Annotated in this window: 53 protein-coding genes (2 of these 53 cut by a window edge); 23 read left to right on the top strand and 30 right to left on the bottom strand. The window is 24.1% G+C overall.

Annotated elements, in window-relative coordinates; translation table 11 throughout:
* The 5 genes from ACZ5EC_RS09270 to ACZ5EC_RS09250 all read right to left on the bottom strand — a co-directional run.
* Window positions 1-202 carry the start of a methyl-accepting chemotaxis protein gene (locus tag ACZ5EC_RS09270; RefSeq protein ID WP_464302197.1) on the bottom strand. The gene continues 1,892 nt to the left of window position 1, outside the view, so 202 of the gene's 2,094 nt are visible here — the first part of the coding sequence; it begins with the start codon at window positions 200-202; its stop codon lies beyond the left edge, outside the window.
* The gene (locus ACZ5EC_RS09265) at window positions 183-2,195 is read right to left on the bottom strand and encodes a chemotaxis protein CheA (protein WP_464302196.1); all 2,013 of its coding nucleotides are present in this window, start codon (window positions 2,193-2,195) and stop codon (window positions 183-185) included. The genes ACZ5EC_RS09270 and ACZ5EC_RS09265 overlap by 20 nt, the downstream gene beginning before the upstream one ends.
* Window positions 2,195-2,575 (bottom strand): response regulator, encoded by a 381-nt coding sequence (locus ACZ5EC_RS09260; RefSeq protein WP_464302195.1) that lies wholly within the window; start codon window positions 2,573-2,575, stop codon window positions 2,195-2,197. The genes ACZ5EC_RS09265 and ACZ5EC_RS09260 overlap by 1 nt, the downstream gene beginning before the upstream one ends.
* A gap of 148 nt (window positions 2,576-2,723) precedes the next feature.
* Window positions 2,724-3,023, bottom strand: coding sequence for an STAS domain-containing protein (locus ACZ5EC_RS09255; RefSeq protein ID WP_464302194.1), 300 nt, complete (start codon window positions 3,021-3,023; stop codon window positions 2,724-2,726).
* Window positions 3,024-3,161: 138 nt separating this feature from the next.
* On the bottom strand, window positions 3,162-3,551 hold the full coding sequence (locus ACZ5EC_RS09250; protein ID WP_464302193.1) for a response regulator: 390 nt from the start codon (window positions 3,549-3,551) through the stop codon (window positions 3,162-3,164).
* 449 nt (window positions 3,552-4,000) lie between these two features.
* Between ACZ5EC_RS09250 and ACZ5EC_RS09245 the strand changes: the two genes are divergently transcribed.
* The 5 genes from ACZ5EC_RS09245 to ACZ5EC_RS09225 all read left to right on the top strand — a co-directional run bounded on the left by ACZ5EC_RS09245 (window position 4,001) and on the right by ACZ5EC_RS09225 (window position 11,238).
* The gene (locus ACZ5EC_RS09245; protein WP_464302192.1) at window positions 4,001-5,647 is read left to right on the top strand and encodes a FapA family protein; all 1,647 of its coding nucleotides are present in this window, start codon (window positions 4,001-4,003) and stop codon (window positions 5,645-5,647) included.
* A 144-nt stretch (window positions 5,648-5,791) separates the two neighbouring features.
* On the top strand, window positions 5,792-7,051 hold the full coding sequence (locus ACZ5EC_RS09240) for an arginine deiminase (protein ID WP_464302191.1): 1,260 nt from the start codon (window positions 5,792-5,794) through the stop codon (window positions 7,049-7,051).
* A 22-nt stretch (window positions 7,052-7,073) separates the two neighbouring features.
* The gene (locus ACZ5EC_RS09235) at window positions 7,074-7,970 is read left to right on the top strand and encodes a CBS domain-containing protein (protein WP_464302190.1); all 897 of its coding nucleotides are present in this window, start codon (window positions 7,074-7,076) and stop codon (window positions 7,968-7,970) included.
* Between the two features lie 35 nt (window positions 7,971-8,005).
* Window positions 8,006-9,280: an ArsB/NhaD family transporter gene (locus ACZ5EC_RS09230; RefSeq protein ID WP_464302189.1), complete on the top strand. Its 1,275-nt coding sequence runs from the start codon at window positions 8,006-8,008 to the stop codon at window positions 9,278-9,280.
* Between the two features lie 431 nt (window positions 9,281-9,711).
* Complete coding sequence (locus ACZ5EC_RS09225; protein ID WP_464302188.1) at window positions 9,712-11,238, top strand: dihydroorotase; 1,527 nt, start codon at window positions 9,712-9,714, stop codon at window positions 11,236-11,238.
* Between the two features lie 165 nt (window positions 11,239-11,403).
* On the opposite strand, the gene ACZ5EC_RS09220 is transcribed toward ACZ5EC_RS09225, so the two are convergent.
* The gene (locus ACZ5EC_RS09220) at window positions 11,404-12,789 is read right to left on the bottom strand and encodes an MATE family efflux transporter (RefSeq protein WP_464302187.1); all 1,386 of its coding nucleotides are present in this window, start codon (window positions 12,787-12,789) and stop codon (window positions 11,404-11,406) included.
* 410 nt (window positions 12,790-13,199) lie between these two features.
* On the opposite strand from ACZ5EC_RS09220, the gene ACZ5EC_RS09215 reads away from it, so the two are divergent.
* Entirely contained in the window at window positions 13,200-14,504 is a 1,305-nt protein-coding gene (locus ACZ5EC_RS09215; protein ID WP_464302186.1) for a GHMP family kinase ATP-binding protein, read from the top strand.
* 31 nt (window positions 14,505-14,535) lie between these two features.
* Here the strand turns inward: ACZ5EC_RS09215 and ACZ5EC_RS09210 are convergent, their stop codons facing one another.
* From ACZ5EC_RS09210 to ACZ5EC_RS09160, 11 genes are all read right to left on the bottom strand, one after another.
* Window positions 14,536-14,862, bottom strand: coding sequence for a thiamine-binding protein (locus ACZ5EC_RS09210; RefSeq protein ID WP_464302185.1), 327 nt, complete (start codon window positions 14,860-14,862; stop codon window positions 14,536-14,538).
* A gap of 10 nt (window positions 14,863-14,872) precedes the next feature.
* Window positions 14,873-15,292, bottom strand: coding sequence for a Crp/Fnr family transcriptional regulator (locus ACZ5EC_RS09205; protein ID WP_464302184.1), 420 nt, complete (start codon window positions 15,290-15,292; stop codon window positions 14,873-14,875).
* Window positions 15,293-15,470: 178 nt separating this feature from the next.
* The gene (locus ACZ5EC_RS09200) at window positions 15,471-15,860 is read right to left on the bottom strand and encodes a cyclic nucleotide-binding domain-containing protein (RefSeq protein ID WP_464302183.1); all 390 of its coding nucleotides are present in this window, start codon (window positions 15,858-15,860) and stop codon (window positions 15,471-15,473) included.
* A 274-nt stretch (window positions 15,861-16,134) separates the two neighbouring features.
* Window positions 16,135-17,598, bottom strand: a complete 1,464-nt coding sequence (gcvPB, locus tag ACZ5EC_RS09195) for an aminomethyl-transferring glycine dehydrogenase subunit GcvPB (RefSeq protein ID WP_464302182.1) — start codon at window positions 17,596-17,598, stop codon at window positions 16,135-16,137.
* A 115-nt stretch (window positions 17,599-17,713) separates the two neighbouring features.
* Window positions 17,714-19,063 carry an aminomethyl-transferring glycine dehydrogenase subunit GcvPA gene (gene gcvPA / locus ACZ5EC_RS09190; RefSeq protein WP_464302181.1) on the bottom strand — a complete coding sequence of 450 codons (1,350 nt, stop codon included), beginning with the start codon at window positions 19,061-19,063 and terminating at the stop codon, window positions 17,714-17,716.
* A 32-nt stretch (window positions 19,064-19,095) separates the two neighbouring features.
* Entirely contained in the window at window positions 19,096-19,488 is a 393-nt protein-coding gene (gene gcvH, locus ACZ5EC_RS09185) for a glycine cleavage system protein GcvH (RefSeq protein ID WP_464302180.1), read from the bottom strand.
* A gap of 68 nt (window positions 19,489-19,556) precedes the next feature.
* Window positions 19,557-20,681, bottom strand: coding sequence for a glycine cleavage system aminomethyltransferase GcvT (gcvT, locus tag ACZ5EC_RS09180; protein WP_464302179.1), 1,125 nt, complete (start codon window positions 20,679-20,681; stop codon window positions 19,557-19,559).
* A gap of 419 nt (window positions 20,682-21,100) precedes the next feature.
* Window positions 21,101-22,360 (bottom strand): serine hydroxymethyltransferase, encoded by a 1,260-nt coding sequence (gene glyA / locus ACZ5EC_RS09175; protein ID WP_464302178.1) that lies wholly within the window; start codon window positions 22,358-22,360, stop codon window positions 21,101-21,103.
* 392 nt (window positions 22,361-22,752) lie between these two features.
* Window positions 22,753-24,210 carry a nicotinate phosphoribosyltransferase gene (locus ACZ5EC_RS09170; protein WP_464302177.1) on the bottom strand — a complete coding sequence of 486 codons (1,458 nt, stop codon included), beginning with the start codon at window positions 24,208-24,210 and terminating at the stop codon, window positions 22,753-22,755.
* Window positions 24,211-24,738: 528 nt separating this feature from the next.
* Window positions 24,739-25,374, bottom strand: a complete 636-nt coding sequence (gene pncA, locus ACZ5EC_RS09165) for a bifunctional nicotinamidase/pyrazinamidase (protein WP_464302176.1) — start codon at window positions 25,372-25,374, stop codon at window positions 24,739-24,741.
* Between the two features lie 256 nt (window positions 25,375-25,630).
* Window positions 25,631-25,981, bottom strand: coding sequence for a hypothetical protein (locus tag ACZ5EC_RS09160; RefSeq protein ID WP_464302175.1), 351 nt, complete (start codon window positions 25,979-25,981; stop codon window positions 25,631-25,633).
* Between the two features lie 100 nt (window positions 25,982-26,081).
* Between ACZ5EC_RS09160 and ACZ5EC_RS09155 the strand changes: the two genes are divergently transcribed.
* From ACZ5EC_RS09155 to ACZ5EC_RS09135, 5 genes are all read left to right on the top strand, one after another.
* Window positions 26,082-26,258, top strand: a complete 177-nt coding sequence (locus ACZ5EC_RS09155; protein ID WP_464302174.1) for a ribbon-helix-helix domain-containing protein — start codon at window positions 26,082-26,084, stop codon at window positions 26,256-26,258.
* A gap of 366 nt (window positions 26,259-26,624) precedes the next feature.
* Window positions 26,625-27,056: a hypothetical protein gene (locus ACZ5EC_RS09150; protein WP_464302173.1), complete on the top strand. Its 432-nt coding sequence runs from the start codon at window positions 26,625-26,627 to the stop codon at window positions 27,054-27,056.
* Between the two features lie 338 nt (window positions 27,057-27,394).
* Entirely contained in the window at window positions 27,395-28,348 is a 954-nt protein-coding gene (era, locus tag ACZ5EC_RS09145; protein WP_464302172.1) for a GTPase Era, read from the top strand.
* Between the two features lie 339 nt (window positions 28,349-28,687).
* On the top strand, window positions 28,688-31,708 hold the full coding sequence (locus ACZ5EC_RS09140) for an adenylate/guanylate cyclase domain-containing protein (RefSeq protein ID WP_464302171.1): 3,021 nt from the start codon (window positions 28,688-28,690) through the stop codon (window positions 31,706-31,708).
* Window positions 31,709-31,711: 3 nt separating this feature from the next.
* Complete coding sequence (locus tag ACZ5EC_RS09135; protein ID WP_464302170.1) at window positions 31,712-32,176, top strand: methylglyoxal synthase; 465 nt, start codon at window positions 31,712-31,714, stop codon at window positions 32,174-32,176.
* A gap of 52 nt (window positions 32,177-32,228) precedes the next feature.
* On the opposite strand, the gene ACZ5EC_RS09130 is transcribed toward ACZ5EC_RS09135, so the two are convergent.
* The 5 genes from ACZ5EC_RS09130 to ACZ5EC_RS09110 form a co-directional block, all read right to left on the bottom strand.
* Complete coding sequence (locus ACZ5EC_RS09130) at window positions 32,229-32,915, bottom strand: tetratricopeptide repeat protein (RefSeq protein ID WP_464302169.1); 687 nt, start codon at window positions 32,913-32,915, stop codon at window positions 32,229-32,231.
* Window positions 32,916-33,047: 132 nt separating this feature from the next.
* The gene (surE, locus tag ACZ5EC_RS09125; RefSeq protein WP_464302168.1) at window positions 33,048-33,890 is read right to left on the bottom strand and encodes a 5'/3'-nucleotidase SurE; all 843 of its coding nucleotides are present in this window, start codon (window positions 33,888-33,890) and stop codon (window positions 33,048-33,050) included.
* A 93-nt stretch (window positions 33,891-33,983) separates the two neighbouring features.
* A complete protein-coding gene (locus ACZ5EC_RS09120) occupies window positions 33,984-34,202 on the bottom strand; it encodes a hypothetical protein (protein ID WP_464302167.1) in 219 nt (72 codons plus the stop codon).
* A complete protein-coding gene (locus ACZ5EC_RS09115; protein ID WP_464302166.1) occupies window positions 34,186-34,551 on the bottom strand; it encodes a HepT-like ribonuclease domain-containing protein in 366 nt (121 codons plus the stop codon). Before ACZ5EC_RS09115 ends, ACZ5EC_RS09120 begins: the two co-directional genes overlap by 17 nt.
* Window positions 34,544-34,846: a nucleotidyltransferase family protein gene (locus tag ACZ5EC_RS09110; RefSeq protein ID WP_464302165.1), complete on the bottom strand. Its 303-nt coding sequence runs from the start codon at window positions 34,844-34,846 to the stop codon at window positions 34,544-34,546. The genes ACZ5EC_RS09115 and ACZ5EC_RS09110 overlap by 8 nt, the downstream gene beginning before the upstream one ends.
* 598 nt (window positions 34,847-35,444) lie before the next feature.
* Between ACZ5EC_RS09110 and ACZ5EC_RS09105 the strand changes: the two genes are divergently transcribed.
* The 12 genes from ACZ5EC_RS09105 to ACZ5EC_RS09050 all read left to right on the top strand — a co-directional run bounded on the left by ACZ5EC_RS09105 (window position 35,445) and on the right by ACZ5EC_RS09050 (window position 48,364).
* Complete coding sequence (locus ACZ5EC_RS09105; RefSeq protein ID WP_464302164.1) at window positions 35,445-37,229, top strand: ABC transporter substrate-binding protein; 1,785 nt, start codon at window positions 35,445-35,447, stop codon at window positions 37,227-37,229.
* 84 nt (window positions 37,230-37,313) lie between these two features.
* Window positions 37,314-38,981 carry an IS1182 family transposase gene (locus ACZ5EC_RS09100; protein ID WP_464302163.1) on the top strand — a complete coding sequence of 556 codons (1,668 nt, stop codon included), beginning with the start codon at window positions 37,314-37,316 and terminating at the stop codon, window positions 38,979-38,981.
* 284 nt (window positions 38,982-39,265) lie between these two features.
* Entirely contained in the window at window positions 39,266-40,207 is a 942-nt protein-coding gene (locus tag ACZ5EC_RS09095) for an ABC transporter permease (protein WP_464302162.1), read from the top strand.
* A 10-nt stretch (window positions 40,208-40,217) separates the two neighbouring features.
* Window positions 40,218-41,123, top strand: a complete 906-nt coding sequence (locus ACZ5EC_RS09090) for an ABC transporter permease (RefSeq protein WP_464302161.1) — start codon at window positions 40,218-40,220, stop codon at window positions 41,121-41,123.
* 11 nt (window positions 41,124-41,134) lie between these two features.
* Entirely contained in the window at window positions 41,135-42,145 is a 1,011-nt protein-coding gene (locus ACZ5EC_RS09085) for an ABC transporter ATP-binding protein (protein WP_464302160.1), read from the top strand.
* Window positions 42,146-42,286: 141 nt separating this feature from the next.
* Window positions 42,287-43,372: an ABC transporter ATP-binding protein gene (locus ACZ5EC_RS09080; protein ID WP_464302159.1), complete on the top strand. Its 1,086-nt coding sequence runs from the start codon at window positions 42,287-42,289 to the stop codon at window positions 43,370-43,372.
* Window positions 43,373-43,392: 20 nt separating this feature from the next.
* Window positions 43,393-44,394, top strand: a complete 1,002-nt coding sequence (locus ACZ5EC_RS09075) for a S41 family peptidase (protein WP_464302158.1) — start codon at window positions 43,393-43,395, stop codon at window positions 44,392-44,394.
* Window positions 44,395-44,421: 27 nt separating this feature from the next.
* Complete coding sequence (locus tag ACZ5EC_RS09070; protein ID WP_464302157.1) at window positions 44,422-44,835, top strand: hypothetical protein; 414 nt, start codon at window positions 44,422-44,424, stop codon at window positions 44,833-44,835.
* Between the two features lie 2 nt (window positions 44,836-44,837).
* The gene (locus ACZ5EC_RS09065; protein WP_464302156.1) at window positions 44,838-45,335 is read left to right on the top strand and encodes a hypothetical protein; all 498 of its coding nucleotides are present in this window, start codon (window positions 44,838-44,840) and stop codon (window positions 45,333-45,335) included.
* A 141-nt stretch (window positions 45,336-45,476) separates the two neighbouring features.
* Complete coding sequence (locus tag ACZ5EC_RS09060) at window positions 45,477-47,297, top strand: methyl-accepting chemotaxis protein (protein ID WP_464302155.1); 1,821 nt, start codon at window positions 45,477-45,479, stop codon at window positions 47,295-47,297.
* Window positions 47,298-47,384: 87 nt separating this feature from the next.
* Entirely contained in the window at window positions 47,385-47,744 is a 360-nt protein-coding gene (locus ACZ5EC_RS09055) for a response regulator (RefSeq protein ID WP_464302154.1), read from the top strand.
* A gap of 131 nt (window positions 47,745-47,875) precedes the next feature.
* Window positions 47,876-48,364: a chemotaxis protein CheX gene (locus ACZ5EC_RS09050; protein ID WP_464302153.1), complete on the top strand. Its 489-nt coding sequence runs from the start codon at window positions 47,876-47,878 to the stop codon at window positions 48,362-48,364.
* 16 nt (window positions 48,365-48,380) lie between these two features.
* Here the strand turns inward: ACZ5EC_RS09050 and recR are convergent, their stop codons facing one another.
* From recR to ACZ5EC_RS09010, 8 genes are all read right to left on the bottom strand, one after another.
* Window positions 48,381-48,983, bottom strand: a complete 603-nt coding sequence (gene recR / locus ACZ5EC_RS09045; RefSeq protein ID WP_464302152.1) for a recombination mediator RecR — start codon at window positions 48,981-48,983, stop codon at window positions 48,381-48,383.
* A 62-nt stretch (window positions 48,984-49,045) separates the two neighbouring features.
* Window positions 49,046-49,387 (bottom strand): YbaB/EbfC family nucleoid-associated protein, encoded by a 342-nt coding sequence (locus tag ACZ5EC_RS09040; protein ID WP_464302151.1) that lies wholly within the window; start codon window positions 49,385-49,387, stop codon window positions 49,046-49,048.
* A 4-nt stretch (window positions 49,388-49,391) separates the two neighbouring features.
* Entirely contained in the window at window positions 49,392-51,080 is a 1,689-nt protein-coding gene (gene dnaX, locus ACZ5EC_RS09035) for a DNA polymerase III subunit gamma/tau (RefSeq protein WP_464302150.1), read from the bottom strand.
* A gap of 54 nt (window positions 51,081-51,134) precedes the next feature.
* Complete coding sequence (locus ACZ5EC_RS09030) at window positions 51,135-51,809, bottom strand: thiamine diphosphokinase (RefSeq protein ID WP_464302149.1); 675 nt, start codon at window positions 51,807-51,809, stop codon at window positions 51,135-51,137.
* A 281-nt stretch (window positions 51,810-52,090) separates the two neighbouring features.
* Window positions 52,091-53,617, bottom strand: a complete 1,527-nt coding sequence (locus tag ACZ5EC_RS09025) for a tetratricopeptide repeat protein (RefSeq protein ID WP_464302148.1) — start codon at window positions 53,615-53,617, stop codon at window positions 52,091-52,093.
* Window positions 53,614-54,759, bottom strand: coding sequence for a hypothetical protein (locus tag ACZ5EC_RS09020; RefSeq protein WP_464302147.1), 1,146 nt, complete (start codon window positions 54,757-54,759; stop codon window positions 53,614-53,616). The genes ACZ5EC_RS09025 and ACZ5EC_RS09020 overlap by 4 nt, the downstream gene beginning before the upstream one ends.
* 100 nt (window positions 54,760-54,859) lie before the next feature.
* Complete coding sequence (locus ACZ5EC_RS09015) at window positions 54,860-57,019, bottom strand: transglycosylase domain-containing protein (protein WP_464302146.1); 2,160 nt, start codon at window positions 57,017-57,019, stop codon at window positions 54,860-54,862.
* 4 nt (window positions 57,020-57,023) lie between these two features.
* A protein-coding gene (locus ACZ5EC_RS09010; RefSeq protein ID WP_464302145.1) for a hypothetical protein crosses the window boundary here: on the bottom strand, window positions 57,024-57,671 show its 3' portion. The gene runs 69 nt beyond the window's last position; the window shows 648 of its 717 coding nt (coding positions 70-717); its start codon lies off the right edge, out of view — the gene reads right to left on this strand; it ends in the stop codon at window positions 57,024-57,026.

Genomic DNA, 57,671 nt, shown 5'->3' with positions numbered 1-57,671 from the left:
CATATTGTTTATTTAATGAATTTATAAAGATATTTTGCTTTTCATTGATATACTTTTCTGATGTTTTCTTGTTTATAGATAAAGAATAATTATGCAGGATTTTATCATTTTTATAGATATCATAGATTATTATGATTGTGAATATAATAAGTAAAATTATTGTAAATTGAATGACGAATCTATTAAAAAATTTTATCTTCATAAACATTCTCCTCAATATGTATTTCGTCAGGTTCTAAAATATAACAAATTTCTCCATCCCCTAAAATAGCTGTTCCAAAAATGCCTTTTATCTTTTTATTATTTATAGAAAGGGAGTTTACTACTAAATTTTGTTGTCCAATAATTTCTTCACAATAAAAAGCTTTTAAAGAATTTTGAGTTTCAATTATAAAAAATAAATTATTTTTTTTATAGTTAAAATTTTCTGATTTATTAAATTTTAAAAAATTAAAAACATTTATAACATCAAGAAACGATTCATTGAATTCAATTACTAAACTTTTTTTGTTTAGTATATTCTTAATAGAAGTATAAATAATATGTTTAATGTTCGTTAATGGAATTGCAAAATAAATGTCTTTAATTTTAAAAATCATGCAATCAATTACAGCAAGTGTTAAAGGAAGTTTTAACAAAAAGGTAGTCCCTAAATCTTTTTCTGATTTGATATCGACTTGCCCATTTAATTTTAATAAACTTGTTTTGACAACATCAAGCCCAACTCCTCTTCCAGAAATTTCAGTTAGTTTTTTAGCAGTACTAAATCCAGGTTTAAAAATAAAATCATATATTTGCTCATCTTTTAATTTTTTTGAATTTTCTTTATTTAGTAGGTTTAAAGATATTGCTTTTTTAATAATTGCATCTTTATCAAGTCCTTTACCATCATCTTTAATTTCAATATAAGTATTATTTTTTTGTCTGTAAATTTTTAGATCTATATTACCAATTTCTGATTTCCCTTTTCCTTTTCTGATTTCAGGTGATTCTATCCCATGATCCAGAGCGTTACGAAGAATATGTTCAATGGGTTCAATAATATTATCAATAATTTGTTTATCCATCTCTTCTTCAAGCCCTTCGATTGTAAAATTGATTTTTTTATTTATTTTTTTAGAAAAAGTTTCAATTTTTCTTTTTAGAGGAATAATATAGTTTTTAACAGGTACCATTTTTAGTTCAAGAGTTTGTTGTTGTGCTTTAAGAATCATCTTATTTAATTTGTAAATTAAATTTTTTATTTCATTAAGATCAATATTCTGGTTATTTTCCGCATTATATAAAGCCATTGAAGATAAAATGGATATATCTTTAATTAAATTTAAAAGAATTTCTATCTTATTTGAATTTACTTTAATATAAGTATTTTCGATTGATTTTTTTTCTATGTCTTTTTCTTTACTTGTTAGCCCGGTAATATTTTTAGATTTAATTTTTTCTTCAAATTTTTCTAATTTTTTATCAGATTTTTCAATTTTATTATTTTCTGTATTTTTATTAAAACTGTCGATTTCATTAATTTCAAGATTCCCATTATCTTCAAAGTCAATAAATTCAAAAATTGATTTAATTTCTTCTAAATTTTTTTTAGTTTTTAATTCAAATCCCCAGCTAATTAAAAATCTATCAGGTTTATATTTTTTTAAAGGGATATTAAAAAGGTCATTATAATTAACAGAAACTTTATCAAATTTACCAACTTTTTTTAAATCATTTAAAAATATAAGTGGATCTAATCCCTGAAAATAAATATTTTCAGGAGGTTTGAATTTTATAAAAAAAGTATTTAAGGTTCCTTCTTTTTTATTTAAAAATGTATTACATTTATCAATAATACTGTTTTTTGAGCTTTCTAAGTTATAAAAAGGGGAAGATTTATTAGATAAATTTTTTAAAATATTCTTTAATAAATCAACAACGGTGAAAAGAAATTCTTTAATTTCATCATCTACTTTTATATTATTATTTCTAATTTCCTGAAATAAATTTTCAATAGAATGGGTAAAGTCTTTTATTTGTTCAAATCCTGCAAAACTTGAAGAACCTTTTATTGTATGAAATACTCTAAATAAAGAATTAATATTATCTTTGCTAAAGTTATCTTCAAAAAGTATTTCTTCTATTTTTTCTATATTTTCTTCAAGTTCATTTATAAAAACATGTAAAATCTGTTCTTGAAATTTATTTTCCATTATTGGTCCTGTATATATAAAAATCGTTTAATAATTTTAATTAGTTGTTTTGGGTCAAATGGTTTAATCATCCATCCACTTGCACCAGCTTTTTTTCCTTCAATTTTTTTTGATTGCTCAATTTCTGTTGTTAAAATAAGAATGGGAGTGTATCTATAATTTTTTAATTTTCTTACTTTTGAAGTTAAAGTAATACCATCCATAATAGGCATGTTGACATCGATAATAAAAAAATCTATATCATCATTGTTTTTTATTATATCATATGCTTCTTTTCCTTCAGAAGCTTCAATGACTTTAAAATTTTCAAGTTCTAAAAAATATTTTAAGGACATTCTGACAGTATTAGAATCATCAACTACCATCACCTTTTTAATCATAAAATTTCCTTATTAATGTAATGATTATTATTAATATAAATGTTTAAATGTTTATAAAAATTAAATATTTATATAAAATTAATTTAAATAAAACATTAAATATCCATAATCAATTAAACAATGAAATAAAAAATCACATATATTTAAATTACAAAAATTGATCAATATCTATAAATGCATTTTTAAATTCTATTTTAATTATCTCATTTATATTTTTAAGTTTTATTTTTTTTCCAAATTTAGTTAATTGATTATCAAGATATAAAATTAACTGAATAAATGAAGAGTCTATCCATTTAATTGATTCAAGGTCAAGATAAACTATAGTTTCTTTATATTCATTATAGGAATTTTTAAAATATGGTATTTCTTTTAAAAGATATTTGTACACAAGGTTAATATTTTTAACTGATATATTATTGGTAAATCTTTCTAATTTAATTATCATAATATCTTATTTACAATTATTCTATTTTATTTATTTTTCGGAAAAGAATTATATTAATATTATTACTAATGATTTAGATACACGAAAATATTAAAAGTTTAAAATTAAATCTATTTTAGTTTATTATTTTAATAGTGTTTAATTTTTTTGTGGTTTAAGAACTTTATTTATTTTATAAATTAGATCTTCTGTTTTAAATGGCTTTACTATATAATCATTTGCCCCCATTTTAATACATTTTATAATATCATCCGTCTGATTTCTAACTGAAATGACAATAACAGGAATATGTTTTAATCTATCATCATTTTTTATAATTGTAATAATGTCATATCCACTTAATTTAGGCATCATAATATCCAGCAAAATTAAAATTGGATATTCTTCATAACTCCACTGTTCTTTTAATTTCAATATATATTCAGAAGAATCTGTGAAAGATCTATATTGAAATTTATATTTTTCCAGTTCCATTTCAAGTAATTTGATTATATATTTGGAATCATCAACTATATCTATATACCCCATAGATTTATCCTTTAAAATATTATTTTATTAAAAATTATGATTTTTTTCTTCAAATATCTATATTTATTTTATTCTATATTTTTAATTATTCAAAAAAAATATTAGGAATTTAATAAATAAAAAAATAATTTAATCATAAATATACTTGTAATTATTTTCCAAAATTGTATAATTTATATTGCCCCAAAGGTGAAAAAAATTGATTAAATAATATTTTTAATTATCATTTATAGAATTTGTTAATATCTTGTTAACATTATTATATTATCATTATTCTTCATAAATTAAAATTATATAAATATAATATTTTTTTTAAAAATATTATGATTTTAATCTTTATTATTAATCATAGTAATTTTTTTATTATATCAATAGATTTTATTTTAAAATGATTACATAAAATAAATTAATAAATGTAATGGATAAAATAAAATATTTGAGGAATTATAATGAAACCCAATATATTTTTTAATGTTAATGTTAAAGATATTGTGAAAAAAATTATTGACTTAAGTTATTCTAAAGAAGATTTAATAAAGTTAGCAAAAAATTTTGTTTACTATGATTATGATCTTATCAATTTTGATGAAAGTGATAGTGACTTTAAAATTATGAAATACAAAGGAGATTGTTATTATTCGAAAGAAACTAATAGTTTAAAAGCTTTGAAAACTGGTTTTGTAAATTATACATATTATAATATTGAAATTTTAGATCCATATTTTGTTACTAAAGATAAAAATCTATTGCTTTTATATTTACCAAAATATCTTGATAAAATTAATTTACACAAATTAGCGGAAGAAATAAAAAGTTTGAATATTAGTAATTACGATGAAGAGAAGGTATTAGGTATAATAAAACCAGGTATATATGTTTTAGCAAAAGGAACTAAACCGATACATGGCCATAGTGAACAAATATTTCCTGTAATAGAGGAAAAAGTTTTGCATGGAAAAATGGATGAAAATGGTAATATTAATTTTTATGAAAAAAATTTTATTTGTAATGTCAATAAAGGCCAAATTGTCGCAAAAGTTATACCAGAACAGAAACCTGTTGATGGGTGGGATCTTTATGGAAATAGAGTTCCTGCAAAATATTTTGAAAAAAAAATATTTTCTATTGGTGAGGGTATAGAAAAAAAGGGGAATAGTTTTTATTCTGCAATAAATGGTGGTATATTTACTTCTAAAAATAATATTTTAAGAGTATTGAAAATATATAAAATAGTTGGGAACCTTTCATTGAAAACAGGTAATATATATGCAAATGGTTCACTTGTTGTTATCGGTGATATTGAAGAGGGTATTAAAATTGATGTTAAAGGAGATTTGTATGTAACAGGAGGTATATTTCAACCCGCAGAATTAAATGTAGATGGTAATCTTATATGTTTAAAAGGGTTTAATGGTAAAAAAGAAAAACAATATTATGTCCATGGGGATTTTTATTCAGAATTTATTATTAACTCTAACCTTGTTGTTTGCGGTTCAATAATGATTAATAGGGAAATTTCTAATTCTAAAATATTTTGTTTTGATAATATATTTTGTTATAAAATGGAAGGTACAATTTTAGCTTCTCAAATTTATGTTAATAATATTATTATAGCAAACTTTTTTGGTAGAAAAAATAGTGGAAGAAACAATATTTATCTTGGATATTCAAAAAATATTTTTGAAATTGAGAGAAAATTATCCCAACTTGCAGTTGAGAAAAAAGAGTTAGAAAAATATAATAATAAAAAAGAATTAAAAAACAATAATTTGCTTATTGAGCAAATGAAATTAGAAAGAGAAAAAATATTAGAAAAGAATATTAATTATAAATCCCATCTTATTGCTTTAAAAGTTTTATGTGAGGATAATTTTATTTTTAATATAAAAAAAAGAGAAAAAATAAAAAATCCTGTTGAAAATTCTATTGTATATTATGAAAAGGATTTTGACTTAAAAATTGAACCGTTATACTATTTATACAAAAAAAAAGTTTTAGAAATGGGTGATAAATATTATGAAATAAGAAAATTTAGAGAAAAACTTGATTTAAAGAAAATAATATCAAAATCTGTTTTAGATTTTCTTAAAAAATAAATTTATAAAAATGTTTCCTTGACTTTAAAAAGAATAGCAATAAATTTTTCCTTAGACACCAATAATTTATCAGGATATTACAAAAATAATATAGATTACAAATATCGATAATAATAATAATATCATATTTAATCAGGAGTAATTATGGGGAAAAATATTTTAGTAAATTCTGAAATAGGAAAATTAGAAAAAGTAATTATCCATTCTCCAGGATTTGAAGTAGAAGAAATGACTCCGAAATCAGCTGCTCAAGTTTTGTATAATGATATAATCCCTTTACCAGTTATTGCTAAAGATCATATGGAATTAAAACAAATTTTATCAAAAGTTGCAAAAGTTTATGAGGTAAAAGACTTATTAATTGATGTTTTAAAAAATAAGGAAGTTAAAAGAGAATTTGTTAAAACTATTGTTAGATTCCTTCCCACAATTGAATTTAGATTTGAAGAACTTTTTTCTATGTCACCAGAAAATTTAGCTAATAGTGTCATAGTTGGTTTAAAAGAGAAAAAAAATACATTAACAAAATTTTTAAGTCATAATATTTTTGCACTTCCCCCTTTACCAAATCTCTACTTTATGAGGGATAGTGCTATTGTTGTAAATGATAAAGTTATCACAGGGTCTATGGCAAATAAAGTTAGATTAATGGAAGCAATTATTGCAAAATTTATCTATAAATACCATCTGGAATTTAAAGCTGAAGATTTTATTTTTGATGGAACAGAAGAAGGAGTTAATTCTAAAGTTACTATAGAAGGGGGAGATTTTCATGTATTAAAAGAAAATATTTTTGCAATAGGTATTTCAGAAAGAACTACTCCTGAATCAATAGATAGAATAACAAGCAGTCTTGCTAAAGGGATTTGTAAGCCATTTTATATTTTTGCTGTTGTTTTACCAAAAGAGAGGGCAACAATACATCTTGATATGATATTTACTATGGTTGATTTTGATCATTGCGTTATTTATGAACCATACATTTCAGGAAACAATCATCTTCCAGTTATTAAAATAACCATTACACCAGATGGTAATAAAAAATATGAATATGTTGATAATTTAATTTCAGGGTTATCATCAGTTGGAATTAGTTTAAAACCAATAAAGTGTGGAGGAAATGATCCTTTATATCAGGAAAGAGAGCAATGGCTTTCAGGTACAAATTTTTTCTCTTTTGCTCCAGGTAAATTTATTGGGTATGATTGTAATATTAGAACACTGGAAGAGATTTCAAAAGCAGGATATGAAGTTATTTATTCAAAAGATATATTAGAGGGTAAAAAAGATATAAATAAGATCAAAAAATGTGTAGTTGGAATTTATGGAGCTGAACTGGCAAGAGGTGGAGGAGGTGTTAGGTGTATGACAATGCCAGTTAAAAGAGAAAATATCTGGAGATAAAATATAGTTTTTGGGGGTATAAATGAAACTTTCCAGCATTTTGAGAAAAGATTTAGTATTCTGGAATATTGAAGCAAAAAATATTGATCATATTTATGATATTGTTTCAAATGCAATTTCTGATATTTCTAAAGTAAAACAGGAAGAGATAAAAAATGCATTTATTGAAAGAGACAAATTAGGATATACAATCTCTAATGGGTTTGCAATACCACATGGAAGAATAAAAGGATTTGATGATGTAATTGTTTGTATTGTAAAATTGAAATCACCAATAATATTAGATAACAAAGATGTAGATTTCTTTTTTATACTTTTAACAAGTAAGCAGGGTTCAAATTTATATCTTAAAACACTTGCAGCAATTGCAACTTTAATTTCAAAATATGGTAAAATTATTAAAAATATTGAAACAGAAAAAGAATTACATGATTTTATACACCAAAATGATATAAAACTAACTGAGCCTGTTAAAGTATCAGAAATAATGAATGATAAAGCTGTTGTTGTTACTAAAGATATGAAAGTATCTGAAGTTATGGATCTTATGAAAAAAACCGGGATAACTTTTTTTCCAGTTGTTGATAAAAATAATATCTATATTGGTAAAGTTGATATTATCGATATTTTAAAATTAGCTTACCCTGATTATGTTTTAATGATGAATGACCTCTCTTTTTTAACAAATTTCAGAGCTTATGAAGAGTTTGAGAAAAAAGAATTAACAAATACTATTGAAGATGTTTACATCCCTCTTTCAAAAGAAAGAAAGATTATTTATGAAGATATTAATATTATAGAGCTGGGTTTTTTAATTGTAAAAAATCACTGGCATCATGTTACTGTAGTTGACAAACAAAATAAAGTACTGGGTATTATATCAGCAACTGATCTTTTAAACAGGATATTAAGAACATAATTTTATATTTTTATTTTTAAATATTGGAGATTAATATGAATTCATTGATGCTTGGAGCTTTGTTAATATTTTTTGTCGCATATTTATTTATTGCATCAGAAAAAATAAATAAAACCATTGTTGCTTTATTAGCAGCTTTTTTAATGATAATATTTCATATTGAAGAACAAAATGCAGCGTTTTCACATGTTGATTATAATGTAATATTTTTACTTATAGGAATGATGCTTCTTGTTAAAATAATACAGCAAACAGGTGGTTTTGAATATATTGCAATTAAATTTGCTAAAATGGTAAAAGGTAATCCATATAAAATTATGATAGTGTTGTTTTTAATGACAGCTACTCTTTCAGCTTTTCTTGATAATATAACAACTGTATTATTAATATCACCAATTTCAATACTTATAGCAAATGAAATGGAAATTTCCCCTCTTCCCTTTTTGCTCACTCAAATTTTTGCTTCAAATATTGGGGGAACTGCAACTTTAATTGGTGATCCACCTAACATTATGATAGGTAGTGCTGCAAGATTAACATTTATGGATTTTATTGTGAATTTAACCCCTATTATTCTCATTCAACTAATTGTCTTTTCAATTATATTCTACTTTCTTTTTAAAGGAAAAATGGAAGTTACAAATGAGAGCAGAGCAAGGATAATGGATTTTGATGAAAAAAAGATGATAAAAGATTATCCTTTACTTATTAAATCTTCAATTGTGTTTGGAGCTGTACTGATAGGTTTTGTAATCCATGGTTTTCTAGATTTAGAAGCATCAGCTATAGCATTTACAGGGGGTGTTTTTTTGTTATTAATTGGAAAACTTAATCCTGAAGAAATTTTTCAAAAAGTTGAATGGGTAACAATCTTCTTTTTTATTGGACTTTTCATTATGGTTGGAGCATTAGTTGAAACAGGATTTATTGACCTTATTAGTAAATACCTTTTAAATTTAACAAGAGGAAATATTAAAGGTACTGCAAATCTGGTATTGTGGTTTTCTGGTGTTTTTTCTGCAATTGTAGATAATATCCCCTATGTTGCAACAATGATCCCATTAATACAGGAACTTGGCCACAGTTTAGGACAACATACAATTATCCCTTTATGGTGGGCATTATCATTAGGGGCATGCCTTGGAGGAAATGGTACATTAATTGGTGCATCTGCTAATGTAATAATTTCCGATTTTGCAAAAAAAAGTGGGTATCCTATAACTTTTATCTCATTCTTAAAATATAGTGTTCCAATTACTGCTTTATCGTTATTTATATCCTATTTTTATATAATGATAAGATATTTTTAAATATGAGAAATATTTCAAAAATTTAACTATTGGTTTAAATTTGTCTTTTAAATTTAACTATTATCAATAAAAGAGTTACATTATACAAATCTAAAAGTTTTTAAACTTAGATAATTTTCTTTAAAATTATATTTGTTTTTTAGATTTAAATATTATCTATTAAAAGAGTTTTATTAAATAAATCAAAAAGTTTTTTAACTTAAATGGTTTTTTTTAAAATATGTTTGTTTTTTATTTTAATTAATTTTAGTTTCTTTAATTTAATTTTTATTAATTTTATTTTCTTTAATTTTATCCTCTTCAGTTTAATTTTTTTTGTTTAATTTTTTTTAATTCTATCCTAATTTATTTTATATTTTTTATATGTTATTTTCATTTTTTATGTTATAATTTTACCAAAGAAATCTTTTTAATTTATCAAGGGGGTTAAAGTGATTTTAAAAAATTGCATTTACTATGATGATAAAACCGATAAAATTTGTAAAGGGAATATATATATTGAAAATGGTAAAATAATTAAAAAAGAGATATTAAAGAAAATTTCTCAAAATAAGCTTTTTGAGTATTTTGAAACCAATTTGCTTCTAAATAGAAAAATTGACAATAATAAAAAGAAATTTGATTCTCAAAATTTGAAAAAATTGAAAATATCTTTTACAAATAATATCAATGATAATTTTAAAAATATTACTGAAATTGAGAATAAAGAAAAACTTGACAATACAAATATAATAATTGATTGCGATGAACATCTAATTATTCCAGCAGGAATTGATCCACATGTACATTTTGATACTCCTGGATATACCCATAGAGAAGATTTTGAACATGGGACTGCTTCTGCTGCTGCAGGAGGTATTACAACAATTATAGATATGCCATGTACTTCAATTCCCGAAGTTGTAAGCAAAGAAAATTTTGAAAAAAAACTTAGTATTGTATCATCTTTAGCACATATTGATTTTTCATTTTTTGGTGGAATTCATGGTAATATGTTTAATGAAAATCTTGAAAAACATGTTAAAGAATTAGTTGATTTAAAAGTAAAAGGATTTAAAGTTTACTCAATTTCAGGGATGAAAACTTTTCCTAGAGTTACAAATTACCAGTTTTTTGAAGCTGTTAAGTTATTAAAAGATTATAATGTACCTATTTTATTACATGCAGAAGATTATGAACTTGTAAATGGATTAACAAAAAAAGAAAAAGCAGCAGGGAAAAATTATATAAACTACTTTAATTCAAGGCCAGCTTTAGCTGAAATTTTAGCTGTTGGAAATGCACTTGAGATTGTAAAATCTTTAAAAGGGGATCTTCACATTGTTCATGTTGCATCCTATGATGCTGCATTAAAGATTAAAATGTATAAAAATGAAGGAATAAATGTCACATCTGAAACCTGCCCACAATACATTTATTTTACATACAAAGATTTTGAGAATAAAGGTTCATCCTTAAAAACTGCACCAGTTGTAAAAACTGAATATGATAGAACTGGATTAAAACAATTGTTATTTAATGAAGATATTGATTTTATCTCTTCTGACCATGCTCCTGCCCCCCTTTATGAAAAAAATACAGGATCGATATGGACCGATTATGGTGGCATTCCAGGAACGCAAACTATAATACCAGTATTACTAACAATTGGGTTAAATTCAAAAAAAATAGATTTAAAATCTTTTATTCATATTACTTCTGAGAATGCTGCAAAGAGATATAATATTTTTCCAGAAAAAGGGAGTTTAAAAGAGGGTACTGATGCTGATATTGCTATAATAAACCCTATTGAAGAATGGGTATTTAGTAAAGAGGAGCTTTTATCAAAAGGGGAAACAACACCATTTGATGGTGAGAAATTTAAAGGAAAAGTGAAAATAACTATTAATAGAGGGAAAATTGTTTATAGTGATTATTTTGGATTGATTTCAAAAAAAGGGGATGGTAAATATTATTAAAATTATTTTAATTTATAAATATAATTTAAATTTATAAATAAAATTTAGTTATTATTTTTTAATTTAGTCAGGATTTTTATATTCAATTAGTATTTTTATTTGTTTTGTATTATTTAATTAATATTTTTATATTTTGTTAATGTTTTTCAATTTAATAAATAATCTTTATACTCTATGTTTTAACCATTTGTAATCAAGGAAAAACTTTAAAAATATAAAAAACTCAACAAAGTCACCAAACGCAAATGAAAGCCATACCCATATAATTCCAAGTTTGAAATAAAGTATTGTTATTGCAAGTATAGGAATTTGAATAATCCATCTTGAAATTAATGAAGAGAATAAAAATGGTTTATTATATCCAGAACCTGAAAACACAACCGCTAAGCCCATTCCAAATCCTACAAATATAAGCCCAATAGTTCCATATTTTAAAAAATCCACTCCCATTTTTATAACTTCTTTAACATCACTGAATGCACTAATAATGTAATTTCCCCATATAAATACAATTATAGAAAAAATTAACATTATTAGTGATGATGTTATTGCTGTTAAGATAGCGGTTTTCTTAGCTCTTGTTTCTTTTTCAGCACCAAGTGATTGCCCAACAATAGAAGCTCCCCCCATCATAAGTCCAATTATTGGCATAAAAGCTAAAGAAAAAATTCTGCCAGCAATACCAAATGCAGCTATTGCAAGATTACCAAATAGTGAAACAAATTTTAATACAACAGACATTGAAAGATTTCTTGCTAATACTTCAAAACCATTTGGAAGTCCAATTGTAATTAGTTTATAATCAATTTTTTTATTAAGTTTAAATAAATTTTTGATTTTTGGGCTTAATCTCTTTGTTTTAAAAAATACAAAATAAAATCCAGATAAAAATGCAATTAATTGAGAAATACCTGTAGCAATTGCTGCTCCTGAAGTTCCCAATCCAAATCCAGTGAATCTAATGTCAAATTTTATGAATAAATTTGTTAAGATGGGTATTTGACTAAAAATAAATATAGGATCTAAAATTACATTAATAATTGTTGTAAATACCATAATTTTCATTGGAGTTTTAGCATCTCCAATGCTTCTTAAGATTGTGTTTAAAGAATAACTTGTAAACATTATTGGTAAAAATAAAAATCTGATATTACCATAGTCCAATCCATATTTTATAACTTTACCATGTGCAAAGATCGAAAATATAGGTTTTAGAAAGATAATCATAAAAATAGTTGCAATAAGGGCAACAATAAATTTGAATGTAATTGTTTGTTCTATAGCTAGATTTGTTCTTTCAATATCTTTTTTCCCAAATGATTGGGTAATCAATGAAATTGAACTAACACCGATTATTTCATTTAATGTTTCAACAATCCAGAAAATTATCCCAAATATAGTAACTCCTGCAACAGCATCAGCACCAATTTTGCCAATCCAGAATATATCGACAAGGTCATAAACCATTTGAAATGAAAATCCTATCATGGTTGGGATTGATATAAAGATTAAATTTTTTAATATACTACCTTTAGTAAGATCTTTTTCCATAGTTTATTTTTATTTTCAATAATTCTTTTTTATAATTTCATATTTAATGATTGCTTTTAAATATTTATTCATATATTTGTACTTTTATACCTATTTGCAATAACTGTTCGTAATAATAAACCATAACAATATATAAATAATATAAATAAAGTTAAGAAAACTTAACTATTATTGCTGATATAAATTATATGATATTGCTATTTTGTAAAGGTAAAAAAAATACTTGTAATTGAAAAATATTAAATTTATTTTATTTTAAAGAAAACTTTCAATTAAAAAATAAAATGTTCAAATTATTTGTAAATTTTATAATATTTAAATTTGTTTTAAATAATATATTCAAAAATTTACTGTTTAGATTGAAAATTAATATATACATAGAGATAAATTTATATAGGAATTGAAAAATTATGAAAAAAGTAAAAGTTTTTTCTTCAGGAAGAATCAATTTTATTGGAGAGCATATTGATTATATTGGTGGTGTATCCATTCCAGCAGCAATAAATTTGTATACAGAAATAAAAATTACTTTACTAAATCAAATTAAACATAAAGATAAAAAGATAGATGAGGATAATTTCAAAATCATAGTTAATTCATTTTATTTTGAACAGGTTGTAAAAGTAGAACCATATTCATTTAAGATTAAAGTTATTTCAAATAATGATAATAAAAACAACCTATCCTGGATTAATTATATTATTGGTGTATTAAAATTTTTGGAAAATATAGGTATAGGTATTAATTTCCCTCATAGGATAGATATTAATGGTAATCTCCCTGTCTCAGTAGGTTTATCTTCTTCAGCTTCATTAATAATAGGATTAATAAGTGCTTATAATAAACTTCTTAATTTGAAGTTATCAAACAACAATTTAATTGAATATGCAAGAATTATTGAAAATAGATATTTAAATTCTCCCTGTGGATATTTAGACCAATATGCAATTGTTTATGGTAAAAAGGATAATTTTATATATATAGATTTTAGAGATTTTACAACAGAATATTTAAAATTAAAAAATAATTTTATTTTTTATGTATTAGATTCAGGCATTAAACATTCAATTGCTGGTGAAGGTTATGGAAACAGAATAAAAGAAAAACAAGAAATTGAAAAGATTATCAAAATAAAAACAGGGTTTTCTATTAGAGATTATATTGATCATTTAATTGAAAGTTATAAATTAATTAATGAATATAATAATAATGAAGACGCTATTTACAAAAATAGCAAAAATAATTGTTTAAAAAATAATAAAAATAATTATTTAAAAGATAAATTTAAAAATTTAGAAAAAGTTATTGAAAAAGAGAATGTAATAAAAGATAAAATATTACAAAAAAGATTTCTACATTTCTTATCAGAGATTTTGAGAGTTTATCTATTTAAAAATTATATTAAAATTGAACAATATATAAAAGCTTTTAACCTAATTAATGAATCTCATTATTCTTTAAGTAAATTTTATGAAGTTTCTCCAGAAGAAATAGAATTTCTAGTTTCTGATTTGAGAAAAAAAGAAGATATTTTTTGGGGAACAAGAATTATAGGTGGAGGTTTTGGAGGCTCAATATTAACTGTTGTAGAAAAATCTAAAAAAGAAGAAGCTGATATTATAATAAATAAACTTAAAAAAAAGTATAAAAAAAATTTTAATATTGATCTTAAATATTTTAAAACATCACTTGAAGATGGATTATTTATTTATTAAAAATATTTATTAAAAATATTTATTAAAAAAATCATTTTTCAAATTTTTTTGTTTTACCTTCAATTGTATCATCAAATATTAATGATTCATGAAGTCTAAATTGAGTTATTACATCACGAGCCCCATATTCAAATGTTGTTTTATGACATAGTTTAGCAAGTTCAAAAAGTTTATCAGCAGGGCCTTCAACTGTTGTACTCATTGCACAAACTTTATATTTTAATCCTGAATTTTTAATTATTTCTATTATCTTGTCAATAATACTATAGTATATATTATTTTCAAAATAATCTGTTTTTGTTTTATATTTATTTTTATCAATTACTCCTGGTATTACTGTTATATCACATACTGCCATAAAATTTCTCCTACAACTTTTTCATCATCTTAATTATTCTATCTGACATTTGATGGATTATTTTATCAACCCATCTTGGATGTAATTTAAAGATTTCTATGAAATCTTTTTCACTAAATTTTAAGACAACTGTATTATCTTCTCTTGCGATAACTGTTGCAGTTCTTTCTGTTTTGCTAAATAATGCCATTTCACCAAAAAGATCTCCTTTACTTAATTGATTTAAAATTTTATATTTCCCATTTTCATTTCTTGTAACATAACAACTACCATGTAAAATTAAATAAATATCATAAGTTTTTTCATTTTCTTTTATTATGATTTGATTTTTTTTATATTTGTAACCATATTTAATTAATAAACTTTTTGGTATCTCCTTATCTCCTTTAAATCCAAAAGTTATTAGATCTTTATCAAAATTGCTATTCATAATAATTCCTCTATAATTTATTATTATTTATAAAATATTATTATTATATACTTATTCTTAGTAATTTAATTTGTACTATTTTATTTTATTTATATCATGTTTTGTTTATTTCAAAATTATAACATCATTTTTGTTTTTATTTCTTCATATTAATTAAAATCAATTTAATTTAAAAAAGTTAATTTAAATTTTTAATGTATTCAGAGTTAAGTTTTTTTAATAAATTGGATAAAGAGTTTATTGAAAGTAAAGATAATTCCCAGCTCATAGAAACTGCCAATAAAAATCCTGATTTTGTCCATTTATAAAGAGTACAATTTTCAAGACATTTAACTTTAGTGATCCTTGGAATTTCAGAATAAACTTCAGGTAAACCAAAAAGTGAATTTTCTAAAAGAATTATTTTATATTTTTCACCATTTTGTTTTTTAAAAGAAAGTTCTACTTTCCCTTTTTCAAGAAAAAATACCCCATTTTCAACAGTATCATCATTATAGGAAAACAAAATTGAATCCTTTTCCAGTTCAATAAAAGTACCACCTATTAATAATGCTTTTTTATCAATCATCAAATTATCCTTTGTAGTATTCTTTTGTTATTTATATAAACTAATAAATCAAAAATTTTAAAATTCAAAAAAAAATATATTATTTTTTAAATTTGCACGTTTTATAATTATGGTATAATTGTCAAATATATATATTATTAACAAAAAAGTTATCTAAAAAAGCTAGTTCTGAAACTTAAGTGATAGCTTCTTTTTTTAATTATAAGTTATATTTTTAAATAAAAAAAGAGCTGTCTCTTGAATTTTAGACAGCCCTTTAAGATTAATTTAAAAATTAGTTAGCAACATCTTTTTCCCATTTTAAGATAGGGTGTTTAGCTGCTTTTACTTCATCTACTCTTTTTATAATTGTATTATGAGGAGCATTTTTAACTATTTCTGGATTTGTTTTAATTTCTTCAAATATCTTTTTCATTATATCTATGAAATTATCAAGTGATTCTTTTGATTCTGTTTCAGTTGGCTCAATCATTATTGCTTCATGAACTATTAATGGAAAATAAATTGTTGGAGGATGAACTCCATAATCAAGTAATCTTTTTGCTATATCAAGTGTTGAAACTCCATATTTTTCCTTTATTTTAGAACCACTAAAAACAAATTCATGTTTGCAAATTCTATCATGAGGAAGATAATAAAATTCTTTTAAATGTTCTTTTATATAATTTGCATTTAGAACAGCAATTTCAGAAGCCTTTTTCAATCCATCTCTACCCATTGTTAATATATATGCTAAAGCTTTTACAATAACACCAATGTTGCCATAAAAACCAGCAATTTTTCCCATAGATTTAGGAATATCGTAATTTAGCGAATATTTCCCATTTTCTTCTTTTATATCAGGTACAGGTAAATAAGGTAGTAATTTTTCATTAACCAATACTGGGCCACTTCCAGGGCCTCCACCACCATGAGGTGTAGAAAATGTTTTATGTAAATTAAGATGAACAGCATCAAATCCCATATCTCCAGGTCTAATTTTTCCCATAATAGCATTTAAATTAGCACCATCATAATATAATAATCCACCAGCATCATGAACTAATTTTGCAATTTCAATAATTTCTTCTTCAAATAATCCCAGTGTATTTGGGTTAGTAAGCATAATTCCTGCAAGTTCTTCATTTAAGTATTTTTTTACTTCTTCAATATCAACAAGTCCTTTTGAATTAGATTTGATTTCAACTACTTTAAATCCAGATATATGAGCAGAAGCAGGATTGGTTCCATGAGCAGAATCAGGTACAAGAATAATTTTTCTATTAGTTTCCCCTCTATCTCTAAAGTATGATTTGAAAAATTTCATTCCTGTATATTCACCATGTGCACCAGCGTAAGGTTGTAAAGTCCCCCATTTCATTCCTGTAATTTCACATAAATATTTTAATGTTGTATGCATTAGTTTAAGAAATCCTTGAGTAGTTTCTTCAGGTTGTAATGGGTGAACATCTGTAAATCCACTAAATCTAGCAACCTGTTCATTGATTTTAGGATTATATTTCATTGTACAGGACCCCAATGGGTAAAACCCAAGGTCAACACCATAATTTCTTCTTGAAAGGTCAACATAGTGTCTTATTACATCAACTTCAGAAACTTCAGGTAATTCAAAAGTAGATTTTCTTAGATATTTTTCATCGATAACTGAGTTGATGTTTTTTTGTTTAATATCTAATTTTGGGAAAATATACCCTATTCTTCCTTCTTTGCTTCTTTCAAATATTAATTTGGTTTTCATTTGAAAGTCCTTTAAAAAATTAATAAAAATAAAAAGTTAATAAAAACAAAAAAATATTTTTTTTAAACAAATATTGTCTATAAAAACTAAATGTTTAAAATTTTTTTTCTAAAAATTATCCAATAATATTTTTTAAACTATTTACAAACTTATCCATATCATCTTTTGTTCTTTTTTCAGTTACAGCAACTAAAAGAACATTTTTAAACTGCTCATCTTTGTTAAATTTAGAAAGTGGAATACCTGCAAAAATATTTTCTTTTTGCATTTTTTTAACAACTGTTTCAGCATCTATTGGTAAAACAACTGGATATTCATTGAAAAATGGAGTATCAAATAAAGGTTTTGCATTAGTATTTTTAATAATTTCTTCAAATAAATAATGAGCTTTTAATGTACTTTGTTTTGAAGCCTCTACTAATCCTTTTTTCCCAACTGTTGCTAAATATACAGTTGTTGCTAATGCAGCCAATGCTTGATTAGAACATATATTTGAAGTAGCTCTTTCTCTTTTAATATGTTGTTCTCTAGCCTGTAAAGTTAAAACAAAAGCTCTTTTTCCATCTTTATCAGTAGTTTGACCAACAATTCTTCCAGGCATTTTTCTTAAAAGTTTGTTTGTTGTAGAAACATATCCAACAGAAGGACCGCCAAAATATGAAGGCAATCCAAATGGTTGAGTATCTCCTATTGCAATATCAGCACCCCATTCACCCTGCGATTTTAAAATACCAAGACTCATTGGATTGGATGAGATTATAAAAAATGATTTATTTTGATGAATAGTTTCAGCAAATCCATCAAGGTTTTCTAGAAAACCATAAAAATTTGGTGTCTGGATCAATACACCTGCAACATCCTCATTTAATTTTTCTTTTAAATCATCAAAAGAGGTAATTCCATTTTTAGATTTAATTTCGACAATTTTTATGTCTAAATCTTTAAAATAAGTTCTCATCACCATTTTTGTAAAAGGGTGAATTGTTTCAGATATAAGTAAAGTTTCTCTTTTTTTAGCTGCATTAATAGCCATAACACCTGCTTCATATGCTGCAGTATGTCCATCATATAATGATGCATTTGATACATCAAGTGAAGTTAACTCACAAATCATAGTTTGAAATTCAAAAATAGCCTGTAAAATGCCCTGTGATATTTCGGCCTGATATGGTGTATATGCAGTAAAAAATTCTGATCTTGATAATATTGTATCAACAGTAGCAGGGATTATATGGTCATAACTCCCTGCTCCTAGAAAAGAGATATAATTATGGATATTGTTTTTTGATAATTCCAGTAATTGTTTATAAACAGAATATTCTGAGGCACCTTCCGGTAAATCCAGAGGTTTGTTTAATATAGCATTTTTAGGAAGATCTATAAAAAGATCTTCAATTGATTTTACCTTAATATCTTTAAGCATCTGCTTAATTTCATCTTCAGTATGAGGGATATAAGGAAACATTTGTTTCTCCTGGTAATTAATTTAACTAATAATTAATGATTTGCTTTTTCATTTTCTACATGTTCTTCATATGCATCAGCATCCATCAAATCATCAAGTTCTGAAGGATCTGACATATCGATTGCAAAGATAAAATTGTCATAAGGAGCTTGATTTATAATTTCAGGAGTATCTTCTAAATCTTCATTGATTTCAACAATGACACCTGAAACTGGAGAGTAAATAGGAGAAGCAGCTTTAACAGATTCAATAGTTAGTACCTCATCTCCTTTGTTTACTTCATCATCAGTATTTGGTAATTCAACATATACTATGTCACCAAGTGACTCTTGAGCATAATCAGAAATTCCAATGTATGCTATGTTGTTTTCAACTCTAACCCATTCATGAGTTTTTGCATATTTAAGATTTTTTGGTATTTGCATATTTTCCTCCTAATTTTTTTTAGATAAAAACATATTTTTTTTAATAAATAAACATAAATTTATTTTTTTCAATTTTTTTTAGGTGAATTTTTGTAAAAAGGTGTTTTTACAATTTTTGCCTTTTTTAATTTTCCATGAATTTCAATTTCTACAATATCTCCAAGCTTAACAATTCCTCTTTTTATTAAAATTAATGCAACAAATTTATTTAACATTGGAGATTTACTTCCAGTAGTAACGTGACCTATTTCAATACCATCTTTAAAAACTTTATTGTTATGTCTTGGAACACCTTTATCTATCATTTCACAGCCCCTGAGGGTTCGTGGGATACCATTTTCTTTTTGCTTAATCAATGCATCTTTTCCACAAAAGTCGGTTTTATCTAATTTTACAAAAAATTTTAAATTAGCTTCTAAAGGAGTTATATCTTTATCAATTTCCTGACCATATAAAGGAAGTTTAGCTTCAAATCTTAAAGTATCTCTTGCACCTAAACCACAAGGTAAAACACCATCTTTTTCAAAAGTATTAATTATTTTTGTCCATAAAGCAGGTGCATCTTCATTTGGTAAATAAATTTCAAATCCATCTTCTCCTGTGTACCCGGTTCTTGAAATAAGAACTTTTTTACCTGCAATTTCAACATTATCTGCAAAATGGAAAAATTTTATTGAAGAAAGGTCATAAGAAGTAAGTTGTTGTAAATATTTTTCAGCATTGGGTCCCTGGAATGCTAATTGAGCAAATTGATTTGAAAGATTTTCTATTTTTAATGATTTGTTGTATTCTAATGCTTTTGGATTCTCTTCTTTAATCCATTTAAAATCTTTATCAACATTTGAAGCATTAACAACTAAAAAATATTTTTCATTACTATATTTATATACAAGAAGATCATCAACAACTCCACCATGAGGGTAACACATAAGGGTATAAATAACTTGATTAACATGTATCTGTTTTACATCATTTGTAACCAACCAATCAACGTAATCTTCAGCATTTTTACCCTCAACAATTATCTCTCCCATGTGTGATACATCAAAAAGGCCTGCATTTTTTCTAACTGCCATATGTTCAGCAATGATTCCAGCTTTAAAATTTACTGGTAATTCCCACCCACCAAAGTCGATAAGTTTTACACCTTCATAATCTTTGTAAGTGTTGAAAAGAGGAGTTCTTTTTAACATTATTATCTCCTTGAAAAAAAATTTTTTTTTAAAATAGTACTTTATTTTTTTTTGACAACTAATTATTCTAAAATAATTTTTTAATGTCTCTAATATAATAAAATTAAAAAAAAATAAAATTAGGAAAGATAAAATAATAAAATAATTGCTAATATCAACAAGTATAAAATATAACCAAAAATTGAAATTGTAAATAAAAATAATTAAAAAAATTATCTATAAGAATAATCAAATAAATTAAACTGAAAAAAAGGCTGTCTAAAAACTTATAAAATAGTTTTCTTTTTATTTAAAATAAATTTTATTTAAAATATATATAATGACTATAAAAAAAGGGGATATCCTTTAAGTTTAAGGATAACCCCTACTAATAAAATAAACAAATAGTTTAGTTTTTTAATATGAATATTTTAATTAATTTAAAATAAAATTCCCTTATATAATGGAAATTTTTTACATAATTCTATAACTTCCTGTTTTACTTTATTTTGAGTTTTTTCATCTTTTTTAGTTAATACTCTATCAATAAGTTCTGCAATAATTTTCATTTCTTCTTTTCCCATATCCCTTGTACTTAATTGTGGTGTTCCCAATCTAATTCCTGATGCAACTTTTGGAGGATTTGGGTCAAAAGGGATTGTATTTTTATTACAAGTTATGTTTGAGTTATCTAAAAGTTCTTCAGCTTCTTTTCCAGTTAATCCTTTTGGTGTAACATCAACAAGCATCAAATGATTATCTGTTCCACCAGAAACAATTCTAAAACCTCTATTTGCTAATTCATCCGCTAATGTTTTTGCATTTTCAACTATTCTTTTTTGATATTCTTTAAATTCTGGCTGCAATGCTTCATAAAATGCAACAGCTTTAGCTGCTATTACATGCATTAAAGGACCACCCTGAATACCAGGAAAAACTGTTTTATTGATGAGTTTATAAAGGTCTTTATCATTAGTCATTACCATACCACCTCTAGGACCTCTCAGAGTTTTATGTGTAGTAGTAGTAACAAAGTGAGCATGTTCAACTGGATTTGGGTGTAATCCTGCAGCTACAAGTCCAGCTATATGAGCCATATCTACCATTAAATAAGCACCAACTTTATCTGCTATTTCTCTAAATCTTTTAAAATCAATAATTCTTGGATAAGCAGATGCACCACAAACTATTAATTTTGGTTTTTCTCTTTTTACAGCTTCTTCCAGAGCATCATAATCTATTTGTTCTGTTTCCTTATTGACACCATAATGAAAAACCTGATACATTTTTCCTGTAAAATTAACAGGAGAACCGTGTGAAAGGTGTCCACCATGGGAGAGATCCATGCCAAACATTTTATCACCTGGTTTTAATATTGAAAAATAAACAGCCATATTAGCTTGAACTCCAGAATGGGGTTGAACATTAACATATTTTACATTAAATAACTGTTTAGCTCTTTTTCTTGCTAATCTTTCAGCTTCATCAACCCATTCACAACCACCATAGTATCTTCTACCAGGATACCCTTCGGCATATTTATTTGTTAATACAGAACCTTGAGCTTCTAAAACAGCTTTTGATACTGCATTTTCTGAAGCAATTAATTCTAATTTTTCTTCCTGTCTTTTTAATTCATTTTGAATTACAGAATAAATTTCAGGGTCAACACTCTTTAAATCTTTAGCTAAATTACTCATATATTTTCTCCTTTCTTTTCTTGTTCAATTTATTTAGTAAAACTTTTATATTGTAATTTTTATAATTAAGGTTTTTACATTTTTTTATATTAACTTTTCTACTAATCTGGTTTATTTATTTTAGTTTATAATAAACAATTATCAATAATAGATTTTTTATATTGGTAAATATAATTTATATTTTTTGATATTATCAAATATTATTTGTACTTTATATGATTTTAGAATTTATAACTTCTGTTTTAGATTATTGCAACCTTTTTTTAAATGTTTTTAATTTAAATAATATTTATTATATTTTCATATTAAGAAAGTATTAACAATATAAATTAATAAATCTAAATTTTTAAATTATTTATTAAATTTTGTTTTTTTTGCTAAATAATAAATTATTATTTTCCCTTTATTTCTTCTATCATTTTAAATTTAAGTTTTTTTAAATCTTCTGAAAGGCTTACCTTATAAATATGTGGATTGATAAGTCTTTTATATGTATAGTGCAATTTTTTTAAATTTTCTAAAGTATTTTCTTGAACTTTTTTTAAATTATCAAATTTAATTAATGGTGTTCCATTTTCAAAAACTTTTTGTAGTAAAATTTCAGTTTTCTCATAATTAGAAAGTTCAACAAATTCATGTTCAAGATAAGGGTGATAACATTTAATAAGCATTTGTTTTTTTACTTTTTTCAATACATTATCAGTTATATTTTTACAATCAAGAAAGATTATATCATCTATCATAAAACCATCTTTATCATAAAATCTTAGAACATTTTTTCTTCCTGGATTTGTTGTTTTCCCTATATTGTTAGATATTTTTATTGTTGGTATATATTTGTTTTTTATTTTTTTAGCTGAAATTTTATAAACACCACTTAAAGAAGGATCACCCTTTGCAGTTACCAGGTTAGTACCAACTCCCCATGCATCAATAGGAGAACCATTGTTAATAAGTTGCTCTATTATAAATTCATCAAGTTCATTAGAAACAAAAATTTTTGCTTCTTTTAAATTGTTTTTATCAAACATTTTTCTTGCTTCTTTACTTAAAAACTCAAGGTCACCACTATCTAATCTTATTCCAAAATTTTTTTTACCCTTCTTTTTTAATTTTTTTAATACTTTTATAGCATTTGGAATTCCACTTTCTAAAGTATCATAAGTATCAACTAACAAAATACAGTTGTCCGGGTACATTTCAGCATAAGCTTCAAATGCTTCAAGTTCTGTAGGAAAAGACATTATCCATGAGTGAGCCATTGTTCCTGAAACAGGTATTCCAAACATTTCTCCTGCCATTGTATTTGAAGTGGCTATTGCTCCACCAATATAAGATGCTCGTGTTGCTAAAATTGCTCCATATGGGCCATGAGCTCTTCTTAATCCAAATTCAAGAATTTTACCATTTTTTGAACTTTCAACAATCCTTGCTGTTTTAGTAGCAATTAAAGTTTCATAATTAATTATATTCAAAAGCATTGATTCTATTAACTGAGCTTCTATAATGTTTGCTTCAACTCTTATTAAAGGTTCATTAGGAAAAACAACTGTTCCTTCTCTAACAGAATATATATCTCCAGAAAATTTAAAATCTTTTAAATATTCTAAAAATTCATCTTTAAATGTATTCAATGATTTGAGATATTCAATTTCTTTTTCAGTAACTTTGATGTTTTTTAAAGCTTTTAGTAAAGTTTCAAGACCAGCAAATATAGCATATCCCCCTTTAAATGGGAATTTTCGAAAAAACATATCAAATACTACATTAATATTTTTATGTTTGTAAAAATATCCTTGCATCATTGTAAGTTCATATAGGTCAGTTAATAAAAAAAGATTTTCTAACATTGAAATCTCCTAAATAAATAAAAAGTTAATACTAACACTTCTCTATAATAGTATTTTTAATTTTTTTAAAATCAACTAAAATTGTAATTTAAATTTTAGGATATTTATCTACTTTTTTTAAATATAGTTCTTATTTATTTTTTAAGTACCTTTTTATTTATAAGATTTGTTCTTTAAGCTGCTATTAAAGTTGTATTTTATTATATTTGTTTTAATGTTTTATTAAATTTTAATGTTTTATTAAAAAGGAAATAATTAGGAAATTGTATTACATTGATACAACATCTTTTGGAGATTGGAATATTGAAGATATTTTTGAAGATTTTATAAATGTAAAGATAATCAATTATTATGAATAAAAGTTTTATTATTATTTTTTAATTCAATATGGATTGGATGTTATGATTCAAATTTTTATCAATCTATAATAGCAGTCAATAAAAAAATTATTAAAGATGCAATTGTTAAATTAAAAAAGTAAATTTTAAAAAATAAATTTTATAAAATTCGTTTTTATATAATTACATTTTATAAAAATTCTATTGTTTTTGAAGAATAAATAATTTTTATCCCATTTGAAATTAATTCTTTTTTTATTTTTTCTGCATATCCTTCAGGTAGGTCAACAGCTTTTGTACCATCTTCTATTATAAATGTTTCAAATCCCAATTTTTTTGCATCAAATGCAGTATAGGCTACACAAAAATCGAATGCAAGGCCAGCTATAAAGACTTGTTTTATACCAAGGGTTTTTAAATAACCTTCTAAACCAGTTTTTGTAGATTTATCATTTTCAAAAAAACCTGAGTATGAATCAATATTTACATTATTTCCTTTTCTTATAATAAGATTAAAATGTTTTGTATCCAAATCAGGGTGAAAATCAGCTCCTTTTGTTCCCTCTACACAATGAACAGGCCATAAAACCTGTTGTATACCATTAATTTCAATTGTAGAATATAATTTTTTATTATGACTTTTAGCAAATGAGATGTGATTTTGGGGATGCCAATCTTGAGTAGCAATTATTTTATAAAATTTGTTTTCATATTTATCAATGATTTTGTTTATTATTGGTACAACTTCATCCCCATTTTTAACTTCTAAAGCACCACCTTTACAAAAGTCATTTTGCACATCAACAACTATAAAGGCTGATTTCATTTTTGTTCTCCTGTAAAGTAAATGTTAATATTATAAATTTAAATAAAAATATTTTAAATAAACTTTTACTATTAAACATTTAAAATAACTAAAAACAGATTGATAAAAGATAATATTATTTTATTAAATTTATCCTTAAAATAAATATATAATCAAAATATTAATAATCAATCAAAATAACATTTGTAAAAAGACTATTTTTTAAATAAAAATAAGAAAGTAAAGAAATAATAAAGTTAAAATTATGGAAAATTGTTTATTTGAAATTTAAAAGGTTGTTTTTCCAGGCTCTGGAAAATATTTCTGCCATTTCAATTTCTTCTTCACTTAAATTAGAATTATTATAAATTGAAGTAGTTTTATAAGTATTTGATTTATTATCATCTTTTTCAATATTATTAATCATTACTTCTAACATTACCTGCAACATATCGATCAATGAGTTTTCATTTACTTCAGTTCTATCAATTAACAAAGAAAATAAACTCATTGAAAAATTAGCAATGTCATTTAACTCAATATTTTCTGAAAGTTCAATAACAATTTTTCCTTTTTCCTGTTGTGAAATGGTTATAGTCTTTTTATCAATTTTCTTGTTTTTCTTCATAAATACCTCTAAAAAAAATAAACATGATATTTACAAAATGTCAATATTGACTTATCTTTAAATAAATGTTTAAATATTACAAAATTTAAAAGGAGCTTAAATGAAAAGTGTACCTATTGAAGTTTCAGAAATTTTATTACAGGAAATTGATGAGATGATTAAAGCAGGGTATTATAAAGATAGAGTTCAAGCCGTTAATGATGCATGTGATCAATTAATTAAAAAATTTAAAATATCAAAATTAAGAGAAAAAGAGAGACATAGTAAAAATAATTAAATTTGTTTGATTTATTTTAACTTGAATATTTTTTTAACTATATTTTTGTTACAAATTATACTTTTATAAATTATATTTTTTATATTTTTCTAAACTCTAAATGATAAATTTTTTATTACTATTTATTTTATTAAATTAATTTATTAAAAAAAAATGTCTTATTATCCCATTTGATTGTAGATATCTGTTTTTCTATCGATAACTAAAAAAATGAAAGTAATTTTTTTATAATACAATCTTAAGATAAATTAAAATAAAAAATTTTATAAAATAACAAATTTTAGTGATAATGTTAAAAATTAAAAAAAATAAATTGGTCGATTAAAAATGTATTAAATTAAAAGCATTAAATTATAAGGGTTTTTTATGAAAAAAATTAATATATATTTATTTTTATTATTATTCTTGTTTATTTTTACAATTGTTATTTTTTCTCAAGAGGTTAGAGAATATGATACAAATGGTGATGGAAAAGCTGATAGATGGGTTTGGATTATTAATACATTTGTTTCTAAAATTGAAATGGATATGAATTATGATGGTCAAGTTGATGCTGTTTTTAAGTATACAATTAAAGAAACAAATGCAATTTTAGTTTATGAAAAATTTGATACAGATTATGATGGTGTATTTGATGATTTCAAATATTTTAAAGATGGTAAATTTGTTAGAGAAGAGATAGATAAAAATAATGATGGAAGAATAGATATATGGATTTATGTGGTTGATGGGTATATCTATAAAATAGAAAAAGATACTGATTTTGACGGAAAAGTTGACGAAGTGATAAACTATTAATTAAAATATTAATATATAATTTTAATTATTTTTCAGTAAGTCATAATAAATTAAATTCCTTATTTAAAAATCTTTTTATTTTATTATTTAATTTTTATTTCAGTATTTAACAATTATATCTCTTAAACAATATTTTTTTTCAGATTTAATTATTATTTTTATTATCATCTTTATTTTTATCATTATTTTTTTTATTTTTACTTTTATTAATTTTATTTGTTTATATAATTAATTTTGCTTATTTATTAATTTTAAATTTCCACTTATACTATTCCATTTTAATTTGTTTTTATTTACAATTTACACAAATGTTTTATTTTATAGATTGGAGATAAAAAATGGTAAAAGCAGGATTTGTCACAATTGTTGGGACACCAAATTCTGGAAAATCAACTTTTTTAAATAGGGTTTTAAATGATAAATTATCAATTGTTTCTTCAAAACCTCAAACAACAAGAAAACAAATTAAAGGTTTTTTTACAGAAGGTAATAAACAGATTGTTTTTGTGGATACTCCTGGATTTCACAAATCTGACAAATTATTCAACAAATTAATGGTTGAAGAGATTTTAGAATCTCTTGAAGGTATAGACCTTGTTATTTTTATAACTGATATTTCAAAAAAAATTGATGAAGATGAAAATATTTTATTAGGAATTTTGAAAGAAGTAAAAATACCTAAAATATGTCTTTTAAATAAAAAAGATTTAGGGATAAATAAAGAAAAATACGAACTAATTAATTCAAAAAAAACGATTTTTGACAAAATATTGTTAATTTCCACTTTAAATGGGGAAGATGTAAAAAATGTGGTTGAAAATATATATGTTTATTTAAAAAATGTTGAACAATTTTATTATCCTGAGGATATTATATCAGATATAACTGATAGGGAGCAAGCTGAAGAGATTATAAGGGAAGAGGTTTTTTATTTTACAAAAAATGAGATTCCATATTCAACATATATTGAAATAATTCAGTTTTTAGAAGATGAACAATTAATTGAAATAGATGCTAATATTGTTGTAGAGAAAAACAGTCAAAAACCCATTTTAATAGGGAAAAATGGACAAATGATTAAAAAGATTAGACTTGCATCTCAAAAGGAACTAAAAAGAATTTTTGAAAAAAAAGTTAAATTAAATCTATTTGTAAAAGTTGAAAAAAATTGGACAAAGGATATTAATCATTTATCCAACCTGGGGTTTAGTAAAACTGTTATTAACAAATATAGAAAACAAAAGACAAAAATTAAAAAATATAACAATAAAAAGAAAAAAAATAAATTTTAGACATTTCAAAAATAATATAAAAATAGATAAGAGTAAAATTAATAAAAAGAGTTATAGATATGTAAAATAAATAGGATAAAAAAAATATAGAAAGAAACTAGAATATTCGAAAAATTTTGAGAAATATGAATTAAAATAACCAGAAAAGGAAATAATTAGAAAAGAAAATAAATATATAAAAAATTAAAACAAATTTAAAATAATGAGAAGATATTTATATAATAAATTACAGAGTTATAAATTAAAGAGAGTTATAAAATAGACATAAGGTAATAAAAAAATAAATTAAAAACAGATATAGGTTAAATAGAAGAAATATAAAATAAATAGAAGAAAAACATGGATAGTAAAAATATTATTAAATTAAAACATGGGGAAAGAAGAGAAGTAACTGTAATTTTTTCTGACATGAAAGGTTTTACAAAACTTTCTGAAAATCTGGATCCTGAAGAGATAGATATTTTAATGAACAAAATATTTAGTGCTTTTTCAAAAGTTGTAAATAAATATGAAGGTTTCATTGAAAAATATATAGGGGATGCTTTAGTAGCTGTTTTTGGAGCCAAATCTATACATGAAGATGATCCAGCAAGAGCTATTTATGCAGCTTTAGAATTTATTAATGAAATAGAAAGACTTAATAAAGAAATCGATAACCCGGATATAAATTTAAAATTTAAATCAGGAATAAATACAGGGTTAGTTACAATTGGGAAAAGAGGAGAATTTGATGTTGTAACTGGCCATACTTTAGCAGTAGCGTCCCGTCTGGAAAATTATGCAAAAGAAAATGAGATAATTGTAGCTGAGGAAACAAAAGAGAAATGTGAAACAATCTTTAATTTTTCATCACCAATTTCAATAAAATTAGATAAAACAGATGAAGTTGTAGTTGCCTATAAAGTTATTGGTATTAAAGAGATATCAAGTTATTCTTCTCCATTTGTTGGAAGAAAAAATATTATAGATGTTCTTTTAAAAAAGTATTTAAAAGATACAGAGGAAATATTAACTTCATTTTATATTTATGGTGATGCAGGTATTGGGAAAAGTAGATTAATATATGAATTTTCAAATAAAATAAAAAAATTCCCCGAATTTTATAACCAATTTCTTTATGCAAAAGCAAATTCTTTTAGTCAAAATGACTTTGATATTATAAGTAAGATGTTATTAAATTATTTTGAAATAAATAAAGATGATGAATATGAAAAGGTAAAATTGAAAATAAAAAAAAAGATGGAAATAGATGAAGAACTTTTAAAAGTTTTTTATAACTATGTATTAGACAATTCTTTAATATTAGACAAGAATTTAAATAAAAAAAATCAAGGGATTAATGATAAATTGTTATATGATACATTTTTAACAATATTTATAAATATATTTGAAAAGTACAAAGAAAGTTTATATTCAGTTATTATTGTAATTGACAATGCTGAATTTATAGATAAAAAAAGTAGAGATTTTTTAAGAATTTTAATAGAAAAATCAAATATTAAACCTTTTTTTATACTTTCATCAAGAGCAATTAGAAATGATTTACTTAAAATTTTCCCTGGAATCAAATTAATAAAGTTAGAACCTTTATCAATTAAAGAATCAAAATTGCTATTACAAAAAATGGTTAAATTTAAATTAAATGATAGTTTATTGGCATCATTGCTTGAAGAAACAAAAGGTAATCCTTTTTTTATTGAAGAGTATTCAAAGTTTTTAAATAAAACAAAAAATATTAATGAGATTCCTGTGTCGATTCAGAATCTTATCCTGTCAAATATTGATAGATTGGATTTCAAATATAAATATGTATTAAAAATATGCTCTGTATTTAATATTCCATTCAAAAAGGAAGAAATAGAATATTTGTATAATAAAACCTCAAATAATGCTATTGATATATACAATATTTTAGAAATTCTTGTTAGAGATGGGTATTTAATAAAAGATAATTCATATTATAAGTTTAGACAGAAAATTATTCAGGATACAGTTTATAATTCTATTTTGAATCAGAATAAAGTATTGTTACATAATTTGATTGCTGATTTATATTCTCAAAAAAGGTCCAAAAATATATTCATAATTTTGTATCATCTTGTAAATGGACAAAATTATACAAAAGCCAAGGATTTCATCATTAATTATTTTGATCATTTTACAATTGATCAAATGGATTATTTAGATAAAGTAATTGATAATCTTGATAACAATGATTATGAAGGAAAGATAAAGCTTTTATTTATTAAATATACAATATTGTATAATAATGGTAGAATTGAGGATATAACAGATATAATTAATTCAATTTACAATATTGCATTTAAATTAGAAAAAGAAAATTATTTTGGTTTGTTTTATCATTTGTTGTCATCTTATTATTTTACAAAATTTGATTATCAAAATGCACATTTTTTTGGTAAAAAAGCTATATTTTATTATAAAAAAAATAAAACTGAAAATATTGATCATCTTTCAAATGTTCAAAGGTTTACTGCAATTTCATGTTTATTTATAAATAAAGAAGAAGAATCAATAAAAATAATTAATGAAATTGTAAATGAAACCGAAAGGCAAATTGGTTTAAGTTTTTATAATTTTTATAGAGGATTGTATGAAGAAGGTCTTGATAGTATATTGTCTCTATATAAAAATTCAAAAAATTTACCAGAAAATTATAAATTATTAGTAATAAACTATATAATTGATTTTTTATATGAAATAGGAGATTTTACAAGGTTAAAAGATTATGCTTATGATTTTATAAACAATGTTGTTCCTAATTATAGATTTTATTCAAAAATTTATGCTTATTTAGGTATTTCTTTATTTTATCTTGGAGATAAAAAAAATGGGAGTGGATTTTTACAAAAAGCTGAATATTATTCTATACAATTAAAAAATAATTATTTTAAAACAAAGGTTATTACCTTTTTAGCAGAGGGGTATCTACTTGAAGGAAATCTTGTAAAATCTGAAGAAAAAGCAAAAACAGCATTAAATATATCTATTGTTGAGGGAGACCACTTACAAACATTTGAATTGATTTTAATTTTAATTTTAATTAATGTTAAAAAAGAGAATTTTGAAAAAGTTCTATTTTATTTAAATGAAGGGGAGTCTTATATTGGTCTTAATTTAATTACTGACTTTAAATATAAAGCTATGTTCTTTTATTTGAAATATAAATATTGCAAAGATAATATTTCTAATAAAAAGCATTATTTGAAAATTGCTTATAATTTTTTAATGAAAAAACTTGAAAAATTTAGGTCTAAAGAATTAAAAGAAAGATTTTTAAATTTTAGATTTAATAAGAAAATTATCGAAGATTATGAGAAAGAAAATAAAAGGGGATAAATTATGGGATATTATTTTGAAGTTGAAATGGAACCAAGAAAAAAGATAGCTTTAATTGCTCATGATGGAAGAAAAAAAGATTTGCTTTCATGGGTAAAAAATAATGTTGATATTTTAAAACACCATGAATTGTTTGGAACTGGAACAACAGGTAAAATTATTGAAGAAAAAACAGGGTTGAAATTGAATAAATTTAAAAGTGGTCCATTGGGTGGAGACCAACAAATAGGAGCTTCAATTGTTAATGGTATAATTGATATGATGATCTTTTTCTGGGACCCTATGGAACCTTTACCACATGATCCAGATGTAAAAGCTTTATTAAGAATTGCTGTTTTATATAATATTCCAATAGCTAACAACTTTGCTTCTGCTGATTTTTTAATATCTTCTCCTTTAATTAATAGAGCTTATAAAAGAAAAATAATAGATTATGAGAAAAGAATTAAAAGGAATATTGAGTTATAAATATTAAATTATATATCAATATTAAATTGTATTAGATTGTTTATTTTAAAGGTTAATCCTTAATTTTAGATAAAACTTTTCTCAAATGTTCCATAATCTCCTTTTCCTTAGGTGCAATGGTGTAAGCTTTCCTTAAAAAAGTTTGAGCTAAATTATAATCCCCTTTTTTATAATAAGCCCATCCCATTGAGTCTAATCTTGCAGGATTATCTGGATCCTGTTGTAATGCTTTTTTAATATATTCTATCCCTTTATCAATATCAGTTTCTGAATCAACTAAAATATATCCTAAAGTGTTCATTGCATTGTAATTATCTTTTTTTGTATCTAATGCTTTTTGTGCAAGGCTTATTGCTTTAGCTGTTTCTCCAATTTCATAATAGCATGTTGCTAAAGCATTATATGTTGGAGATGAATTTAATCCTGAATCAAGAATTTTCTGAAAATAAAAAATCGCGTTTTTATATTTTTTAATTTTATAATAAAGATATCCAAGTAATAAATTAACTTGATTTCTTATAAAAAAATCTTCAGCTTTTGATGAAACTATCTTTAAACTTAAAATTGCATCATTAATTTTCCCTTTTTTTGCATATATTAGACCTTTATAATAATTTGCTTTTTCATGTTCAGGTTCTAAAAAAGTAATTTTCCCTAATTCTTTTAAACTTTTGTTGAATTCACCGGATTCAAAATATTTTTTAGCTTTTGCAAGATATTTATCTATACTTTTGATCATTTAAATTTATTCTCCTCCAAAAGAAAATTTTTATTTTATAAAACGATAAATAATAATTTTTTATTAAAATTTATTTAAAAGTTTGTATTAATCTCTTTTTATTGATTTATTTATTAATTTAATAAAATATTACTAATTAAAAAGATCTACAATAGTTTCAGGCCTAATAAAAGGTGTTCCAAAATTTGGATAAAATACAGGAGTTATTGAAACATATCCATTATGAACAAAATATGCATCAGTATATTCAGTGTAACATTCTGCAGGATAACCACCTTCTACAATCAGAAATTTTTCCCCTTTTTTCTCTTCAAACAAAACATAGTCTTTATAATCCCTTTGTGATAAATATGCAGGTTTTATCCCTTTAATTTTATCATAATATGTTAGATCAGGGAAATTGATATTAAAAATCACAGAAAGTATCAGGTTTTTATAAAAATTTGATTCTTCTGGAATAAAAGATGATATTGAATTTTTAAAATAAATAAATCCTTTTTGTAATATTGTATCAATGTTGTTATATAATTTTAAAAATATATTATTAAGGGTTTTTCCAATTTTATCAAAACCGAAAGGTTCAGTATATTTATTTATGGAAAATGTAAAAGAAGGGATCCCTTCTTCAGCACCACGCATTCCTGCAGAAAAAGTTCCAGAATAGAAAATATCAGTTCCAAGATTCGGGCCTCTGTTTATTCCTGAAATAACTGCATCAAAATCAATCTCTTTAAAAAAACCTTTAATTCCTGAGAAAACACAATCAACTGGAAATCCTGATAAAGAATATTTTTTATCACTAATTTTTTCATAAAAAATGGGTTTAAATAATGAAACAGAATGAGAAGTTCCGGACTTTTCAGCATCAGGTGCTACAATAAAAATTTCAGTATCAGGGATTTTGTTTAATAATTTTTCTAATGTTTTTAAGCCATCAGAATAAATTCCATCATCGTTGGTAATAAGGATTTTCACATTATTATCCTGTAAATTTATTTTTGGTTCTCTTTCATAATGTATGGGTAATTATTCCAAGCCACCTGTAATTTGTTATATTTTTAACATAAGTTAATCATTCACTTTTATTGTTTCATCGTATCTTAAAAGTTCCGCTTCCCATTCCGGTTTTAATCCAATTAAGACATTAACAAAATAACTTTTTCCTGTGGTGTCATAACCTTCTTCTATATCTTTTAGTTTATCTCTTAAATCATTAAAGCTGTTAAAACCAAAGAGATTTAGAAAGTATTTGTTTAAAATTAAGTGTTTTTCAAGATTCAATTTCATCTTCCCAGCCCTCTCCTTTAATAATGTTTTTCAGTTTTTCAAAAAGCACCGGTATATTTTCATATACTATGTCCCATACCACTTCTTTATCAATTCCAAAGTAAAAGTGTATAAATTTATCTCGTGTTCGTGCAATTTTACTCCATTCCACATCTTGATATTTTTTTACAAACTTCTCTGAAACATTTTTCACTGCTTCCCCAATTATTTCAATATTTCTGACTACTGCATCTAATGTCTTATTATCTTCTGCAAATTCTTCAAAACATAAATTTTTAGTATATTCTAAAATCTTCTGACAGGCTAAAAACATATCTAAAATATATTCTTTGGTCTCTCTTTTATACATATTCTACCTCTTTTTTTATCCTCTCTTTTACAGACTTAATCCTTATACTTTCAATTCCACCTTGTGTTAAAATATCAACTTCTCGGTTAAATAGTTTTTCCATAAACTCTACTAACCCCCCGAAGTTTTCAAAAGTTGCTTTACCTTTTTCAAACTCAACAACAATATCTATATCGCTATCTTCTCTTAATTCATCCCTGACTGCTGAGCCGAAAATGCCTATTGTCTTTACACCGAATTTCTTTAATTCTTCCATATCCTTTCTCAATAATTTTTTAATTTCTTCTTTTCTCATACTCTTACCTCCTCAAACATCAAAGATTTAAATAACGGTTCTATCGGCTTAAACCTTTTAACTATCGTATCCCCATTAATATAAATATTCATAAGGCGGCTTGCGGATTTTTTGCTAACAAAAAAATAAATATTATAAATTTTTCTAACTCATATATATTATAAAAATTCTTTTTTATATAAAAAATTCTTTTTAATATATTTGCTTAAAATTATTAAAAGTCAAATATTAATAATTCATTTTTACCTCTTACATTATTGAAATTTAAAAAATTGTATGAAAAAGTGGGGAATTTCAAAATATAATTAGGTAAATTGGTAGAAAAAAAGAACACATATTAACAAATGTTAAAATTTGTGATTATGGTGTTTTTTAAACATTTAAATTTATAAAGAAAACAAAATACTTTAATTTCCCTTTTAAATAAAAGTTTTTACTTATATAAGAATCAAGAATTTATTAGTTTCTATATATTTTTTAAAATTTTCATAGAAGAGATATTAAAAAAAAATAGAATTTTGTAAAAAAATGTTGACAAATATGAAAACCTTAATAATATTTATTTAGAGAATTTCTCTATAATTATAGGAGGAACAAGATGAAGAAAACTCTAAAAATTGTTGCTATCCTGCTTGTACTAGGTTTATTTGTATTTTCCTTTTTTGCAGGTAAGGGTGGTGCTAAAACTCAAAAAATTTTGTATGGTTATGTACCAGCAAAATTAAAACCTTTTGATCCTGCAAATATAACTGACCTTTATACTGGTACAGTTGCAGGAAATATTTTTGAAGGTTTATTTCAGTACAAATATTTATCAGATTACTATGAACTGGAACCATTGATTGCTGATGGAATGCCAAAAGTTTCAGCTGATGGTTTAACTTACACTATCAAAATCAGAAAAGACGCATTTTTCTATGATCCTGAAAAAGAAGTATTCAAAAATGGAAAAGGTAGAAGAGTTACTGCTCATGACTTTGAATACTCTTTAAGAAGATTAGCTGATCCTGCTGTTAAATCTGGTGGTTGGTGGCTATTTGATGGCTACATTGCTGGATTAAATGAATGGAGAGCAGCAGCTAAAAAATCAGGTAAAGCTGATTATTCTGCACCAATTGAAGGTGTTAAAGCTGTAGATGATGATACTCTTGTTATTAAATTAACAAAACCTTATCCACAGATTTTATACACATTAGCAATGACTTTTACATGGCCTCTTGCTAAAGAAGTTGTTGATTACTATGGTGATGAATTTGGTAACCATCCAATAGGTACTGGTCCTTTTGCTTATGATCATGAAAATAGTATTATTGGTAACCAGCATGTATTGGTAAGAAACCCTTACTGGAGAGGTGCTAAATATCCTTCAGTAGCTGGCGAGAAAGCTAAAGCAAAAGGATTATTGACTCCTGCTGGTAAAGATATTCCTTTTATAGATGGTATAGTTTATTATGTTATTGAAGAATCACAGCCACAATGGTTAAAATTTATGAATGGTGAATTGGATTATTCATCAATTCCTAAAGATAACTTTTCACAGGCTGTAACACCAGATCAGAAATTAACTCCAGAATTAGAAAAGAAAGGTATTATTCTTGATATTAATTCATCTTTAGATTTAACATATACTTTCTTTAATATGGAAGATCCTTTCTTAGGAACTCATAAAAAAGTTAGACAGGCTATGTCAATGGCTTATGATAGAGATAAAGTTATAGAAATATTCTACAACAATAGAGCTATCAAAGCACAAACTGCTATACCTCCAGGTCTTGGTGGTTATGATAAAAACTATGTTAACCCTTATGGTGTTTATAATGTTGAAAAAGCTAAACAATTATTAGCTGATGCTGGTTTTCCAAATGGTGAAGGTTTACCAACTTTTAAATTTACTGCTTTAAATTCTACTACTGCAAGACAAATGGCTGAGTTCTTTAAAGAACAAATGGCTCAAATTGGTGTTAATATTGAAATTGAACAGGTTGACTGGCCAACTTTCTTAAACAAAATTGACTCAAAACAGGTTCAAATTGGTGGTATAGGTTGGGGAGCTGATTACCCAGATGCTCAGAACTTCTTACAATTATTATATGGACCAAATGCTGCACCTGGCCCTAATGCTGCTAATTACAACAATCCTGAATTTAACAAGTTATATGAAAAAGCTGTTGTAATGCAGGATTCTCCTGAAAGAAGCAAATTATATGCTCAATTAGGCAAAATGGCTGCTGAAGATTGTCCATGGATTTTAGGTGTACACAGAAAATCCTATGCTTTATATTACAAATGGTTAAAAAATAGATTCTACAGAGATATTGGTTTTGGTTATGCTAAATACTATGATATCGATGTTGATTTAAGAAACCAATTAAAAGGACAATAGTATTTTTTAATAAAAAAATGGGGGTTGTCTCAAAACTTGGGGACAACCTCTTTTTTTTTACAAATTATTTGCTATAATTGAATTATGAAAAAGAGAAGAACAAAAGTACATAATAAGGTAGTATTTAAAAGATATATACAGGATGAACCACTATTATTTCCAGAAAGATTAGAAGAATATATACCAGAAAATGATATAGTAAGAATAGTAAATGATTTAATAGAAAATATGGATTTAAATTTTCTTTACAGAAGCTATAAAGGAGGAGGTAGAAGTAGTTATCATCCGAAGATGCTTTTAAAGGTAATAGTTTATGCTTATACCCAGAAAATATATTCATCAAGGAAGATAGCCAAAGCATTAAGAGAGAATATATATTTCATGTGGTTAAGTGGGAAGAATTATCCAGATTTCAGGACAATAAACAAATTCAGGAAAGAGAAGTTAGGAAGACATTTGGAAGAAATATTCAGTATATTATTATCCTATTTATATGAAACAGGTTATGTAGATTTAAACAATTATTTTTTAGATGGGACAAAAATAGAAGCTAATGCGAATAAATATAGTTTTGTATGGTCAAAGAGCATAAAAAATTACAAAAAGAAGCTTAAAGAAAATGTAAAGAAATTATTAAAAGAGATAGATTATTTAAATGAAGAAGAAGATAGATATTATGAAGAAAAAGAGTCTGAAGAATCTAAAGGTAAAAAGGAAGTATTAGATTCAGAGAAACTAAAAAAGATAGCAAAAGAATTAGAAGAAGTATTGAAAGAAGGAGGAGAAGATAAAAAGGATAAAAAGAGCAAACAATTAAAAAAAAGTATTAAGAAGTTAAAACAGGATTATATACCAAGATTAGAAAGATATGAAGAGCAGGAAAAGAAATTTAAAGGACGTAATAGTTATTCTAAGACAGATGAAGAAGCTACATTTATGAGGATGAAAGAAGATGCAATGTTAAATGGTCAATTAAAAGCAGGCTATAATGTACAGATAGGCACACAAAATCAATTTATATTGTGGTGTAGTATCCATCAAGATAGATCAGATACAAACACCTTAATCCCTCATTTAGAAAGTTTAATATCAAAGACAGGGAGAAAACCAACAAATTTAATAACTGATGCAGGATATGGTTCTACTTATAATTATTTATATTTAAAAAGGAGAGGAATAAATAATTATGTTAAATATTCAGGATATTTTAAAGAAAGTAAAAGAAGTTTTAAAAAGGATAAATTAAACAGACAGAATTGGAAATATGATGAGTCAAAAGATTGTTTTATATGTGCAAATGGGAAAGAATTAAAATATGTTTATACTGCAAGATCTACAAAAAGGAAGAAATTAGAATTATACAAAGTATATTCAACAAATGGATGTAAAGGCTGTATTTATCAGGATAGGTGTAGTAAAGGAAAACCTTACAAGAATATATGGGTAAATCCAGTATTTTTAAAATTAAAATCAGAAGTTAAATCGAATTTATCAACATTAATGGGACAGGAGTTATCATTTAGAAGGAAGATAGAAGTTGAGACCGTATTTGGAGATATTAAACACAATATGGGATTCAGGAGATTTATGTTAAGAGGAATAAATAATGTAAAAATAGAATGGGGATTAATAAGTATAGCACATAATATTAGAAAGTTGTTTAAACTAAATAAAGGAAAAATTTTACCTTATTTTTTATATTTATTAAATAATTCATTTGAAAATTCTTTTATTTTTTCCTTTAATTTATAAATTTTTATATTTTTATTTTTTTTAAAAAAAAGGACTGCCTTAAGATCTAAGACAGCCCCTTTTTTTTATGTTTTTTATTAAGCTTTATTTGAAAAAAGAATAAAAATAAAAGCTTTTGTTTTTTAAAAATATATTTAATTTTGACAATTTAATAATAAATGTAAATATTTGTTTAAAATAAATAAATTATAAAAAATAGTATTTATTTTTAAAATTTTACTTTAAAAAATTTTTTTTAAGTATATGTTATTAATTGCATAAAAACCGCATTATAGGAGTTATGTATGTTACACTATATTATAAGAAGATTACTTTATCTTATCCCTATTATATTGGGGGTTGCTTTTGTATTTTTTATAATTTTTAATGTTGTAGGTGGTACAGATAGAGTAATATATAATATTATGTCTCAGAAGTCAAGATCCCAGGAAGATATTCAAGCTGCAAAACATGAACTAGGGCTTGATAAACCTCTTTTTTTCCAATATTTAGATTATTTAAGACAAATAATTACATTTAATTTTGGAAAGTCTCTATCTCAAAGGCAGAAAATTTCTTTTTTAATTAAAAGATTTGTTCCAAATTCTGCTATATTAACATTTCCAGCTTTTTTTTATGAGCTGGTCATATCATTAATTCTGGCTTTAATTTGTGCTTTTAACAGAGGAAAATTTATTGATAAGTTTTTGACTGTCATTTCGGTATTTGGTATGTCAATTTCTATGTTAGTACTTATATTATTTGGACAAAAAGTTCTAGCGTATGATTTAAAACTTTTTCCTGTATCCGGTTGGACAAGAGGTGCTGGTCAAATTAGATATCTATTATTACCCTGGTTATTATGGGTGTTGATAGCAGTTGGTTATGATATTAGATTTTTTAGAACTACTTTTATAGAAGAAGTTAATAAAGATTATGTAAGAACTGCAAGAGCTAAAGGTGTAAGTTTTAACACAATAATGTTTAAACATGTGTTTAAAAATGCATTGATCCCAATTTTAACTTATGTTGTTATAGCTATTCCATTTTTATTAACTGGTAGTTTTTTACTTGAAAGATTTTTTTCAATACCAGGAATTGGTTTTTTAACAGTTGCTGCTGTCCAGCAGTATGATTTATCTGTATTAAAAGCTATGGTAATAGTTTATACATTATTTTTTGTTGTATTTAATTTAATTACTGATATTTTATATGCTCTTGTTGACCCAAGAGTTAGATTGAGCTAAGGAGGAATTTATGTCTACTAAGGAAATAAGTTTAGAGGCTGGAAAAGAGATAAAGGGTAGATCTCTTCTCCAGGATGCAATTCATAGATTACTTAAAAACAAACTGGCAGTTGTTGCTTTTATTATAATTATAATTTATTTATTTTTAGCTTTAGTATCAGCTTTAAATCTTTTTCATATTAAAGAAGCAGCAATGTCATATCATCTTGATAATAGATATTTTCCTATATTCAAATCATGGGAACATCCTTTTGGAACTGATACATTTGGAAGAGATATATTGGCAAGAGCTGTATATGGAACAAAGATATCGTTAATGTTGGGTACATTAACGGTTGTTATTTTAGTAGCTTTAGCTATTATTTTTGGTTCAATTGCTGGATATTATGGTGGAATAATTGATGAACTTGTAGTTTGGTTAATGGCTACAGTTCAATCTATACCTGGGTTATTATTAATCATGGCATTAATTCTTGTTTTAGGGACAAGTTTTATAAATATTGCCTTTGCACTAGCAGTTTCCAGCTGGATAGGTCTTGCAAGAATTATAAGAGGAACTTTTATTCAAGCTAAAGAGTTTGAATATGTTTTAGCAGCAAGGTCTTTAGGTGCATCTGATTTTAGAATAATTTTTAAATACATATTGCCAAATGTTTTTCATTTTGTTATCATTAACTCTGTTTTAGCATTTGTAAGTGTTGTTAAAACTGAAGTTATTTTAGCTTTTTTAGGATTAACAGTTGTTGGAGTACCAACATGGGGTATTATGATCTCTGATTCAGCTCAGGAGTTAATAGCTCAACACTGGCAAAATTTATTTGGTGCAACAGTTTTAATGTTTTTCTTTATATTATCACTTAATATTTTTGGTGATGCTTTAAGGGATGCTTTAGATCCTAAGTTAAGAAATCTATAGGGGGATATTTAATGACAAATGTAAATAAATCAACAGGTACTGAAACAAAAATTTACACTCCAAAATCAATGTTGGAAGTTAGAAATTTAAAAACTTACTTTTTTACAGAAGAAGGTGTTGTTAAAGCTGTTAATGATGTGTCCTTTGAAGTAGATAAAGGTGAAATATTGGGTTTAGTTGGTGAATCAGGATGTGGTAAATCTGTAACTTCTTTATCAATTATGGGGTTAATTCCAGATCCACCTGGAAAAATTTTAAATGGAGAAATCTGGTTTAATGGTGAAAATTTACTTGAAAAAAGTGAAAAAGAATTAAGAGAGATCAGAGGTAATGATATCTCTATGATTTTTCAGGAACCGATGACAGCATTAAATCCAGTATTTACTGTTGGACATCAAATTGAAGAGGTGCTTAAATTACATACAGATTTAAGAGGAAAAGAGTTAACAGATCGTGCTATTGAAATGTTAAGATTGGTTGGTATCCCTTCACCTACTCAAAGAATTAAAAATTATCCTCATGAGATGTCTGGTGGTATGAGACAGAGAGTTATGATAGCAATGGCATTAGCATGTAATCCTTCATTACTAATTGCTGATGAACCAACTACAGCATTAGATGTTACAATTCAAGCGCAAATATTAGACTTAATTGTTGAAATGCAAAGAAAATTCAATTCAGCTGTTATTTTAATTACACATGATTTAGCTGTAATTGCTGAAACTGTGGATAAAGTTGCTGTTATGTATGCAGGTGTAATAGTTGAAAAAGCTGATGTTCATGAACTATTTAAAAATCCAATGCATCCTTACACTCAAGGGTTATTAAATTCTATTCCAGTATTAGGACATAGAAATAAAGAATTACAGGAGATCCCTGGAAGAGTTCCTAATTTAATTAATCTTCCTAAAGGATGCTATTTTGCAGATAGATGTTCAAAAGCTACTGAAGCTTGCAGACAGGGAGATATCCCTTTAAAAGAAGTTAAACCAGGACATTTTGTAAGATGTGTTTTATATTAATAATAAAAAATACAATTTTGTAAAAGAGATAAAAAAATAGAAATAATAAAAAATTTTTAATTAATAAAATTAAAAAATAGTTAATAGTTTATATAGATAGAAAAGATTAATTTTAATTGACCTGATTAGGAGGACAAATAAATGGAAGAAAATAAATATTTGGTTGAATTATTTAATCTAAAAAAATATTTCCCAATAAAAGCAGGAGTTTTTAAAAGGGTAGTTGGTTATGTTAAAGCTGTAGATGGAGTAACATTCAGAATTCCAAAAGGTAAAACATTGGGGCTTGTAGGTGAATCAGGTTGTGGAAAAACAACCGTTGGAAGAACAATTGTAGGATTATATAAACCAACTGAAGGCGAAATGTACTTTGATGTTCCTGAAGAAAAAGTAACACGAATGAGACAATTAAGAGAAATGTTCATGGACCAGGGTGATGAGATGGATAAAAATCTTAAAGAGGAATATTTTAGTTTGAGAAAAGAATATGATATTTATTCATATTCTAAAAGAAGATTAAATTATGCAAGAAGAAATTTTCAAATAATTTTTCAAGATCCATACGGTTCATTAAATCCAAGAATGACTGTTGGTGATATTATTGCTGAAGGATTGGATATTCATAAGCTATATGCTACAAAGAAAGAAAGAAAAGATATGGTAAAAGATTTAATGGATAAAGTTGGATTGGATCCAAATTATATCAATAGATATCCACATGAGTTTTCAGGTGGACAGAGACAGAGGATTGGTATTGCAAGAGCATTAGCTGTAAGACCAAAATTTTTAGTTTTAGATGAACCTGTTTCAGCATTAGATGTATCAATTCAAGCTCAGATTTTAAAACTATTAGCCAAACTTAGAGATGAATTTGATTTGACATATCTTTTTATTGCTCATGACTTATCAGTTGTTGAATATTTTTCTGATGATGTTGCTGTTATGTATCTTGGAAAAATTGTAGAAATTGCATCAAGAGAAAAATTATATGAGGATAAATTGCATCCTTATACACAAGCTTTAATTTCAGCTGTTCCAATTCCTGATCCAGATAATAAAAATAAAAAGAGAATTATTTTAGAAGGAGATGTACCTTCTCCTATTAATCCACCTTCTGGATGTGCATTCCACCCTAGATGTAAATATAAAAAGGATATTTGTGAAAAAGAAACACCTAAATTGAAAGAAGTTAAACCAGGGCATTTTGTTGCATGTCATTTATATTGAATATAATGATCTGAAAAATTATGATATATAAAAATTTTGAAGAAAAATTTAAGAGCAATTTATTTGCTTTAATTTCATATACTATATTTATTATAGCTTTAGTAATATTCATTTATGATAATATTTTAATTGATCACCCATTAAAAGTTTTTGAAAATATATTTGAAATAACTAATGCTGATATTGTTTCTAAAACTGGTATAAAAATCTTTAATACTCATAAAGAATATAAAATTTATTATCAAAAAATTAAAAAAGCTAAAAATAATCAGGAAAAATATAGATTAATAAATGAATTTTTGGAAAAATATAATTCTATTTATATTGGATACATTGATCTTGAAAATACCAAAAAGATATCAAAAATTAAAAGAAATAAATTAAAAGATGATTACATAATTAAAGAGATAAATTTTGATATAAATAGTTTAGATAAAATTAATCCAGTTAAAAATGCAACTTACATTAAAATAAATTCTTTATGGTCAGAAAAAACTCTGGAGATTGTTCTTAAAAAAATTAAAGAATCTAAACTTATTATATTAGATTTAAGAGGTTTCCCTTTTGGAGATGAAAAGAATTATTTAACATTATATTCTTCATTTTTACCTTCTGATGTTAAATGGTATAGAAATAATTATGGAGATATAGTACAACAAAAAGAGTTTATATTAGCTAAATATAAAAGAATTCACTATAAAAACAATGTTATATTATTGACTGATGAAAAAACTTCAGAAATAAGTGGTTTGTTTTTAACTGAAATTTTGGACAATAGAAAAGAATATAATAATTTTACAATTATTTACTATTCTAAAAACAATGGAAATAAAATAGTTTATCCTCCTTTAAGAGGTATTAGATATTATATTTTAAATAATGGTTCAATATTATACTATCCTGTTTCTGAGTTTTTAGATTCACATTATAGAAAGATTGAAAGTATTGATAAAGGGTCAATTATAAATATTGACAAAGTTAAAGAATTAAAAAAATTATTAGAAGAATATAATATCTATTAAAACTATTATTTTGTTTAAAGAGTTATTATGGATAAATTTTTAATGAAAATAAAAAAATTGGTTGTTTCTTTCAATATTCCTATTTTTTTAAAAATGCAAAGTGCTGCTGCATTATTATTTGGTACAGGAATTCTTATACATGAATATTCAAATATAAAAACTACAGATATAATTATGTTAATGGATTTTAATAAAGGCTATATAGAAATACTTGCTTTATCTTTTATTTTAGCAGGAACCATATTTTTTATTGCGTATTTTATAGAATTTATTATAAATTATATATATTACATAAAGCATAAAAAGGAATACACTTTTTGTCCTAATTGTAATGCAAATTTATACAAATCTGGTTTTAAAAGAAACCATATTGGAACAAGTTATGTTGAAATTATTTGTAAAAAATGTGGGCATAAAATTTATAGAAGAGGTCTTTTTTAAAGATGACATACTATGATATTTATATTTCTAAAGATAAAAATAAATTAACATTTGCGATGCACCCGTTTTTAAGGGGAATTAGTATATTTTTTTTACTTTCTCTAATATTAATGTTTGTTTTTACTTTTAAACCTCAAGATTTTACAGAAAATACTAATTTTGGAAAATTTACTACCATATTTATTCCCTTAATGGTGTTACTTGGGACTATATATAAACACTCAATCACATTTGATAAATCTAAAAATTCTATTATAATTAAAAAGGGTCTGGTTTTTTTGTATAAAAAGCAAGTTTATAGTTTTGATGATTTAGAATTGGTATATAAAAATATATATAATTCATCAAAACTTGATTTTTATAAAAAAAGAGTTGATTTTGGTTTTTATGTTAAAGGAAAATACTTTCAAATTGATAGAAAATTAAGTTTAGACAAATTTATGAAATTTTATTCAGCATTTGAAGTTTTTTGGCCGAAAAAAATAATAACAAATGATTAAAAAGTGTTAAAAATAAAATAAAGTTTTTGATATATTATTATAATATAAAATTTTATATAATTTACTAATATAAATTATGTTTGATAAAAACTAATAATTTATATTTTAATAATTATAAAATACTAAGCACTACGAGGAAAAATGAAGTTAAGAAATCACTTTTTACTATATTTTCTACCTATATCAATTTTAATATTCAGTACAATGATTCCTATTTTTTACAATATTACATACAATTATACATCTGATCTAGTACATCAATTGATTGATACAAGAAGAAGTGACCTCTATTATTATCTAATAAGGTTAGAAGAAGATAGATTAAGACAGGCAACTGATGAACAACAGTTTTATAATACTTATATTTCAAAAGCAAGTATTTTTCTAATGAATATTCTTATTGGTAAAGAAGGTTATAATTCTATGTTTGATTATGATGGCAAATTGATAGTAGATTCAAAGGGTAGAATTAGAGGAACCTCTATTAAAAATACTCCTTATTATAAATTTGTAAAAACATTTGGAGAAGCAAATTATAAATATATTGATTTTACACTTGATAATATAAAAAGGCATGGAGTAATATTAAAATTTGCACCGTGGAAAATATATATTTTAATTTCAGTTTCTAATGATGAATTTTATAAATCTTTATTTCAGATTCGACAATCGATGTTATATTTTTCGCTTATTGCAATATTGGTATTGATTATAACAACTTTATTTTTGGTAAATTTTGTTTCAAAACCTATTATTAAATTGCAGAAATTATTTCATGAAATATTAGAAACAAAAAACTACAATAAAAAAATTGAAGTAAGGTCAAATATTAATGAAATTAGAGATCTTGAATTACACTCTTCTGAACTTTTAAGTAATTTTAACAATACTTTAAATACCTTACAGAATGAAATGGAGCTTTTTAGAAAACTATCTTCATCTAATACTGAGATTGTAAAAAAGATAAATTTATTAACAAATGAATTCTCTAATAGCATAAAAGATATTAATGAAAAAATTGAAAATATATTATTAAGAAACAGTGAAATATCTTTAAAGATATTTGAACTTGAAAAAGAGATTAAAGAAGCTAAGAAAACGATTTATATTGGTGAGGACTTACTTGATAATTTAAGAGAGAGAACAAGAAATTTAATTAAACTATTTGATGAAATTAATCTTTCAGTAATCAATATATCAGATATTTCTGAACAGACCAATCTTTTATCTTTAAATGCAGCAATTGAATCAGCAAGAGCTGGTGAAGTAGGATCTGGGTTTGCTGTTGTTTCTTCTGAAATTAGACAACTTGCAGATCAAACTGATGAAATTGCAAGTAAAGTAAATATAAGATTAAAAAGAACAAGAGAAGATTTAGAAAATTTTAGTGAACTTTATTCAAGAATTATTCAATTTTTTGATATGATTAACAACAGAATTAATTTTATAACTAAAAAACATGATGAAATTGTTGAAGGTTCAAATCTTGAAAAGAAAAATCTTGAATTAATAACAAAAACAATAAATAGTATTAATGAAAGTTTCAATGTATTTTATAATGTTTCAAAAACATTAAATGTTGATACAGTACAACTTAATACTGAAATTGAGAAACTTAATAAATTATTAGAAGAATTATTTATGGTTAGAACAGAAACAGGATATACTATTAGAAATGATGTTAAACTAGATGAATTTATTGATGTTGAAGAAGTAGAAGATTTTATTGAAAACAAAGTAGAAGAGAGTGAAACAGATGATGATGCTATTGAAAAAGATATAAATGAAGTTTTATCTATGAATAAAAAAGAACAAAACAAAAAATCGAATGAAGAAGAAGTTAAAGAAAAAAGTAAAGAAGTTATAGAAGAAGAGGAAGATTTATATAATTCAAAAGAGTTACTTAAAGAGTTTGGGAATAAAGAAGTAACTGAAATTACTTTAAAAGATGATGAAAGTTAGTGCTAAAATTTTTATTATTTACAGTAAAAAAATATTTAAATAAAATTGTATTTTGATTAAAAAGTTTTAAATACAAAGGGATTTAACATGGATAAAAATATTTTAGTTGTAGATGATGATGAGATAATTTTAAAAATTATTGTTAAATTTTTAAATTTTATTCATGTTTCAACAGAGACAGTTGTTAATAAAAAAGAATGTCTTGAAAAATTAAAAGAGAAAAAATATGATTTATATTTTATAGATTTAACTTTACCTGATATTAATGGTGTAGAACTAGCTAAACTAATAAAAGAAAAAAGTCCAGATTCAAAAGTAATCATTATGTCTGGTTATTTAGAAAGTGAAATTGATATAGAATATAAAAAATATTATGATGATTTTATATATAAACCAGACTTATCATCACAAATAATTGAAAAAACGAAAAAGATTTTAAATATATAAATATATTTGTTATATTAAAAGTTATTATAAAAATAAAAAGTTAAATGTGTTTTTAAAAACTATAATAATATTCAAAATTATTGACAAAAACATTTAAATTTATATACTTAATAAAAATTAAGGATATTTTTATGCCATCATTAAAGGTTGAATATATTAATCCTTTTATCTCTAATGCTATTGAAGTTTTTGAGCAATTAGCTGGGGTACAATTAAAAAAAGCTGATTTAAAATTAAAATCTGATCCAAAACCTGAAAATGAGGTTTCAATTATTGTTGGAGTTGCTGGTTTTATTGAAGGGCAGGTAATCTATTCTTTTAAAAAACATACTGCTGATAGAGTTGCAATGAGTATGATTTCTGATCCTGCTAAACAAAAAGATGATGATATGTTAAAATCAGCAATAGCAGAACTTGCTAATATTATTACTGGTAGGGCTACTATTGAATTATCTGGTCAGGATAAAACATTGAGTATTACCCCTCCAGTAGTTGTTTTTGGAAAAGATTATAATATAGAATTAGTTCATTTACATACAATTGCAGCATATTTTACTTCCAGATTTGGTACAGTTGAAATAAACATTGCTTTAAGAGAAAACAAAAAAGCATCTAAATAAATATATAATCTTTCTTTTATAAGGTTTTTCTATTCTTAAAAGAACTTATCAATGTTGAGATTGAAATTTGATTAATATCAAATTCAGATGAAATTCCTTCACTTAATGTAGTAATTTTAATATTTTTTTTGTTTTTATTTATAATGTCTGATATGAAATATGAGGTTATTTCCCCATAAGAAGTTTTTGGTAATCCAATAATAATCTCTTCCGGTTTTCTACTTTCTAATCTATTTAAAAGTTTATCAATAGAAAGGTCATCGGGTGTAATTCCAAGATTAGGTGAAATTAATCCTCCAAGAACATGGTACAATCCATTATAAATTTTAGAGTTTTCAAAAATTATTACATCTTCAATATTAGCTACAACTAAAATTTTCTTGTTATCTCTCTTTTCATCATTACAAATTTCACATTTATCAGATTTATAAGTTAAAAAACCACATTCAGAACAAATTTTTATATCATTTTTAAAAGATAAAAGTATATTTATTAAATTATCAATTGAAAATTGTTTATTTTGTAAAATATAAATAGCTATTTTTATAGCAGATTTTTCCCCTATTCCAGGAAGTAAAGAAATATACTTTACCAATTCATTGAAAGGTTTTATGTCCATTAAAAATTCCTGTAAAATATTTAAAACAAAATATAAAAAAAGATATAAAGATATAATAACAATTAAATATTTTTAAACATATCTTCTAAACCTGGAGGTATTGGGATATTACCAAATTCTGCTTTTGTTTCTTCTACTGCTTTTTCTTTAGCTTTTTTTAAAGCATCGTTAACAGCAGCAGTAATAAGATCCTGAATCATAATTTTATCATTCATGTAATATAATTCATCAGAAATTGTAATAGACTTGATTACACCTGTTGCTGTAGCGAGTACTTTTACAAAATCACCACCTGCATAACCTTCTACTTCGATTTTTTGAAGTTTTGCCTGGATTTCTTTATTTTTTTGTGATATATTCTTTATTTGTCCCATTAGTTTTCCAAAATCTTGAAAATTAAACATTTAACTACTCCTTTTCTTCAATGTAAGTACTATCAAAAATTTCCATTAATGGTTTATAACTTTCTGGTATATTTTTACTATTTTTTATGTTCTCCTTTGCAATAGACTTTAAATTGTTTAATCTATTAGCAATTTTTGTTTCAGATTTATTATCCATCTGGTAATTTTGTTTAATTGTGTTATTAGAAGGTTCTTGTTTAATGTTTTCTTTACCATTATTGATTAAATTTGAATTATTGTCATTTTTATTGCTTTTATCAAAAAGAGTGGTTTCATCAAATTTTAAAGTTTGTTTAAGTTCTTCAGAAATTTCAAATTTATTTTGTTCTTGAACATTATCATTTTTTTTAGAATCATTATCGTTGGATTCATATAAATTTGTATTTTGAGTCTTTGTATTAGTTGTTTCAATTTCTTCAATTTTTTTATTTATTTTAGTTTCATCTTTAATCTTGTTAAATTCATTTATATTATTAATATTATTTGTTTTATTTTCTTGACTACTAATATTTTCATTCTCATTTTTATAAACTTTAACATATTTCTTTTCAAGAGCTGATTTAACTTTTTTAATTTCTTGAATAATTTCAGAGGGGTAAATAAAGTCTTCATAAAAAGCAAAAGAAATTAAAATATTTTCCAAATATGGAAAAGGATTAAGGTATATATTCATATTTTTTATAAATTCAGCTAATTTTTCAATCATAAAAATAATTTGTTTTGTATTAAAGTGTGAAGCAATATCTTTTATTTTTTCAAAATCATCTTTTGACATTTCAAGTATTTCATATTCAGTTAAATTGTTATTTATAAAAGATAGAATCCTTAAAAAATCAACAATCTGTTGAGCAAAGTTACCAGCATCAATACCTGAGATAGAGGTATCATTTATAATTTTATAAAGAGAAGTAATATCCTTTTTTATAATTGTATTAAATAGATTTATCAAATTAGTAATAGGTTGAACACCTAAAATATAAAGAGTATCTTTTTCAGTTAATTTATTATTGTTATAAGCAATTATTTGAGAAAGGATTGAAAGAGAATCCCTTAAAGAACCATTGGCAAATTTAGCTATCCAGTATAAAGCTCTTTCTTCATAATTGATTTTATAATAAGAAAGGATTTTGATTAATAATTGTTTAATCTCTTTAATAGTGAATAATTTGAATTGATATTGTTGACATCTAGAACGGATAGTTGGAAGAACTTTATAAATTTCAGTAGTGGCAAAAATAAATATAACATGTTCAGGAGGTTCTTCAAGTGTCTTTAATAAAGCGTTAAATGCCTCTTTTGTTAACATATGGACTTCATCAATAATGTATATTTTATATCTTGATTTTAAAGGTGCAAATTTTATATTTTCCTGTAATTGTCGGATTTCGTTAATCCCTCTATTTGAAGCACCATCAATCTCAATAACATCAGGTGAAATATTGTTTGTAATTTCTATACAATTTGTGCACTTGTTACATGGGGTTGCTGTTGGACCATGTTCACAATTTAGCATTTTAGCAAGAATTCTTGCTGCAGAAGTTTTACCAACACCTCTTGGACCAAAAAAAAGATAAGCATGATGAATATTGCCATTTTTAATAGAATTAACTAATGGATAAACCACTTGAGGTTGACCAATAAATTCATCAAATGTTTGGGGTCTAAATTTTAATGATAATATATCTTTACTCATTACTAAAAAATTACCTTAAATTTGATAAAATTCAATAAATTTAAAGAAAATGGGTTATAGTGATTCATTTTCTAAAACTGAAAATAAAATTAGTCCTTTTTTAAATGATATATAAGAAGTATCTTCTGTAAAAATATTTGAAACTCCTTGACCTGTAAAACTAACATCTTTTTTTTGAAATTTATATTTTGTCCCAACCATTTCAAGTTTTTTTACAGGTAATAAAGGGAAAAGTGAAAATTGGGAGTTTTTCATTTTAAAAGTGTATTTTCCTGGTTTTAGTATAGAAAATGTTTCAAAATCAGTATGAAAATAAATTGTATCATTATTATTTATAAAATCTTTATTAACAAATGAAAATATTAATGATAAGAAATGATCCTCTCGTTTTCCACTACAAGCAAAAAAATGAAACTCTTTAAAGTTAAATTTATTTTTTGCAATAAGATAAGCTCCGTATGAATCAGTAAAATCTTTTTCAGGATTAAAACTATAAATAATATTTTGATCAAAATATTTATAAGGTTCAGGAAATGAATCAAAATCCCCTGCAATAAATAAAAGCTTATTTTTAAGATTGAAGTTGAGAATATGTTTGCAACCACCATCAGCACAGGCAATGTGCTTAAAATTAGCTATTTTATTTAAAAACCTGGATTTATTATTAATATAACCATTTAGGATAATAGCAATTTTTATATTATTTTTGTTATTGTTAAATTTACTCATAAGTTTTTGTCTTTTTCATTATTAGTTTGTATGTAAGTTTATCGTTTATATAGTTTAGCTATTTTTATTTAAAGTTACTTAATTATCTAGTAACATTTATTAATTAGTTGGCTGTTAATATCTATTAATTATTTAGTTGTCTATTAATGCTTTTTAAATAGTATGTTAACTATCTATGTTTATTAAGTATTTAGTTTTTAATTTATATATATTAATTTCTTTATTATAATTTATTTTAATTATCAACTAAACTATTAATTAAATTGTAAAATTAAACTTTGTCAAGTTTTAGATTTATTCTTTTGTTTTTTTATTAAAGAGATAATAGAACTTTTTCCATACATTTCAATATCTTTTTTTGAAGCAATATAATCGACAATATTACTTGGGTAAGGAAAAGGATAAAATATTGCAAGCCTATCAAGATTGAGCTGTTCTTTAATATTGTAATATTGTTTTACTGCTCCAGTTTTAAGTTTATTTTCTCTATAAAATTTAATTAAATAAGTGTATAATTTCCCACCTATCATTTTTTCTGCAGTGAAATAACAGCCCATTCCTGAAAAAGAATCAGGATCATTTTCTCTTCTATATATAGCTATATGTTTAAAGTCCATCATGCTAAGAATATATTCATTTATCATTAGCCATTCCTGATATTTAGCATTTAAATAATCGTTAATAGTATAATTTTGTTGGTTTTCAATTATACCTATTTCTTCTTCTATAGATTTCAAATCTAAATTTTCATCAATAATTAATAAATATTTAGCAAGATATACAGGAGGTTTAAATTCTACTAAATTTGACCAGGAATCAAGAACCTCTATAAAAGTTGGATTAGTTAAAATTGTATCTTTTGTATATAAAATTTCCTCTACATCTTTATATTTTTTATCAAGATTATATAGAATTTGTAATGCTCTAATTGCGTTTTTAGAATCATGAACTTTAAAATAACCTAAAGCTAAGTAATATAGAGTATCTTTTAAAAACTCAGGAATACTGGTATTTCTATTTGCTAAAAATTCTTCATAATAATTTATAGCTATTGTAACTATATTTAATCTCTGATGCATATTACCAAGCATTCTGGCTAGTTCTGTTTTATATTCTAATTTTAATTCTTTAAGGTAGAGTTCTTTCATCATAGAAATTGCATGCTCAATTCTTTTATTTGCATATAAGCAAATTGAATAAAAAAAAGAGAAATCAACATTATTTTTATCAAGTTCATAAGAAATTCTAAAATTTTTTGTAGCTTTTAAAATATCACCATTTAAAAGATATAGAAGACCTAATTCAAAATAAGGTAAAGGGTCTCTTCTATTGAATTTCTTGTATTCTTCATAAAACAATAAAGCTTTTCTTAATTTGTTAGCACCAACATATATTCTAGCAACATAATATACTGCTTTTTTATTATTAGGGTTTTCTTTTAATAATTTGTAATAAAAATAGAAACTTTCTTTATAAATTCCAAGCTGAAACATTGAATCTGCTAATACTTCTAAAAGTTTTTCATAATCAATTATCTTTTTAATTTTTTCAATTTTTAATAAAGGTGATAATATTAAATAAGCATCTTTAAAATGGTTAAAGTTATATAATGATAAACCATATATAAATCTTATGGTTGGGGATTTTTGTATTAAACTTTTATTATTTGAAACAATTTCAATAATTTTTTTATAATTGTGATTACTGAATAATACTTCAATTTGTGTTTCTCTATTAAAAAATTTAGCATAAATTAGAAATCCACCCAGAACAAATAAGATAAAAATAAAGATTAGAATAATAGTCATTTTGCAATCCTGAATGAGTAGTTTAATGGTTTTACATAGTTAATTGTTTTAAATTGCAAATAATAATAACCTTTATTTAAATAAATTTCAAGAAAATTTTTGACATTACTTAAATCAACATCTTTTATAATTTTACCATCTTTATTAATAAGACTAAATTTTAGATTTGAATTGAATTTTTTGTTTATATAAAAACTATATTTACTACTATTTTTAATAAATATTTTGTAATAATCTATATCTTCTGGCCAGCCAATAGAACCTGAAATATTATCTGAAATAGAGAATTCATTAGCGGTTTCTTTAGTATTATTAAATTCGACTTCACCTTCCCAGAAAGCTTTATTTAAAAATAATAAATATTTAGAATTTTTACCCGAAATTTCGATAAAATAAATTCCTTTTGTAAAGAAAATAGGAGAAATTATAACACTTTTATTAAGATTTTTCAGACTATATATCAAAAGTTTATTTCTTGAGAAAATATTAAGATTTAAAGGAGAATTATTTATTGTTAAAGAAATAAGAAAAAATCCAGAGTTATCTATTTTAAAAACATAAAAATCTTTGTCAAAATTTATAGTTTTACCACTAATTGTATAATTAAAATCTAGATTATTTGCATTTTCAAAAGAATTATCAGGTTCTAGTTCTAAAAATTTATTATATTTATCTTGAATTTTGATAATTAAATTATATGTTAAATTAGAAAAATTACCATTTTTAGAAAAAATCTTAATATAATATAAAGTTTTTGGTTGAATTTTAACATTAAGAAGTTTTCTGGAAGTAGTTGTAAATAATATTTTTTTATTTTGATTATACACATTGATTGTTAAATCATTTATTCCAATATCTGTAAGATAAATATTAAAGACTTTTTTTACTATATCATTATTATACAGAGAATAAAAATCTATATCATTCTCATTATCTATTTTACCGTATATGTTAGATGTTAATTCTAATTTATTTGCTTTATCAAAATTATTATTGGGCTCATTTTCATAAGGATTTTTATATTTACTGAAATCAAGTCTGTTGTAATTATTGTAATTTTTTATTATTACAAATGCGGTAATGAAAATTATTAATAAAATTAATATTAAAAATATTACAATAATATTTTTTTTATTATACATACTTTTCTCTTTATTTTCTACTTAAAAAATTTATTATTTCTTACAATATTATAAATAATACAAAATAAATGTCAAAGAATTTATAGATTAAATTTGATTTTTATGGAAGATTAATTTGTTCTTTTTCTTTATTGAAAGGTGTTTGTGGTTGAACTTTTGAATCTTTATGTAAAGAACAATGTTCATAAGGGATATCATGGATATCTAATAATAAAGTAACTTGAGGGCAGGTTTTATTTGCTAACTTGTATGTGACACTACAAATATTTGCAAATTTAATGTTTTTACCACTAAAATCAATATCCCCAGGGAATAAAGGATATAAATATTTTAATATTTTTAAATCTAAATTAGCTGAATATCCTCCACCAGTAAGTTTTAAATTTCCACTTCCTTTTTCGTAACCTATCCAGCAAACAGTAACAAGGTTCTTTGTAAATCCTACAAACCAGGAATCTTTATAATTGTTTGTAGTCCCTGTTTTCCCATAAATTGGGAAATCATAATTGTTATAAGTTTTAGCCCAATATGCAGTACCCCCTTTTTTCAGAGGAAAACTTAAAAGGTAAGAGATCTCTTTTGCAAGGTCATTGCTTATAACTGCATTTTTATTATTTTCATTTGCATCCAGATCTTTATTTTTTAATATATTATTCTGGGTTTTATCTTTTATATAAATAATGTCATTACCTGATAATATTTTTTTTATATAGAATGGTTCAATTGCAAAACCTCCATTTGGAAAAACAGAATAACCCTGAGCAAGTTCAATAGGAGAAAATTCAAAACTACCTAAAGCTAAAGAAGGAAATGGTTTTAATCTATTTTTAATCTCTTTATTTTTCTCAGCAAAGAAATTAGAAAAATAGTCTATAAACCCCTGTAAATCAACCATTTGTGATATTCTAACTGAAACTGTATTTAATGATTTTTGCAAAGCCATATAGACAGGAACAGGGCCAAAATATTTATTACCATAGTTTTTTGGACTCCACTTTTTACCATCAAAATCTAATGTAATTGGTGCATCATTAATAATAGTCAAAGGGGTGATTACTTTTTCTTTTATTGCATAGGAATAAAGAAAAGGTTTTATTGTTGAACCAATTTGTCTCTTGCTAAATATAGCTCTATTGAATTCGTTTAATGGGGAGTATCTTCTTCCTCCAATAATTGAGACAATTTCCCCATTATTAGGGTTAATAGCAATAAAAGCAATTTCAAGATTATTTAAATCTTTTTCATATTTATCCCCTAAATTAGTGTAAAGGGATTTAAAATAGCTTGAAATCTTGTTTAATGAATTTTGTTGTGCATTTAGGTCAAATGTTGTATAAATTTTATAATTACCAATAAAAGCTTTATTTAATGAGTAGTTCTTTTTTATATAATTTATAACTAATGATGAAATCCAACTAGATTTATTAACATTGTAAATATATTCTTTGTTTAAAACACTCAAGAAATTATATTTATTAAAAAAATCATTATAAATTTCTTTAGATTTGTTAATATCAATAAGGCATGCTTTCACAGCTAGATTTAATAATGTTTTATATTTAATTTTTGCTTTTTCGATATTTTTTAAAGGTGAGTATTTTTCTGGAGCAGAAATAATAGAAACAAGCATTATTCCTTCTTCAAAATTTAGATCCCACACATTTTTCCCAAAGTAAAACTGTGAAGCAGAATCAAATCCATATCTTCCAAAACCTAAATTAACAATATTTAGATAAATTTCTAATATTTCTTCTTTTGATAATATTTTCTCAATATAGAAAGCTGTAAATATTTCAAAAATTTTCCTTTTTATAGTTTTATGTAAATTTAAAAATAATAGTTTTGAAACCTGTTGAGTTATAGTTGAACCACCATAAACAGGTTTCATATAGCGCAGATCAATGATTAAAGCTTTTAATAATCTAATAAAATTTATCCCTTTATGATTAAAAAAATCTCTATCTTCTTTTAATAAAACAAGATCTATTATGAAAGGTGGAAATTTATCCAGTTCAACATAGGATTGTCTTTTATTGTAAATTTGAGTTATTAATTTATTGTTTCTGTCATAGATTTTAATTGAGAATGGTTGAAAAAATTGTAAATTTTTGTTTTTAATCTTGTTGTTCAGAGATTTTATTTTATAATAGATTTCTTCTTTATTACCATTCCATTTAATATAATAAATAGCAAATATTGACAAAAATATTAAAATAAAAGTAATAAAAAGAGAAATTAAAATTACAATAGTTTTTTTCATATTATTAAAATTTTAATCTTAAACTAGCTCCTATAGACATAAAGAAATTTAAAGGTTGATCTAAAAAGTCAAAAGATACAATATAAAAGCTTAAATTTTTTAAAAGATATAGTTGCAATCCTACATTAAAAACACCTCGATTTTCTCTTAAATAGCCAATATTTCCAATTCTATGAGTTGTATTTGAAAAATCAGCAATTAAAAATAAGCTATTTGAAATTAAAGGTATAGATGTGCCAATGTAAATATTTATGAGGCTATTTACATTTTGTCCAAATGTAAAATCTTTTCCAAATACTAAATCCATAGTTCCTTTACCAAATATGGAGCTTCCATGTAAAGCAATATATATTTCAAGGTTTGAAGATGGATTTGTTGCAAAAATAGTGTCATAAATTAAACCTAAAGATGCACTTATATTTCCTTTATAAAACCTATATTTTGTACTAAAAATAAAAGGTGTTGTATAATTTTGATCACTAACATTTATTTCTTTAGAAAATCCTAATTCCCAATTAGGTATAAATGAGAAAAGAGTTGTAACATAAAAGTTATTTGTTGTAAATATATATCCTGAATTAATTAAAACATTGTTTTGAGATATAGGAATAGCGCTTGGACAAATAAAGTAACCAAGAGTAGCATTTAATGT

This window comes from Exilispira thermophila, from assembly GCF_055389015.1.
This window is presented reverse-complemented; position numbering and strand designations above follow the sequence as displayed.

Coding starts and splice junctions, on each gene's coding strand:
- ACZ5EC_RS09020 (WP_464302147.1), bottom strand. CDS start 54,759: ATGTATAATAAAAAAAATATTATTGTAATATTTTTAATATTAATTTTA.
- ACZ5EC_RS09060 (WP_464302155.1), top strand. CDS start 45,477: ATGAAGTTAAGAAATCACTTTTTACTATATTTTCTACCTATATCAATT.
- ACZ5EC_RS09015 (WP_464302146.1), bottom strand. CDS start 57,019: ATGAAAAAAACTATTGTAATTTTAATTTCTCTTTTTATTACTTTTATT.
- gcvPA (WP_464302181.1), bottom strand. CDS start 19,063: ATGTTTCCTTATATCCCTCATACTGAAGATGAAATTAAGCAGATGCTT.
- ACZ5EC_RS09075 (WP_464302158.1), top strand. CDS start 43,393: ATGATATATAAAAATTTTGAAGAAAAATTTAAGAGCAATTTATTTGCT.
- ACZ5EC_RS09130 (WP_464302169.1), bottom strand. CDS start 32,915: ATGATCAAAAGTATAGATAAATATCTTGCAAAAGCTAAAAAATATTTT.
- gcvT (WP_464302179.1), bottom strand. CDS start 20,681: ATGTTAAAAAGAACTCCTCTTTTCAACACTTACAAAGATTATGAAGGT.
- ACZ5EC_RS09200 (WP_464302183.1), bottom strand. CDS start 15,860: ATGATTGATAAAAAAGCATTATTAATAGGTGGTACTTTTATTGAACTG.
- ACZ5EC_RS09055 (WP_464302154.1), top strand. CDS start 47,385: ATGGATAAAAATATTTTAGTTGTAGATGATGATGAGATAATTTTAAAA.
- ACZ5EC_RS09110 (WP_464302165.1), bottom strand. CDS start 34,846: ATGAGAAAAGAAGAAATTAAAAAATTATTGAGAAAGGATATGGAAGAA.
- ACZ5EC_RS09215 (WP_464302186.1), top strand. CDS start 13,200: ATGAAAAAAGTAAAAGTTTTTTCTTCAGGAAGAATCAATTTTATTGGA.
- gcvH (WP_464302180.1), bottom strand. CDS start 19,488: ATGCAAATACCAAAAAATCTTAAATATGCAAAAACTCATGAATGGGTT.
- ACZ5EC_RS09235 (WP_464302190.1), top strand. CDS start 7,074: ATGAAACTTTCCAGCATTTTGAGAAAAGATTTAGTATTCTGGAATATT.
- ACZ5EC_RS09095 (WP_464302162.1), top strand. CDS start 39,266: ATGTTACACTATATTATAAGAAGATTACTTTATCTTATCCCTATTATA.
- ACZ5EC_RS09040 (WP_464302151.1), bottom strand. CDS start 49,387: ATGTTTAATTTTCAAGATTTTGGAAAACTAATGGGACAAATAAAGAAT.
- ACZ5EC_RS09025 (WP_464302148.1), bottom strand. CDS start 53,617: ATGACTATTATTCTAATCTTTATTTTTATCTTATTTGTTCTGGGTGGA.
- ACZ5EC_RS09115 (WP_464302166.1), bottom strand. CDS start 34,551: ATGTATAAAAGAGAGACCAAAGAATATATTTTAGATATGTTTTTAGCC.
- ACZ5EC_RS09170 (WP_464302177.1), bottom strand. CDS start 24,210: ATGTTAGAAAATCTTTTTTTATTAACTGACCTATATGAACTTACAATG.
- ACZ5EC_RS09090 (WP_464302161.1), top strand. CDS start 40,218: ATGTCTACTAAGGAAATAAGTTTAGAGGCTGGAAAAGAGATAAAGGGT.
- ACZ5EC_RS09265 (WP_464302196.1), bottom strand. CDS start 2,195: ATGGAAAATAAATTTCAAGAACAGATTTTACATGTTTTTATAAATGAA.
- ACZ5EC_RS09150 (WP_464302173.1), top strand. CDS start 26,625: ATGAAAAAAATTAATATATATTTATTTTTATTATTATTCTTGTTTATT.
- ACZ5EC_RS09250 (WP_464302193.1), bottom strand. CDS start 3,551: ATGGGGTATATAGATATAGTTGATGATTCCAAATATATAATCAAATTA.
- gcvPB (WP_464302182.1), bottom strand. CDS start 17,598: ATGAAAACCAAATTAATATTTGAAAGAAGCAAAGAAGGAAGAATAGGG.
- ACZ5EC_RS09255 (WP_464302194.1), bottom strand. CDS start 3,023: ATGATAATTAAATTAGAAAGATTTACCAATAATATATCAGTTAAAAAT.
- glyA (WP_464302178.1), bottom strand. CDS start 22,360: ATGAGTAATTTAGCTAAAGATTTAAAGAGTGTTGACCCTGAAATTTAT.
- ACZ5EC_RS09210 (WP_464302185.1), bottom strand. CDS start 14,862: ATGGCAGTATGTGATATAACAGTAATACCAGGAGTAATTGATAAAAAT.
- ACZ5EC_RS09160 (WP_464302175.1), bottom strand. CDS start 25,981: ATGAAGAAAAACAAGAAAATTGATAAAAAGACTATAACCATTTCACAA.
- ACZ5EC_RS09240 (WP_464302191.1), top strand. CDS start 5,792: ATGGGGAAAAATATTTTAGTAAATTCTGAAATAGGAAAATTAGAAAAA.
- ACZ5EC_RS09030 (WP_464302149.1), bottom strand. CDS start 51,809: ATGAGTAAATTTAACAATAACAAAAATAATATAAAAATTGCTATTATC.
- ACZ5EC_RS09105 (WP_464302164.1), top strand. CDS start 35,445: ATGAAGAAAACTCTAAAAATTGTTGCTATCCTGCTTGTACTAGGTTTA.
- ACZ5EC_RS09070 (WP_464302157.1), top strand. CDS start 44,422: ATGGATAAATTTTTAATGAAAATAAAAAAATTGGTTGTTTCTTTCAAT.
- ACZ5EC_RS09140 (WP_464302171.1), top strand. CDS start 28,688: ATGGATAGTAAAAATATTATTAAATTAAAACATGGGGAAAGAAGAGAA.
- ACZ5EC_RS09085 (WP_464302160.1), top strand. CDS start 41,135: ATGACAAATGTAAATAAATCAACAGGTACTGAAACAAAAATTTACACT.
- pncA (WP_464302176.1), bottom strand. CDS start 25,374: ATGAAATCAGCCTTTATAGTTGTTGATGTGCAAAATGACTTTTGTAAA.
- era (WP_464302172.1), top strand. CDS start 27,395: ATGGTAAAAGCAGGATTTGTCACAATTGTTGGGACACCAAATTCTGGA.
- dnaX (WP_464302150.1), bottom strand. CDS start 51,080: ATGAGTAAAGATATATTATCATTAAAATTTAGACCCCAAACATTTGAT.
- ACZ5EC_RS09245 (WP_464302192.1), top strand. CDS start 4,001: ATGAAACCCAATATATTTTTTAATGTTAATGTTAAAGATATTGTGAAA.
- ACZ5EC_RS09080 (WP_464302159.1), top strand. CDS start 42,287: ATGGAAGAAAATAAATATTTGGTTGAATTATTTAATCTAAAAAAATAT.
- ACZ5EC_RS09120 (WP_464302167.1), bottom strand. CDS start 34,202: ATGAAATTGAATCTTGAAAAACACTTAATTTTAAACAAATACTTTCTA.
- ACZ5EC_RS09220 (WP_464302187.1), bottom strand. CDS start 12,789: ATGGAAAAAGATCTTACTAAAGGTAGTATATTAAAAAATTTAATCTTT.
- ACZ5EC_RS09155 (WP_464302174.1), top strand. CDS start 26,082: ATGAAAAGTGTACCTATTGAAGTTTCAGAAATTTTATTACAGGAAATT.
- recR (WP_464302152.1), bottom strand. CDS start 48,983: ATGGACATAAAACCTTTCAATGAATTGGTAAAGTATATTTCTTTACTT.
- ACZ5EC_RS09260 (WP_464302195.1), bottom strand. CDS start 2,575: ATGATTAAAAAGGTGATGGTAGTTGATGATTCTAATACTGTCAGAATG.
- ACZ5EC_RS09205 (WP_464302184.1), bottom strand. CDS start 15,292: ATGAATAGCAATTTTGATAAAGATCTAATAACTTTTGGATTTAAAGGA.
- ACZ5EC_RS09065 (WP_464302156.1), top strand. CDS start 44,838: ATGACATACTATGATATTTATATTTCTAAAGATAAAAATAAATTAACA.
- ACZ5EC_RS09050 (WP_464302153.1), top strand. CDS start 47,876: ATGCCATCATTAAAGGTTGAATATATTAATCCTTTTATCTCTAATGCT.
- ACZ5EC_RS09135 (WP_464302170.1), top strand. CDS start 31,712: ATGGGATATTATTTTGAAGTTGAAATGGAACCAAGAAAAAAGATAGCT.
- ACZ5EC_RS09230 (WP_464302189.1), top strand. CDS start 8,006: ATGAATTCATTGATGCTTGGAGCTTTGTTAATATTTTTTGTCGCATAT.
- ACZ5EC_RS09100 (WP_464302163.1), top strand. CDS start 37,314: ATGAAAAAGAGAAGAACAAAAGTACATAATAAGGTAGTATTTAAAAGA.